At 63.6% G+C, this 55,722-nt stretch carries 54 protein-coding genes and 1 tRNA gene; 30 read left to right on the plus strand and 25 right to left on the minus strand.

Translation table 11 applies throughout. From position 1 onward, the window contains the following. The first annotated feature begins 208 nt into the window (after positions 1-208). The gene (locus D2N39_RS00005; RefSeq protein ID WP_119132675.1) at positions 209-703 is read left to right on the plus strand and encodes a hypothetical protein; all 495 of its coding nucleotides are present in this window, start codon (positions 209-211) and stop codon (positions 701-703) included. Between the two features lie 176 nt (positions 704-879). On the opposite strand, the gene aroB is transcribed toward D2N39_RS00005, so the two are convergent. Beyond that, the gene (gene aroB / locus D2N39_RS00010; RefSeq protein ID WP_119132676.1) at positions 880-2,001 is read right to left on the minus strand and encodes a 3-dehydroquinate synthase; all 1,122 of its coding nucleotides are present in this window, start codon (positions 1,999-2,001) and stop codon (positions 880-882) included. Continuing rightward, entirely contained in the window at positions 1,998-2,648 is a 651-nt protein-coding gene (locus D2N39_RS00015; protein ID WP_119132677.1) for a shikimate kinase, read from the minus strand. The genes aroB and D2N39_RS00015 overlap by 4 nt, the downstream gene beginning before the upstream one ends. A gap of 69 nt (positions 2,649-2,717) precedes the next feature. Here D2N39_RS00015 and D2N39_RS23520 point away from each other — a divergent pair, with 69 nt between their 5' ends. The 4 genes from D2N39_RS23520 to D2N39_RS00030 are packed head-to-tail and all read left to right on the plus strand — an operon-like array spanning position 2,718 to position 6,718. Then, a complete protein-coding gene (locus D2N39_RS23520) occupies positions 2,718-2,852 on the plus strand; it encodes a hypothetical protein (RefSeq protein WP_267899563.1) in 135 nt (44 codons plus the stop codon). After that, the gene (locus D2N39_RS00020; protein WP_119132679.1) at positions 2,842-4,446 is read left to right on the plus strand and encodes a hypothetical protein; all 1,605 of its coding nucleotides are present in this window, start codon (positions 2,842-2,844) and stop codon (positions 4,444-4,446) included. Before D2N39_RS23520 ends, D2N39_RS00020 begins: the two co-directional genes overlap by 11 nt. Then, positions 4,443-5,396 carry a site-specific tyrosine recombinase XerD gene (locus D2N39_RS00025; RefSeq protein ID WP_199725169.1) on the plus strand — a complete coding sequence of 318 codons (954 nt, stop codon included), beginning with the start codon at positions 4,443-4,445 and terminating at the stop codon, positions 5,394-5,396. Before D2N39_RS00020 ends, D2N39_RS00025 begins: the two co-directional genes overlap by 4 nt. An 11-nt stretch (positions 5,397-5,407) precedes the next feature. Beyond that, positions 5,408-6,718, plus strand: coding sequence for an HlyC/CorC family transporter (locus tag D2N39_RS00030; RefSeq protein ID WP_119133296.1), 1,311 nt, complete (start codon positions 5,408-5,410; stop codon positions 6,716-6,718). Between the two features lie 12 nt (positions 6,719-6,730). On the opposite strand, the gene D2N39_RS00035 is transcribed toward D2N39_RS00030, so the two are convergent. Continuing rightward, entirely contained in the window at positions 6,731-8,065 is a 1,335-nt protein-coding gene (locus D2N39_RS00035; RefSeq protein WP_119132681.1) for a CAP domain-containing protein, read from the minus strand. A gap of 91 nt (positions 8,066-8,156) precedes the next feature. Continuing rightward, on the minus strand, positions 8,157-9,746 hold the full coding sequence (locus D2N39_RS00040) for a helicase HerA-like domain-containing protein (protein WP_119132683.1): 1,590 nt from the start codon (positions 9,744-9,746) through the stop codon (positions 8,157-8,159). A 520-nt stretch (positions 9,747-10,266) separates the two neighbouring features. Between D2N39_RS00040 and D2N39_RS00045 the strand changes: the two genes are divergently transcribed. Then, positions 10,267-10,920 (plus strand): invasion associated locus B family protein, encoded by a 654-nt coding sequence (locus tag D2N39_RS00045; RefSeq protein WP_119132684.1) that lies wholly within the window; start codon positions 10,267-10,269, stop codon positions 10,918-10,920. Between the two features lie 60 nt (positions 10,921-10,980). Here D2N39_RS00045 and D2N39_RS00050 read toward each other — a convergent pair whose 3' ends face one another. Genes D2N39_RS00050 through D2N39_RS00065 form a run of 4 tightly spaced genes read right to left on the minus strand, consistent with a single transcriptional unit; the run spans position 10,981 to position 15,209 of the window. Continuing rightward, positions 10,981-12,192 carry a beta-ketoacyl-[acyl-carrier-protein] synthase family protein gene (locus tag D2N39_RS00050; RefSeq protein WP_119132685.1) on the minus strand — a complete coding sequence of 404 codons (1,212 nt, stop codon included), beginning with the start codon at positions 12,190-12,192 and terminating at the stop codon, positions 10,981-10,983. Beyond that, a complete protein-coding gene (locus tag D2N39_RS00055) occupies positions 12,189-12,455 on the minus strand; it encodes an acyl carrier protein (protein ID WP_119132687.1) in 267 nt (88 codons plus the stop codon). Before D2N39_RS00055 ends, D2N39_RS00050 begins: the two co-directional genes overlap by 4 nt. A gap of 37 nt (positions 12,456-12,492) precedes the next feature. Next, entirely contained in the window at positions 12,493-13,572 is a 1,080-nt protein-coding gene (locus tag D2N39_RS00060; protein ID WP_119132688.1) for a UDP-3-O-(3-hydroxymyristoyl)glucosamine N-acyltransferase, read from the minus strand. A gap of 41 nt (positions 13,573-13,613) precedes the next feature. Beyond that, entirely contained in the window at positions 13,614-15,209 is a 1,596-nt protein-coding gene (locus D2N39_RS00065; RefSeq protein ID WP_119132690.1) for a L,D-transpeptidase family protein, read from the minus strand. A 323-nt stretch (positions 15,210-15,532) separates the two neighbouring features. Between D2N39_RS00065 and D2N39_RS00070 the strand changes: the two genes are divergently transcribed. Further along, positions 15,533-16,102, plus strand: coding sequence for a YcbK family protein (locus D2N39_RS00070; protein ID WP_119132692.1), 570 nt, complete (start codon positions 15,533-15,535; stop codon positions 16,100-16,102). An 81-nt stretch (positions 16,103-16,183) separates the two neighbouring features. Here D2N39_RS00070 and D2N39_RS00075 read toward each other — a convergent pair whose 3' ends face one another. Both D2N39_RS00075 and D2N39_RS00080 read right to left on the minus strand, forming a co-directional pair. Then, positions 16,184-16,930, minus strand: coding sequence for an RlmE family RNA methyltransferase (locus tag D2N39_RS00075; RefSeq protein WP_119132693.1), 747 nt, complete (start codon positions 16,928-16,930; stop codon positions 16,184-16,186). Then, the gene (locus tag D2N39_RS00080) at positions 16,927-18,063 is read right to left on the minus strand and encodes a Ppx/GppA phosphatase family protein (protein ID WP_119132695.1); all 1,137 of its coding nucleotides are present in this window, start codon (positions 18,061-18,063) and stop codon (positions 16,927-16,929) included. Before D2N39_RS00080 ends, D2N39_RS00075 begins: the two co-directional genes overlap by 4 nt. Before the next feature lie 295 nt (positions 18,064-18,358). Between D2N39_RS00080 and D2N39_RS00085 the strand changes: the two genes are divergently transcribed. From D2N39_RS00085 to D2N39_RS00135, 11 genes are all read left to right on the plus strand, one after another. Then, positions 18,359-18,655, plus strand: a complete 297-nt coding sequence (locus D2N39_RS00085; protein ID WP_054303607.1) for a virulence factor — start codon at positions 18,359-18,361, stop codon at positions 18,653-18,655. A gap of 28 nt (positions 18,656-18,683) precedes the next feature. Beyond that, a complete protein-coding gene (locus D2N39_RS00090) occupies positions 18,684-19,607 on the plus strand; it encodes a methylenetetrahydrofolate reductase (RefSeq protein WP_119132697.1) in 924 nt (307 codons plus the stop codon). A gap of 9 nt (positions 19,608-19,616) precedes the next feature. Next, positions 19,617-20,597, plus strand: a complete 981-nt coding sequence (locus tag D2N39_RS00095) for a methyltetrahydrofolate cobalamin methyltransferase (protein WP_119132699.1) — start codon at positions 19,617-19,619, stop codon at positions 20,595-20,597. Positions 20,598-20,735: 138 nt separating this feature from the next. Beyond that, the gene (locus tag D2N39_RS00100; RefSeq protein WP_119132700.1) at positions 20,736-23,183 is read left to right on the plus strand and encodes a calcium-binding protein; all 2,448 of its coding nucleotides are present in this window, start codon (positions 20,736-20,738) and stop codon (positions 23,181-23,183) included. Positions 23,184-23,279: 96 nt separating this feature from the next. Continuing rightward, the gene (locus D2N39_RS00105; RefSeq protein ID WP_119132702.1) at positions 23,280-23,705 is read left to right on the plus strand and encodes a cupin domain-containing protein; all 426 of its coding nucleotides are present in this window, start codon (positions 23,280-23,282) and stop codon (positions 23,703-23,705) included. Between the two features lie 15 nt (positions 23,706-23,720). After that, positions 23,721-25,751 carry an ASKHA domain-containing protein gene (locus D2N39_RS00110; RefSeq protein WP_119132704.1) on the plus strand — a complete coding sequence of 677 codons (2,031 nt, stop codon included), beginning with the start codon at positions 23,721-23,723 and terminating at the stop codon, positions 25,749-25,751. A gap of 45 nt (positions 25,752-25,796) precedes the next feature. After that, the gene (locus D2N39_RS00115) at positions 25,797-26,339 is read left to right on the plus strand and encodes a sigma-70 family RNA polymerase sigma factor (RefSeq protein WP_119132705.1); all 543 of its coding nucleotides are present in this window, start codon (positions 25,797-25,799) and stop codon (positions 26,337-26,339) included. Then, complete coding sequence (locus D2N39_RS00120) at positions 26,336-26,965, plus strand: anti-sigma factor (RefSeq protein ID WP_119132707.1); 630 nt, start codon at positions 26,336-26,338, stop codon at positions 26,963-26,965. Before D2N39_RS00115 ends, D2N39_RS00120 begins: the two co-directional genes overlap by 4 nt. A gap of 95 nt (positions 26,966-27,060) precedes the next feature. Further along, entirely contained in the window at positions 27,061-27,606 is a 546-nt protein-coding gene (locus D2N39_RS00125; RefSeq protein ID WP_119132708.1) for a fasciclin domain-containing protein, read from the plus strand. Positions 27,607-27,708: 102 nt separating this feature from the next. Further along, positions 27,709-29,325, plus strand: coding sequence for a vWA domain-containing protein (locus D2N39_RS00130; protein WP_158589751.1), 1,617 nt, complete (start codon positions 27,709-27,711; stop codon positions 29,323-29,325). An 85-nt stretch (positions 29,326-29,410) separates the two neighbouring features. Then, positions 29,411-29,484: transfer RNA gene (locus D2N39_RS00135), tRNA-Gly, on the plus strand. A gap of 239 nt (positions 29,485-29,723) precedes the next feature. Here the strand turns inward: D2N39_RS00135 and D2N39_RS00140 are convergent. Then, a complete protein-coding gene (locus D2N39_RS00140; protein WP_119132711.1) occupies positions 29,724-30,326 on the minus strand; it encodes a CHAP domain-containing protein in 603 nt (200 codons plus the stop codon). A gap of 184 nt (positions 30,327-30,510) precedes the next feature. Between D2N39_RS00140 and D2N39_RS00145 the strand changes: the two genes are divergently transcribed. After that, positions 30,511-30,864 carry a RidA family protein gene (locus tag D2N39_RS00145; RefSeq protein ID WP_054303617.1) on the plus strand — a complete coding sequence of 118 codons (354 nt, stop codon included), beginning with the start codon at positions 30,511-30,513 and terminating at the stop codon, positions 30,862-30,864. 27 nt (positions 30,865-30,891) lie between these two features. Here D2N39_RS00145 and pgi read toward each other — a convergent pair whose 3' ends face one another. From pgi to D2N39_RS00175, 5 genes are all read right to left on the minus strand, one after another. Next, entirely contained in the window at positions 30,892-32,496 is a 1,605-nt protein-coding gene (gene pgi, locus D2N39_RS00150) for a glucose-6-phosphate isomerase (protein WP_119132712.1), read from the minus strand. A gap of 30 nt (positions 32,497-32,526) precedes the next feature. Further along, positions 32,527-33,198 carry a 6-phosphogluconolactonase gene (gene pgl, locus D2N39_RS00155; protein ID WP_119132713.1) on the minus strand — a complete coding sequence of 224 codons (672 nt, stop codon included), beginning with the start codon at positions 33,196-33,198 and terminating at the stop codon, positions 32,527-32,529. Beyond that, entirely contained in the window at positions 33,195-34,649 is a 1,455-nt protein-coding gene (zwf, locus tag D2N39_RS00160) for a glucose-6-phosphate dehydrogenase (protein ID WP_119132715.1), read from the minus strand. Before zwf ends, pgl begins: the two co-directional genes overlap by 4 nt. Positions 34,650-35,128: 479 nt before the next feature. Beyond that, positions 35,129-35,713, minus strand: a complete 585-nt coding sequence (locus D2N39_RS00170) for an HNH endonuclease (protein WP_119132717.1) — start codon at positions 35,711-35,713, stop codon at positions 35,129-35,131. Positions 35,714-35,883: 170 nt separating this feature from the next. Continuing rightward, positions 35,884-37,101, minus strand: a complete 1,218-nt coding sequence (locus D2N39_RS00175) for an MFS transporter (protein WP_119132719.1) — start codon at positions 37,099-37,101, stop codon at positions 35,884-35,886. A 76-nt stretch (positions 37,102-37,177) separates the two neighbouring features. Here D2N39_RS00175 and D2N39_RS00180 point away from each other — a divergent pair, with 76 nt between their 5' ends. Together D2N39_RS00180 and D2N39_RS00185 are read left to right on the plus strand one after the other, a co-directional pair. Next, on the plus strand, positions 37,178-37,807 hold the full coding sequence (locus D2N39_RS00180) for a DNA-3-methyladenine glycosylase family protein (protein ID WP_119132721.1): 630 nt from the start codon (positions 37,178-37,180) through the stop codon (positions 37,805-37,807). Beyond that, positions 37,804-38,460, plus strand: a complete 657-nt coding sequence (locus tag D2N39_RS00185; RefSeq protein ID WP_119132723.1) for an alpha/beta hydrolase — start codon at positions 37,804-37,806, stop codon at positions 38,458-38,460. The genes D2N39_RS00180 and D2N39_RS00185 overlap by 4 nt, the downstream gene beginning before the upstream one ends. 103 nt (positions 38,461-38,563) lie before the next feature. On the opposite strand, the gene D2N39_RS00190 is transcribed toward D2N39_RS00185, so the two are convergent. From D2N39_RS00190 to iscR, 3 genes are read right to left on the minus strand one after another with little or no spacing between them, the layout of a single operon-like run. Next, the gene (locus D2N39_RS00190) at positions 38,564-39,316 is read right to left on the minus strand and encodes a squalene/phytoene synthase family protein (RefSeq protein WP_119132725.1); all 753 of its coding nucleotides are present in this window, start codon (positions 39,314-39,316) and stop codon (positions 38,564-38,566) included. Next, positions 39,313-40,950: a citramalate synthase gene (gene cimA / locus D2N39_RS00195; protein WP_119132726.1), complete on the minus strand. Its 1,638-nt coding sequence runs from the start codon at positions 40,948-40,950 to the stop codon at positions 39,313-39,315. Before cimA ends, D2N39_RS00190 begins: the two co-directional genes overlap by 4 nt. Then, positions 40,951-41,412 (minus strand): Fe-S cluster assembly transcriptional regulator IscR, encoded by a 462-nt coding sequence (iscR, locus tag D2N39_RS00200; RefSeq protein ID WP_119132727.1) that lies wholly within the window; start codon positions 41,410-41,412, stop codon positions 40,951-40,953. Between the two features lie 142 nt (positions 41,413-41,554). Here iscR and D2N39_RS00205 point away from each other — a divergent pair, with 142 nt between their 5' ends. Genes D2N39_RS00205 through D2N39_RS00220 form a run of 4 tightly spaced genes read left to right on the plus strand, consistent with a single transcriptional unit; the run spans position 41,555 to position 43,968 of the window. Then, complete coding sequence (locus D2N39_RS00205; RefSeq protein WP_119132729.1) at positions 41,555-42,214, plus strand: alpha/beta hydrolase; 660 nt, start codon at positions 41,555-41,557, stop codon at positions 42,212-42,214. A gap of 1 nt (position 42,215) precedes the next feature. Next, positions 42,216-42,446, plus strand: coding sequence for a hypothetical protein (locus tag D2N39_RS00210; protein WP_119132731.1), 231 nt, complete (start codon positions 42,216-42,218; stop codon positions 42,444-42,446). Then, the gene (locus D2N39_RS00215; protein WP_119132733.1) at positions 42,443-42,820 is read left to right on the plus strand and encodes a hypothetical protein; all 378 of its coding nucleotides are present in this window, start codon (positions 42,443-42,445) and stop codon (positions 42,818-42,820) included. Before D2N39_RS00210 ends, D2N39_RS00215 begins: the two co-directional genes overlap by 4 nt. Continuing rightward, the gene (locus tag D2N39_RS00220) at positions 42,817-43,968 is read left to right on the plus strand and encodes an HD domain-containing protein (protein WP_119132734.1); all 1,152 of its coding nucleotides are present in this window, start codon (positions 42,817-42,819) and stop codon (positions 43,966-43,968) included. Before D2N39_RS00215 ends, D2N39_RS00220 begins: the two co-directional genes overlap by 4 nt. Here D2N39_RS00220 and D2N39_RS00225 read toward each other — a convergent pair whose 3' ends face one another. Then, positions 43,969-44,634 carry a hypothetical protein gene (locus D2N39_RS00225; protein WP_147373418.1) on the minus strand — a complete coding sequence of 222 codons (666 nt, stop codon included), beginning with the start codon at positions 44,632-44,634 and terminating at the stop codon, positions 43,969-43,971. 113 nt (positions 44,635-44,747) lie between these two features. Between D2N39_RS00225 and D2N39_RS00230 the strand changes: the two genes are divergently transcribed. After that, positions 44,748-45,962, plus strand: coding sequence for an NADP-dependent isocitrate dehydrogenase (locus D2N39_RS00230; RefSeq protein WP_119132737.1), 1,215 nt, complete (start codon positions 44,748-44,750; stop codon positions 45,960-45,962). A gap of 39 nt (positions 45,963-46,001) precedes the next feature. Here D2N39_RS00230 and D2N39_RS00235 read toward each other — a convergent pair whose 3' ends face one another. After that, positions 46,002-46,226 (minus strand): hypothetical protein, encoded by a 225-nt coding sequence (locus D2N39_RS00235; RefSeq protein ID WP_147373420.1) that lies wholly within the window; start codon positions 46,224-46,226, stop codon positions 46,002-46,004. Positions 46,227-46,620: 394 nt separating this feature from the next. On the opposite strand from D2N39_RS00235, the gene D2N39_RS00240 reads away from it, so the two are divergent. The 3 genes from D2N39_RS00240 (at position 46,621) to typA (ending at position 49,819) form a co-directional block, all read left to right on the plus strand. Then, entirely contained in the window at positions 46,621-47,223 is a 603-nt protein-coding gene (locus tag D2N39_RS00240) for a YitT family protein (protein WP_119132741.1), read from the plus strand. Positions 47,224-47,298: 75 nt separating this feature from the next. Continuing rightward, the gene (locus tag D2N39_RS00245; RefSeq protein WP_119132742.1) at positions 47,299-47,913 is read left to right on the plus strand and encodes a YitT family protein; all 615 of its coding nucleotides are present in this window, start codon (positions 47,299-47,301) and stop codon (positions 47,911-47,913) included. A gap of 88 nt (positions 47,914-48,001) precedes the next feature. Then, the gene (gene typA, locus D2N39_RS00250; protein WP_119132744.1) at positions 48,002-49,819 is read left to right on the plus strand and encodes a translational GTPase TypA; all 1,818 of its coding nucleotides are present in this window, start codon (positions 48,002-48,004) and stop codon (positions 49,817-49,819) included. 129 nt (positions 49,820-49,948) lie between these two features. On the opposite strand, the gene D2N39_RS00255 is transcribed toward typA, so the two are convergent. After that, the gene (locus D2N39_RS00255; protein ID WP_119132746.1) at positions 49,949-50,743 is read right to left on the minus strand and encodes a class II glutamine amidotransferase; all 795 of its coding nucleotides are present in this window, start codon (positions 50,741-50,743) and stop codon (positions 49,949-49,951) included. Positions 50,744-50,894: 151 nt separating this feature from the next. Here D2N39_RS00255 and D2N39_RS00260 point away from each other — a divergent pair, with 151 nt between their 5' ends. Further along, positions 50,895-51,353: an Lrp/AsnC family transcriptional regulator gene (locus tag D2N39_RS00260; protein WP_119132748.1), complete on the plus strand. Its 459-nt coding sequence runs from the start codon at positions 50,895-50,897 to the stop codon at positions 51,351-51,353. Between the two features lie 16 nt (positions 51,354-51,369). Here D2N39_RS00260 and D2N39_RS00265 read toward each other — a convergent pair whose 3' ends face one another. The 3 genes from D2N39_RS00265 to recA form a co-directional block, all read right to left on the minus strand. Beyond that, entirely contained in the window at positions 51,370-51,660 is a 291-nt protein-coding gene (locus tag D2N39_RS00265) for a DUF1330 domain-containing protein (RefSeq protein WP_119132750.1), read from the minus strand. 4 nt (positions 51,661-51,664) lie between these two features. After that, complete coding sequence (gene alaS, locus D2N39_RS00270) at positions 51,665-54,319, minus strand: alanine--tRNA ligase (protein WP_119132752.1); 2,655 nt, start codon at positions 54,317-54,319, stop codon at positions 51,665-51,667. 172 nt (positions 54,320-54,491) lie between these two features. After that, entirely contained in the window at positions 54,492-55,562 is a 1,071-nt protein-coding gene (gene recA / locus D2N39_RS00275; protein WP_119132754.1) for a recombinase RecA, read from the minus strand. Positions 55,563-55,722: the final 160 nt, after the last annotated feature.

Raw genomic sequence — 55,722 nt, forward strand, 5'->3', positions numbered from 1 at the left:
GCCCAGCAGGGCCGGGGTGCATAGGGACCTCGTCTCGTAGTCCCTGACGAGCTACCAACCGACCTCCGCTCTCTCCACTCGCCCCACCGCGCAAGCGCGAAATCAATGGGGCGTGGCCGTCGCTTACGGTGGAACCAAGTCAGTTGTGGGAAGTGTTGCGGTGATAGCTGGCACTGGAGGCGCCGCAACAGCGACCACCGGAACGGCCATGACCGCCGCAGGTTACTATACGCTCGTTCATGCTACCACTGGCGCGACCATGCTTGGCTCTACCGCAGCAGGTGCTTCGGCAGCGGGCACAGTCGGGATCATCGCAGGAACGGGCGGCGGTATTGGAGCTGTCGCAGCCTTTATCACAGCCCCAGCCACGATTGTTGTTGCTGGCGTGGCGGCTGTCGGAACAGGAGGATTTGAAGTAGTCTGCTACTTCAAGGACGAGCGTATTACGGACTACGATGAAGTCTTAGAGCGGTTGAAATTGCTCGAGAAGTCCAACCCGGAATTGGTCAGGTTTACCTATGGAGGCGTAAATCCCAAGCTTTCAGAAGTTGTACTAAAAACGTCTGAAGGTGAGAAACGTTACAAGATCAAGAAACTCTATATCGTGAACGGGATGCTGATGCACCGCGATTGGGGACGAAACACGAAGATTGGGCAGTTGGCTTTCATTGTTGCGCCGCCTCCGGAGTCCGGGAAAAAGTAGCCGCTTTTGGTCTCACCGCCCCACTCGTTGCCCCAAAGCCAACAAGACCGGCAGAAACCCTTTGGCGGTCTCCATCTTACATCGAATTCTGGCACCCCAGCCAATCTTCCGGACATGAGCGGACGACCGAAGAACAGCCGCCTGATGCGAGCTTGCTCCGAAATATCCGATTGGCCTCAGCCCCTTCGGGCCAAGGCTTGGGTCAGCAGGGTGCGGACGGCATCGCTTGGTACGTCTTCGGCCACGAAGGCCTCACCGATGCCACGGGCGAGGATGAAGCGCAGGCGGCCGTCGATCACCTTTTTGTCCTGCCCCATCAGCGTCAGAAGGGCGGCTGCATCCGGCAGGTCGCCCGGAATATCGGCCAGATCAACCTTCATGCCCATGGCGCGCAGATGGGCGCGGACGCGGCTGGGGGCCTCTTGCGAACAAAGGCCGAGCCGCTGGCTGAGTTCGAACGCCAGCGCACAGCCGATGGCGACACCCTCGCCATGCAGCAGACGGTCGCTGTAGCCGGTGGCCTTTTCCAGCGCGTGACAGAAGGTATGACCGAGGTTCAGCAGGGCACGGTCGCCCTCCTCCGTCTCGTCGCGCTCGACGATGCGGGCCTTCATCTCGACCGAGCGGCGGACGGCATATTGCCGGGCGGCGGCGTCACCGGCGGCCAGAGCGGGGCCGTTGGTTTCCAGCCAGTCGAAGAAAGCGGAATCGCCCAGAAGGCCATATTTCACCACCTCGCCATAGCCCGACAGGAAATCGCGGGCAGGCAGGCTTTGCAACACGTCGATATCCGCCAGAACAAGGCTCGGCTGGTGGAAGGCGCCGACGAGGTTCTTGCCTTGTGCGGTATTGATGCCGGTCTTGCCGCCAACCGAGCTGTCCACCTGCGCCAGCAATGAGGTCGGGATCTGCACGAACCGCACGCCCCGTCGCAACACCGCCGAGGCGAAGCCGACCAGATCGCCGATCACCCCGCCCCCCAGTGCAATCACGATGTCGCGGCGTTCCACCTTTTGTTCCAGCAGCCATTCGACGGTGCGGGAAAATTCGGGCCAGCCCTTCGTCGCCTCACCCGGCGGGAGGATCAGCGCCTCGGACGCGATGCCCTCCGCCGCCAGCGCGGCTTGCAGCGGCGCAAGATGCGCAGCAGCGACATGGGCATCGCTGACGATGGCGACGCGCTTGCGCCGCAGGAGTGGTGCGATTTCCTGCCCCGCCGCGCCGATCAGCCCAGCCCCGATACGCACATCATAAGCGCGCGCACCCAGCGCGACGCGAACGGTTTCGATGCCAGTCATGCGTCAGTCCTTTCCAGCACATCGGGCCGCGTCGCAAGGGCGGCGATCACGCGATGGGCCATGTCGTCGATTGAAAGCTCGGGCGCCGCATCCACCGCCAGATCGGCCTTGGCATAAAGTGGCACACGTGCGTCATACAGATTGCGCAGCGTCTCGCGCGGGTTGGCGGTGCGCAGCAGCGGCCGGGTAGTCTTGTGCCGCACGCGCTGCCACAGCAGATCCAGATCGGCGCGCAGCCAGACCGAAACCCCGGCCTCGCCGATCAGCGCACGGTTCTGGTCTGCCAGAAAAGCCCCGCCCCCGGTGGACAGGATACAGGGCGTGCCGCGCAGCAGCCGGCCCAGCACTTCGGTTTCGCGGGCGCGGAAGAAGGGCTCGCCGTCACGTTCGAAGATTTCAGCGATGCTGCGCTGTGCCGCCTGAACGATTTCCTCGTCGGAATCACGGAAAGGCACCCCCAGAAGCCGCGCCACGGCGGTGCCCACCGCCGTCTTGCCCGCGCCCATCATCCCGACAAGCGCCACGGTTTTCTTCAGACGGTCCATCCCCTTCGCCCTTTTTTCCTGCTTTCCGCGGGCACTGCGGCAATCGGTTGCCGGTCGCGGAAAGTTTTGCCCTGAATGGCGTGAACTCGCGCGAAATGCCATATATAATCGTCGGCAAACCTCCGCCGGTCGTCGTGCGGGGGATAAACACTACGTCAGAGGGCCGGGCACATGGGGCGCATCATCAAACTTCTTCTGCTTCTGGCGGTGCTGGGCTTCGCGGGGCTGGCCGGGTATGCCTATTTCGGCCTGCCCGAGCCGGACATGCGCGAGATTTCCGTGCCGGTGATACTTGATGCGAATTGAGACTGCCCGTCTGGCGGCGATTCTGGGTCTGACGCTGATTGCGGGACACCCCGCGCGGGCTGACAACCCGATGTCGGCAATCGACTGGCTGTCGAAATCTGTTGCAGCCCCCGGAACGCATCGGGTGCAGCCGCCTCAGGGTGGCAAGATCCCGAGTTCAGTGCCCCTGCCCTCGCGCCCGGCCAATGAACCGGCAGTCACCAAGGATGCGCGGCCCGCCGAGGTGACGGTGACCGTGCTGGGCGCCCCCACACCCGACAGCGTGGGGCTCCTGCCAGCCGAGCGCACCGGCCTGCCGCGCGACCTTTGGGGGCTGACGCGCGCCAGCGATATCGCCCGCACCATCACCGAGGCGGAAGAGCCGGTCCTGCCCACCCTTCAGGGCCTGTTCAGCACGCTTCTGCTGGCCGAGGCCAATCCGCCGGTGGATAGTGGGCCGGAAGGGCGTCTGCTGTTGGCGCGGATCGACAAGTTGCTGGCGCTGGGGGCGCTGGATCAGGCATCGGGGCTGATCCAGCTTGTGCGGTCACGCACGCCTGAACTGTTCCGACGCCGGTTCGACATCGCGCTGCTGACCGGGCAGGAAGACAGCGCCTGCATCGAAATGCAATCCTCGCCGCATCTGGCCCCCACGCTGACTGCGCGGGTGTTCTGTCTGGCGCGGGCGGGCGACTGGAATGCCGCTGCCCTGACGCTGAACACCGCCCGCGCCCTTGGTCAGGTGGAGCCGGAAGACGAAGTGCTGCTGACCCGGTTCCTTGACGCCGAACTCGCGGACAGCATCCCGTCGCTTCCGCCGCCCGAACAACCCACGCCGCTGGTCTGGCGCATCTACGAGGCAATTGGCGAGCCCCTGCCGACGCTGGGCCTGCCCATTGCCTTTGCCCATGCCGAATTGCGGCCACAGGCCGGGTGGAAGGCTCAGGTGGAAGCCGCAGAACGGCTGTCACGGGCGGGGGCCATCACCCCCAACCTGCTGCTGGGCATGTATACGGCGCGGGCGCCCGCTGCCTCGGGCGGTGTCTGGGATCGTGTCGATCTGTTCCAGCGCTTTGACAGCGCGCTTGCCAGCGGCAAACCCGACCGTATTGCCCGCATCCTGCCGGATGTCTGGCAGGCCATGGCGGGCGCCGAACTGGAGCCTCCTTTCGCGGCCCTCTACGGCGACCGGCTGATGCATGTCGGGCTGACCGGCGATGCCGCGACTCTGGCCTTCCGCATCGCGTTGCTGTCGCCCGCCTATGAGCGCGCGGCGCTGGATCGCGCGGCGACCGTGCCGCAGCCCGATGTGCAGGAGGCCTTTCTGATCGGCCTTGCGCGCGGCAACATCAAGGGCCTGACCCCGCCCGACAGCATGTCCCGCGCCATAGCGCCTGCCTTCCTTGCACCCGAAATCGCCGCCGAGCCGCAGCATCTGCTGGATGAGCGCCGCTTTGGCGAGGCGCTGCTCTGGGCTATTGCGCGTGTCGGGCGCGGTGTGCATGGCGATCCCCGTGGCGTGGCCGAGGGCCTGTCACTTCTGCGGCGGATGGGGCTGGAAGACACGGCCCGCCGCACCGCGCTGGAACTGCTGTTGCTGGAGCGGCGCGGATGACAACGGCCCCCTCGGGAATGGAGCGGTGGATCTCTACCTTCCTCGACGCACAGGCTGCCGAGCGTTCGGCTGCGCGCAACACGCGCCTGGCCTATGGGCGCGATCTGCTGGATTTCGCGGGTTGGCTGAAACACCGTGGTCTGGATTACACGACTGTCAGCCGCGAAGGCGTGGAGGATTACCTGATCTCGTGCGAGGCGGAGGGGCTTTCCCCCGCCACGCGCGCCCGGCGCCTTTCGGCCATCCGGCAATTGTTCCGGTTCGCCCATGAAGAGGACTGGCGGGCAGACAATCCGGCGCTGCGGCTGTCCGCACCGGGCCGAGAAAAGAAACTGCCGCAGGTTCTGAGCCTTGACGAGGTGGACCGCCTGCTGGAGGCCGCGCGCGACAAGGGCCGGTCACTGGATGATCAGATCCGCAACTGCGCCTTGGTCGAACTGCTTTACGCCACCGGAATGCGGGTATCCGAACTGGTGGAACTGCCAGTCGCGGCGGTGCGGGGCGATCCGCAGATGATCCTCGTGCGCGGCAAGGGCGGAAAAGAGCGTATGGTGCCGCTGTCGCCCCCGGCGCGCGTGGCGGTGGCCGACTGGCTGACCCGCCGCGACCGGGCGGAGGATCTGGCGCGCAAGGAAGGCGCGCCCGCATCGAAATTCCTGTTTCCGGGGCGCGGCACCGCAGGCCATCTGACGCGGAACCACTTCTACATCCTGATCAAGCAGATTGCCGTTCTGGCGGGCGTCAGCCCCAGCAAGGTCACACCGCATACGCTGCGCCATGCCTTTGCGACGCATCTTCTGGCCGGGGGCGCCGATCTGCGCGTCATCCAGACCCTGCTGGGTCATGCCGATGTTGCGACGACCGAGATATATACCCATGTGCTGGACGATCATCTGAAATCGCTGGTATTGACCCATCACCCCCTGGCCCGAAGGACCGAAGACGAATGAGCCCCGAAACGATGGATGCCGCCGCACCGCTTCTGGATACGGCGGACTGGATCATGGCGGGTGCCATTCTTTGCCTTCTGCTGCTGTCAGCTTTCTTTTCCGGTTCCGAAACCGCGCTGACTGCCGCCTCACGCGGCAAGCTGAAGGCACAGGCCGACAAGGGATCGTCGGGTGCCGCCACCGCGATGCGGGTTACGGAAGACAGCGAGCGCATGATCGGCGCGCTGCTGCTGGGCAACAACATCGTCAATATCCTCTCGGCCTCGCTGGCGACTGCGCTGCTGACCCGTCTGGTCGGCGCGAATGGCGTGGCGCTGGCGACCTTCGTGATGACGGCACTGGTTCTGGTCTTTGGCGAGGTGCTGCCGAAAACCCTGTCGATCACCTATCCCGAACAGGTCGCCGCGCGGGTGGCGCCGATCATCCGGGTGCTGATGGTGGTGTTTTCGCCGGTCATCCTTGTGGTGCGGATGCTGGTGCGCGGGCTTCTGCGCCTGATGGGCCTGACCCCCGACCCCGAGGGCCGGATGCTGGCCATGCGCGAGGAAATCGTGGGCGCCATTGCGCTGGGCCATTCCGAAGGTGCGGTGGAAAAGGAAGACCGTGACCGTCTGCTGGGTGCCCTGCATCTGGGGGACCGCACGGTAGAAGAGGTGATGCGCCACCGCCGCCATATCGAAATGGTGGATGCCGATCTGCCGTCAGAGACGATCCTGACACAGGTCCTGTCGTCTCCCCATACGCGCCTGCCGCTTTATCGTGGCGACAGCGAAAACATCGTCGGCGTGATCCATGCCAAGGATCTGCTGCGCGAAGTGGACCGGGTGATGCGCCAGAACTCCGGCGTCGCCGATGCGCTGACCGATCTCGACGTGATGAAAGTGGCGATGAAGCCCTATTTCGTGCCCGAGACGACGACGCTTGACGAACAGATGCGCGAATTCCTGAAGCGTCGCACCCATTTCGCCATCGTGGTCGATGAATATGGCGGCATTCAGGGCCTGATCACGCTGGAAGACATCATCGAGGAAATCACCGGCGACATCACCGATGAATTCGATGTGGTGCAGAAGGAAGAGGCGCTGAGCCGCGATGCCAATGGCGATTACATCGTGGACGGCGCCATGACGATCCGCGACCTGAACCGGGCGATGGACTGGCAATTGCCCGATGACGAGGCCAATACGATTGCCGGTCTGGTGATCCATGAGGCGCAGATGATCCCGGCAGAAGGTCAGGCCTTCAGCTTCCACGGCTTCCGCTTCGAGGTCGCCGCGAAACGCGAGAACCGGCTGACGCGTCTGAAGATCCGGCCGCTGTAACGGCAGCCGGTTTCAGAATATCCCGATCCGCGCCGCCAGCCCGTCGGTCGTATACACGTCTTCCAGCACCAGCAGATTGCCGCGCCCGAAATCGAACACGACACCGGCATCCGTGGCGGTGGCGAACGTGTTCACGATCTGCCACGGGGTCAGATCCCCGCTCCACAGGTTGTCGTCGAAAGCCAGCCTGTCGCCTTCCGACAGGTCGAAATCCATCACCCGGTCGGTGCCAAAACCCTTGCGCAGCACGAAAGTATCGGCATCGTCCCCGCCATACAGCTTGTCCGCGCCGCCATCACCCACAAGACGGTCCTTGCCATCGCCACCGTATAGCTTGTCAGCATGGCGCCCGCCCGACAGCCTGTCATTGCCCGCATCGCCATAAAGCTGGTCGCGGCCATTGCCTCCTGACAGCCTGTCACTGCCGCCGCCTGCGCGCAGCACGTCATTACCCGCCTCGCCCGCCAGCGTGTTGCGGGATTCGTTCCCGATCAGCACATTGCGCTTGTCATTGCCGGTCAATCCGGCCGCAACCATACCCAACAGCTCGGCACGGCTGATGCCCTCGATCAGCGTCACATCGCCCGAAACCTTCAGCACCGATCCGTTGACAAGATCGACCTTCACATTGCCCTTCCCCAGATCGACACCGACCGCAATGTCCCCGCCAATCTGAAGCGTCACCTCGCTGCGGGCCTTGGCCGACAGCGCGTAACCGCCTGTCGATCCGGTGGTTTCCGCATTGCCCTTGAGAATTGTGAACTCCAGCCCCGACTGCCCTTCGCCGATGGAATAGAACCCGTCCCGGTCGCGGTCGGTATAGGCCACGCCGGTCACCCACGCCCGTTCGGACGCGAGACCGAAATCCAGCGTCACGAAATCGGCCTTGCCATACACTTCGGCAACACCGATTTCACGGTAGCGTTCCTGCATCATGTTGTAGCGGTGGTCCGGGCTGTCCCAGAGTGTGTTGAAATGGGCCTGCATTGCTCTTTCGGTCGCGGTTCCGATGCCCGCGCCATAGGACAGGTTTTCCCCCAGTGCCCAGCCATAATAGCTTTTCTCATATCCGGCTGCGAGAATGCGGTCGTCATAGGCAGAGCCGCCCTTGCCGACGTGGCTGAAGGTATTGGTGTCGGCCATCCATTGCGAATGGCCGGTCGCGGCCTTGTCCAGCGCCTCCTGCGGCGCCAGCACCTGTTTCGGGCTGCCGTCGATCTTGCCATTCATGCTGGAGGGCAGGCCGGTATTCAGGGCGGTGCCCTGTCTTTTTGCCTCTCCCAACGGGTCAAGCCGGGCGCGATTGAGCAATTCGAGCATGTATTGCTCGGCATCCGTCATAGGCATTCAACCCCTCCCACACGCAACAAACTTGGCCGATATGAGAGAATAGTGCAAATGACGGCGGCAAAGAGGCGTCAACATGCCCTTCTTTCGGTCATTTCTTGCCAAAAAGCGTACCCAGAACACCACGGATGACCGCCTGTCCTGATTTGGTTCCAAGCTGCCGGGCAAAGCTTTTGGCGAAAGCCTCGGCCACGCTGTCGCTGCGTGAACTGCTGCTGCGGCCGGACGTGCGCGGGCGGTCGGTTGTGCTGCCTTTGGGGTCGTATCGGCGGGCGTTGCGGTATTCCTCGATTTCCTTGCGGTCGATCTTCCAGTCGCTGCCCGCCTTTTCCTGCGCCTTCGCCTCCTCCTGTGCAGCCGCCTCGCGTGCAGCGGCTTCTGATCTGGCCCGCAGCCGCTCATAGGCGGAATCGCGGTCGATCAGCGTCTCGTATTTGCCCTTCACCGGCGAAGCGGCAAGGATCGCCGCCCGCGTTTCCGCCGGGATGGGCCCGATCTGCGACGACGGCGGCCGGATCAGCGTGCGTTCAACCATGCCGGGCACGCCCTTCGCCTCCAGAAACGAGGTGACGGCCTCGCCGGTGCCAACCTCGCGGATCGCCTCCTTCGTATCAAAGCGCGGATTGGGGCGGTAGGTTTCGGCGGCGCGGGTCAGTTCCACCTGATCGCGGCCGGTGAAGGCGCGCAGCGCATGCTGCACCCTGTTGCCCAGTTGGCCGAGGATCTTGTCAGGCACATCGGCCGGGTTCTGGGTGATAAAATAAACCCCCACCCCTTTCGAGCGGATCAGCCGCGCCACCTGTTCCACCTTGTCCACAAGCCCCTTGGGCGCGTCATCGAACAGCAGATGCGCTTCGTCGAAGAAGAACACCAGCTTCGGCTTGTCGGGGTCGCCCACCTCGGGCAGTTCCTCGAACAGTTCCGACAGAAGCCACAGCAGGAAGGTCGCGTAAAGCCGGGGCGCCTGCATCAGCTTGTCGGAAGCCAGGATATTGACGCGACCCCTGCCCTGATCATCGGTCTGCATCAGATCGGCCAGCGCCAGCGCCGGTTCGCCGAACATCTTTGCCCCGCCCTGATTTTCCAGCACCAGAAGCCGGCGCTGGATTGCCGCTGCCGATTCCGCCGAAACAAGGCCATAGCGGGCCGAGATCGCCTTGGCATTCTCGGCGATGAAGGTCAGCATGGCTTGCAGATCCTTCAGATCCAGCAAGGGGAGCTGTTCGTCATCCGCCAGCCGGAAAGCGACGTTGATGACCCCTTCCTGCGGTTCGGACAATTCCATCAGCCGCGATAAAAGCAAGGGGCCCATCTCGGATACGGTGGTGCGGACGGGGTGACCCTGCTCGCCGTAAAGATCCCAGAAGGTGACGGGCGGTGCGCCATAGACCAGATCCAGCCCGATGGTCGCCGCGCGCTTCATGAAGGCGTCGTGCAGCTTGCCTTGCGGCGAACCCGGCACAGCCAGCCCGCCCAGATCGCCCTTCACATCCGACAGGAAGACCGGAACCCCGGCAGCGGAAAACCCTTCCGCCAGGATTTGCAGCGTGATCGTCTTGCCCGTGCCGGTCGCCCCTGCGATCAGCCCGTGACGGTTGCCGTATTTCAGCAATAGCTCTTGCGGTGTGCCATATCCTTCACCGCCGCCGCCCACGAAAATCGAAGCCTGATCACCACTCACAATCCGCCCTTTCCTGCCGGTTCACGCCTGCGCGCGAGGTTTGAAAATACAATGTTAACGGCTTTGTGCCAGTCTGAACTGGCTCCCGCCTTCGCACCGCTTTCGGCGCATCGGCGGGACGGTGACTTCCTCCCTGTCAACTGGCCGCGCCCGCAAGGACGCGGCTTTTTTCCATGAAACCCATATTCCGAACACGTCATTTCGCTTCACGAAAGCGTCAAAAATAGGTGTTGACCTGTGGCCGCGCAGGCCGTAGCGTCTGCCTCAATGAAGTCGGCCAGTCCGACAGGGAGCAATATCCGTTAAGGAAAAGGGGCCGGGTTACCGGCCCCTTTTCACATTTCACGCGGGCTTGTCACGTTTCGTGACCTACACGATGGCTTGTCACGTTTCGTGACCGGCAGGCGCGGCATTCCGCCGCCTGCCCCTCACATTCGCGTTCTCGGTCCTGTTTTCCTGCCTGACACCCTGCGCGACGCATGCTAAACGAGCGGCCATCATGATTTGAGGAACGATCGCTATGCCGATGATTGATATGACCAAGGCTCTGGCTGTGACGCTGACCTTCGGTCTGGCAGGCGCGGCGCTGGCGCAGGAAACTGCGACGCCCGAAACCCAGCCCGCCGACACCACCGCGACGCAGACGCAGCCCGAAACCGCCGCCCAGGCCGAGCCGGCACCGGCTGCGGAACAGGCACCTGCGGCGGACGCGCCCGGTTCGATCTACATCAAGGAAACCTATGACGACTGGGCCGAGCGCTGCATGCGTGGCGCCGAGGGCCAGCCCGACCTTTGCCAGCTTTACCAGCTTCTGAAGGATGACCAGGGCAATGCGGTGGCCGAGATCGGCATGTTCCCGCTGCCCAAGGGGGAAAAGGCGCTGGCCGGTGCCTCGATCACTGCGCCGCTTGAAACCCTGCTGACCGAAAACATCGTCATCTCGGTCGATGGCGGCAAGCCGAAGGTCTATCCCTTCTCGTGGTGCGACCGCGCAAGCTGCGTGGCCCGCGTGGGCTTCACCGCCGAGGAAGTGGCGACGATGAAGAAGGGCAACAAGGCGACCATGACCATCGTTCCGGTGGCGGCGCCCGATCAGAAAGTCGTTCTGAACATCTCGCTGAAGGGCTTCACCAAAGGGTTCGAGGCATTGCCGACCCCGGCCGCCGCGAACTGATCGCCTCGCAGACAGGAAAGGCCGCGCGATTTGCGCGGCCTTTTTCTGTGGGGCTTGCTTCTATGGTGCCCGGCGCACGGCCAGAACGGCATTCATCCCGCCAAAGGCAAAGGCATTCGACAGCACCACCGGCACCCGCGCCTGCCGCGCCACATTGGGCACCACATCCAGCGCGCATTCGGGGTCCGGTTCCTCATAACCGATGGTCGGGGGAATCACGTCTTCCCTCAGCGCCAGCAGGCAGGCCAGCATCTCGATCGCGCCGGTTCCGCCGATGGCATGGCCGTGCATCGCCTTGGTCGAGGAAATCATCAGCCGGTCAGCATGCGGCCCGAAGACATCGGCAATCGCGGCGCATTCCGTCTTGTCATTGGCCGAGGTGCCGGTGCCATGGGCGTTGATATAGCCCACATCCTCGGGGTTCAGCCCCGCATCGCGCAGCGCCCCTGCAATCGCCCGCGCCGCCCCCTGTTTCGAGGGCATCACGATATCCGAGGCATCCGAGGTCATGGCGAAGCCGATCACCTCGGCCAGGATCTCGGCCCCGCGACGGCGCGCCTGTTCGTATTCCTCGAAGAAATAGATCGCAGCACCTTCACCCTGCACCATACCAGAGCGGTTGAGGCTGAAGGGGCGGCAGGCATCGGTGGACATGACGCGCAGCCCCTCCCATGCCTTGATGCCCCCGAAACACAGCATCGCCTCGGCCCCGCCGGTCAGCATGGCGCGACAGGCGCCCGAGCGGATCATCTGGAACGCCAGCCCCATCGCGTGATTGGAACTGGCGCAGGCGGTGGCGACGGTGAAACTTGGCCCCTTGATGTTGAATTCCATCGAAAGATGGCTGGCGGCGGCGTTGTTCATCAGTTTCGGCACGACGAAGGGATGAACCCGGTTCTTCCCCTCTTCGTAGACGGCACGATAATTTTCATCCTGCGTGGTCAGACCGCCGCCGGCGGTGCCCAGAACCACGCCGGTCTCATAGCCCAGATGCCCGTCGAAATCGAGCCCGGCCTGTGCCACCGCCTGCCGCGCCGCATGCAGGGTGAATTGCGTATAGCGGTCATACAGCAGGATCTGCTGGCGGCTGAAATGGTCCTCCGGGTGCCATCCCTTGACCTGCGCCCCGATCTTCACGTTCAGCCGGTCCACATCGCGGATGTCCAGCGGCCCGATACCGCCACGCCCCTCGCGCATCGCGGCCAGCGTGCCGGGCACATCCTGGGCCAGCGCGTTGATCGTGCCCGCGCCGGTAATGACAACGCGCTTCATGCGGCCTTCCGCGCCACCAGCCCCTCGACGGCCGTCACCACCGCCGCCACCGAGGAAATGTCGAACTGCGACTTGCCCGGTTCATTGGCGTTGAAAGGCACTGAAATGTCGAAAGCCTCTTCGATGGCGAAGATGCTTTCCACCAGACCGAGGCTGTCGAGCCCCAGATCCTCCAGGCTGTCCTCCATGCGGATGTCGGCGGGTTCCATCACCGCCTGTTCCGCCAGAATGGCGATCACCCGTTCCTTGACGCTCTCACCCATGCCATGCTCCTGATGCCCGAGATTGCCCGCCGGATTATCAAGACTTTGCAACAACTTTCTGAAGTTCCGCAACTGCCGCCGCCAGACGCGGCAGTCGGCGCAGCGCCTTGTTGATCTCGACCTGGGTTTCCATCTTCACTGCCGGATAGCCCAGCAGCACCCGACCCGCAGGCGCATTGGTGAAGATCTTGGTCGCCCCGCCCGCGATCACATCGTTGCCGACGAAGATATTGTCGTTCACGCCGCATTGCCCGGCCAGAACCACACGGTCGCCGATTCTGGACGATCCGGCAATGCCGACCTGTCCGCACAGCAGGCAATCACGGCCCACCTGCACATTATGCCCGATATGCACGAGGTTATCGAGCTTGGTGCCCGATCCGATGGCGGTATCGCGGATGGTGCCGCGGTCGATGCAGGCATTGGCGCCGATTTCCACATCGTCGCCAATGGTGACGGCCCCCAGCGAATGAATGCGCGTCCAGCTTTGTTCGCGGATTTCGTCACGTTGTCCGAGGGTTGAGCGGATTTCTTCAACTCCGCTGCGTTCCGGCGTGACGAAACTGAACCCGTCGGCCCCGATCACCGCACCGGGTTGGCAGATGAATCTGTCGCCGATGGTAACCCGCGCCCCGATGCGCGCGCCTTGCAGGATCAGCGCCTCCGCGCCGATGCTGGCACCTTCCGCAATGCTGACATGGGCGGCAATCCGGGCATTCGGCCCGATCCGCACCCCCGCCCCGATGGTGACAAAAGGCCCGATGGCGGCACCCGTGCCGATCTCTGCTGTGGGGTCAATGACGCTCATCGCATGCACGCCGGGCGCGATGGCGGGGCCTGCGTCCAGCATCCTGCTGAGGCCCGCCATGGCCAACCGCCCGCGCGGTGCGAAGATCGCAGCCTCCAGCCCCAGCTCCTGCCAGTCGGCCCCCGGCCAGAGCATCGCCGCCCGCGCCCGCCCCTTGGCCAGCCCGCCCGCATATTTCGGGTCAAGCGCCAGCGCCAGAGCCTCGGGCCCGGCCGCCTGCGGCTCTGCCGCACAAGTGACCGTCAGGTCAAGGTTTCCGGCCGCCTCGGCACCAAGGGCGGTAGCAATGTCGCGGATCGTATGGGCCATGGCATCCTCTTGTCCGGGGCAACCGGCGCCCCGGTCCAGATTTAGCCCTGTTGCCCGCCCGGCGCCACCCCGGCAGAGATCAGCGCATTGTAGATCGCCGCGTCACGGCCATAGATGTCGCGCCGATAGTTCATTTCGCCCTTCGGTCCCGGAAAGGCGGTGAAATAGACCAGATGCACCGGAACATGCTGTTCCAGCTTGATCGACTGTTCGCGCCCCGATTTCAGCACGCTTTGAAACAGCCCCACCGGATCGTCGCTTTGCGCCGCAAGAAGCGCATAGGCGAAATCGAAGGGCTGGCCCAGCCGAACGCAGCCGTGGCTGAAGGCGCGAACCTCGCGCTGGAACAGGGATTTCGACGGCGTGTCATGCAGATAGATGTTCCACTGGTTCGGGAACATGAACTTCACCAGACCCAGCGCATTGCCGTCCGAAGGCGGCTGACGCATGGCGAAGGGGAAATTCGCCGCGGTATATTTGCCGAAGTTGATCGAGCCGCGATCCACCACCCGGCCCCGGCTGTCCACGATCTTCAGATGGCCCGCCGCATTGGGGTTCTTCTTCAGAAGCGGCAGATATTCTTTGGTGGTAATCGAGCGCGGCACCGACCAGCTCGGATTCACCACCATATATTCCATCTCGTCCGAAAATTCGGGCGTGCGCTGGTCGGGAACGTTCTTGCCGATCACCGCGCGGGTGACGAAGGTTTCCTTGCCGTCGTCAATGATGCGGGCGGTGAAATCGGTCTGGTTGACCCAGATATGACGGCGGCCGCGTTCAATGTTCAGCCAGCGTTCGCGTTCCAGTGCGACGAGAACCGATTTCAGCCGCTCCTCCGGCGGCACGTTCATCTCGGCCTGCGTGCTTTCGTCAAGGATGCCGTCGGCATTGAGGCCATGGGCAAGCTGGAAGCGTTGCACCGCCTGCTGGATTTCGGCGTCATAGTCGCGGCTGGCAGAGAGCGACAGATAGCCCATCGCCACCAGACGGTCGCGCAGCGCCACAACCGCGTCGCCGCTGCTGCCGGGTTTGGGGCGGCTGGTCAGCGGCGATCCCCAGCCACCACGGGCGATCTGACGTTCCATCCCGATCTTGGCCTTGATCAACTGGGCATAGGCTGGTGCGCCGGGCGCCAGCGAGCCGAGGAAGGCGGCAAGATCGCCGTGTTCCGCAATGCCAAGCACCTGCGCATCCTCCAGCCGTGGCAGGGTGCGCACGATGGTAGAATCGACTTTCCTGGGCTCCAGCACGCCGGAATGCAGGTCATGCGCATAATCCAGAAGGGCGCGCGTCATCCTCACCTCAAGCCGCGCGCGGTCACCTTCAGTGCGGGCGGCGCGCAGTGCCTCGGCCAGAGCGCGCGCATCGTAACGCTGCACCGGCAGGCCATGGTCGGCCGCGCGCGACAGGGCGCCCAGAAGAATGGCCCGGCGTTCAGCGGAATCGGGGGCCGTCCAGATTGGCTGATAGTTGCGTTTCGCGTAGAAGCCCGCGAGCGTGTCATCCTTCGCGGCAGCGATGGCGACGGTCTGTGCAAAAGGGCTGATCTGCGGCTGCGCGGACAGCGGAGACGCCGCAAGCATCAGGGCCAGCGCACAGGGCATCGCCTTGCGGCGCGAACGAAGGAAACGCGGCATATCAACCTCTGACAATTCAACTTTGTGCAAATTTCAAGGATTTCCGCCCCCGAGTCCACTCACATCCCGTTCAGGCCGTTGCCGGAAAGCCTGAATCAAGGGGGTAAATTGTCACTATTTGGCAACTCAGCCACGAAATGCCGATCGGTTCCGCAGGATGACGCGGATTCAGCAAATATTTGCCGATTGGCCGTTCAGTGGGGGTCTGCGGTCCATCTGACCTCTTCTGTTGCGATTCGAGTTGTGTCATACAATTCGTGCACTTGGGCAAAAGTGGCAGAACCGCAGGACAAGCGGTAGAAGACCGAAGGACAGGCTTTCAAATGAGCATGGCAGAAAAAACCGGGTTCACGCGGCGGGGCCTTCTTGGTGTGTTCGCGGCAACTGCGGTTGTGGCAGCACCCACCTACTCCAACGCTTTCGGGCTGTTGCGGGGCGCCGGCGATATTCGCCGCATCCGCATGTATTCGGGCCGGACCGGGGAAAGCATCGACACGATCTACTGGATCGAAGGGAAGTATATTCCCGAGGTGCTGAAAGAACTTAACCATTTCATGCGTGACTGGCGCACCGATCAGGCGATGTCGATGGATGCCCGCACGGTGGATATCATGGCGGCTTCGCATCGTCTGCTGGACGTGTCTGAGCCTTTCATGCTGTTGTCGGGCTATCGCAGCCCAAAGACCAATGCGATGCTGCGGTCGAAATCGCGCGGTGTGGCGAAGAATTCGCTGCACATGAAAGGTCAGGCGGCCGACCTGCGGCTGAAATCGCGCTCGGTGGGCCAGATGGCGCGCGCAGCGGAATCCTGTGCATCGGGTGGTGTGGGACGCTACTCCGGCTCGAACTTCGTGCATATGGATTGCGGACCTGTGCGGCACTGGGGCGGCTGACGCCCTTTCTGGTGCAGAACCGGGAATGTGGGAATGAAACAGGGCGCCAACCGGCGCCCTTTTCAATTCGGTCCAGGCCTGTCAGGTCTCGTCCTGCCCCTCACCGCCTTCCACCTGACGCCCGCGAAAGCCCATGGCCACCACGAACTTTTCCGAACTGTCAGACCGGCTGGCTGGCGGTTTCACATTGGCGACCTTGGTGAAGTTCTTTTTCAGCATGGTCTGCATCTCGATCTCGGCACCACCGGCCAGCACCTTGGCGACAAAGGTGCCGCCATCCTCCAGCACGTCAAAGGCAAAGGCCAGCGCGGCCTCGACCAGCGCGATGATGCGCAGGTGATCGGTACCCTTGTGCCCCGAGGCGGCGGCGGCCATGTCGCTCATCACCACATCGGCACGGCCACCCAGCCAACCCTTCACCTTGTCATCGGCATCATCCGCCAGAAAATCGAGCTGGTGAATATCGGCCCCGGCAATCGGCTCCACCTCTTGCAGATCGACGCCCAGAACGGTGCCCAGCGGCTTTTTCGGGTTCTGCCCCAGCGCATTCACCCGCTCCACCGCGACCTGGCACCATCCTCCGGGCGCGCAGCCAAGGTCCACCACCCGCGCACCGGGTTTCAGGAAGCCGTATTTGTCGTCCAGTTCCAGAATCTTGAAGGCCGCACGGCCGCGATAGCCCTCGCGTTTCGCCCGCTGGACGTAAGGATCGTTCAACTGCCGTTCGAGCCAGAGCGTCGAGGACAGCTTGCGCCCCTTGGCGGTCTTGACCCGGACCCGCAGGTCGCGCTGGCCCCGGCCAGAGGTGTTCTTGGGCGGTGTCGTCATGTGTAAGGTCCGTCTTCCAGAACGCCATCGGCGCTCATCTGTGCGTAAAGAAGCCCTTCGCGCAAGCCGCGGTCGGCCACCGACAGGCGGTCGGTCGGCCAGATGCGCATCAGGGCCTGAAGAATCGCCGCGCCTGACATGATCAGCGCATGGCGGTCGCGGCCGATGCGCGGGTCGGTGCGCCGGCCCTCGGGGCCAAGCGAAAGGTAGTCACGGATCACCGTGTCGATCTGCCCCGAGGTCATGCGCAGCCCGTCCACTTTGGTCCGGTCATAGCGGCGCAGGCCAAGGAAGCTGGCAGCCACCGTGGTCACGGTGCCCGAGGTGCCGATGATCTGGAACCCCTCGCGCGGGTTTTCGGCGTTGTAGGGCGAAAAGCTGGCCAGGTTTTCCTCGAAAAACCAGCTCATCAGCGCAAAACGCGCCGCGTCGTCCTCGACATCATGGAACTGGTCTTTCAGCGTCGCCACTCCCAGCGGGACCGAAATCCAGTCCACCACCCGCGCCGCCGTCTCGCCCTGCTGGTTGAAGCCGGTATGCAGGCGCATGATTGCGCGCTGCCGGTCCTCGGGCGCAACTTCGGACAGGTCGATCCAGACCAGCTCGGTCGAGCCGCCGCCAATATCCACGACCAGCAATTGCTCGGTCCGGCGCGACACCAGCGGCGCGCAGGAGATGACGGCCAGCCGCGCTTCTTCCTCGGGCGGGATGATCTCCAGCGACAGGCCGGTCTCGCGGCGGATCTGGCGCATCAGGTCGCGCGAATTGCGGGCACGGCGGCAGGCTTCTGTTGCAACCAGCCGCATCCGGCTGACACCATGCTTTTCGATTTTCTTCTGGCAGATGCGCAACGCCTGCACCGTGCGCCCCATGGACGCACGCGACAACCGGCCCGAGGCTTCAAGCCCCACGCCAAGCTGGACAGTCTTGGAAAAGCTGTCCACGACCTGAAACTGACTGCCCTTCGGCTGGGCAATCAGCATCCGGCAACTGTTGGTCCCCAGATCGAGCGCGGCATAAAGCTGCGATCCCGACCGGGAGTCATGAGGGGTAGACGGTTCGACCGCACCCGCCCCCATCAGGGCATCGGGCTGCGGGATCGCGTCCTCCCCCCGGGGACGCTCGGGCGCCATAATCCGCCCTCCATTTTCGGTTACCGTAAACGTAGACCCGTTGTCCCCCCCACGCAAGCGCGGATACGCGGCGGTTGGTTGCGGTCGATCTTTGCAGCCCTGCGCGCGTTGTCCCCCCCACGCAAGCGCGGATACGCGGAACGGTCTGTGCGCCGATGCGCGGGCGCTCGCTTCCCGACCTGCGACAAGGTAGATTTGCCGCTGTCGCGGACTGCGCGCCGGATGTCGAAATCCGACACTGCCGGTCGCAGGCGGACGCATAGAACGGGATGCAAGCAACAGAGGGGAATCAGCGATGCCCGAGGTCACGATCGTTTACTGGCGGGACATTCCGGCCCAGGTCATCGTCGGAAAGGGCCGTCGCGGGTCGAAAGTGCAACTTCCCGAACGCTTTGAACAGGCGATCGACCGTTGTGCCATGAAGGTTGGGGCGAAGGATGCCGACGCCTATCTTGCCGAATGGCGCAAGGCCGCCCCTTACGAGGTGGAGGGTGAACCGGACCAGATCGCCCGCGACACTGCCGACCGTCTGGATGCCGAATATGACACCGCGCGCCTCAAGGCGCTGATCGAGGCCGAAGGCCGGGCCTGAGCCCGCGCCACATGTGAGGAGCCGCCCCATGGCGCTGTTCAGTTTCCGTCGTGACAATGCCCCGGCCGCGACCGGCGTCACCCCCGAGGTCGAGGCCTTCCTGAAAGGCTTCTCGATGGAGGTGATGCCCCGCACCGCCGAGAAGGTCGAAGATTTCCGCGCGATCCTGCCGAAAGGCACCCGCGTCTATATCGCCCATATCGAGGGCACGCCCATCGAGGACATGGTGGCGACGGCCAAGCGCATTAGCGCCGAGGGCTTCCCCGTCATGCCGCATTTCCCGGCCCGCATCATCAAGGACCGCGCGACCCTCGCCGATTGGATCGCCCGCTATCAGGGCGAAGCCGGTGTGAAACAGGCGCTGCTGCTGGGCGGTGGCGTCAATACCCCGGCGGGCGAGTTCGACAGTTCGATGCAGTTGATCGAGACCGGCCTTTTCGACGGGTTCGAGCGGCTGCATGTGGCGGGTCACCCCGAGGGCAACAAGGACATCGACAAGGACGGCGGCGACGCCATCGTCATGCAGGCGCTGAAGTGGAAACAGGATTTCGCCAATCGCACCGATGCGAAAATGGCGATCGCCACCCAATTCTGCTTTGAGGCTGGCCCTGTCATCGACTGGGTGAACCGGATCAATGCGGCAGGCGTGAAAATCCCGGTGCATATCGGTGTGGCAGGCCCAGCCAAACTTCAGACCATGATCAAATTCGCCATCGCCTGCGGCGTCGGTCCCTCCTTGCGCGTGCTGCAAAAGCGGGCGATGGACGTGACCAAGCTGCTGCTGCCCTATGAACCCAACGAGTTCATCACCGAACTGGCGGTCCACAAGGCGCAGAACCCGGATTTCGGCATCGAATCCGTGCATTTCTTCCCCCTTGGCGGCATCAAGACCAATGCCACCTGGGCCACCGAACACGGCGGCGCCTCGGGCGTCCCGGCCAATCAAGCGTAAGGAAAAGCCATGACCCGGACCGTTCTCGAATCCAAAACCAAAACCGTTGTCATCGGCTTTGACGAGCCCTTCTGCGTCATCGGCGAGCGTATCAACCCGACCGGGCGCAAGAAGCTGGCGGCCGAACTGGAGATGGGCAATTACGACACCGTCATCAAGGACGCGCTGGAACAGGTTGCCTGTGGCGCGACCGTGCTGGACGTGAACTCGGGCGCCGTCTTCACCAACAAGATGGCCGAAGACCCGCGGTATGCCGACAATAACTTTGTCGAGCCGCCGCTGATGAAGGCGCTGATCGAGATCATTCAGCAAACCGTGGACGTGCCGCTGTGCATCGACAGCTCGGTGCCCGGCGCGCTGGAGGCGGGCCTGATGGCCTGCGAGGGTCGCCCGCTGTTGAACTCGGTGACGGGTGAGGAAGAGCGGCTGGAACTGGTGCTGCCGCTGGTGAAGAAATACAATGTGCCGGTCGTGGCGATCTCCAACGACGATACCGGCATTTCGCCCGACCCGGATGTCCGCTTCGCCGTGGCGAAAAAGATCGTCGAGCGCGCCGCCGATTTCGGCATTCCGGCACATGACATCGTGGTGGACCCGCTGGTCATGCCGGTGGGCGCGATGGCCTCGGCCGGGCAACAGGTGTTTGCTCTGGTGCGCCGCCTGCGTGAGGAACTGGGCGTGAACACGACCTGTGGCGCGTCGAACATCTCGTTCGGTCTGCCGCATCGCCACGGCATCAACGCGGCCTTCCTGCCCATGGCCATCGGCGCAGGCATGACGAGCGCGATCATGAACCCGGTCCGTCAGGTGGAGATGGAAGCGATCCGCGCCGCCAACTTCCTGATGAACCACGACGCCAATGGCGGCGAATGGATCCGCTTCTCCAAGGTGATCGAGGCCGTGGAGCAAGGCGCAACCTTCGCGGAAGCCTCGGCTGCCGCCACCCAATCGGCCGGCGGTCGTCGCGGCGGTCGTCGCGGTCGCGGCTGATCCGATTCTGAACCCTGTGAAGCGCCCGCCCTTATCGGCGGGCGTTTTTCATTGCGGGCAAGGTTTTGCCGCATTCGGGGCGCAATCTGACCAATCACGCGGGGCACAACCGGGGCGCGACCCTAGCGGCCCGGACAGATGAGCGACCTTGGACATATCAATGCCATCCATATCCTGTTCCTCGCCGAAAAGGTGGCGGACCGGGATCGCGCGAATGGCAGTTACGACACCCATCTGGCCGAGGATCGCCGCTATTACATGTGGCAGGGCCAGCAACAGATCCTGCCCTTCGGCATGGACGATGACCCGAAAGGCTTTGCCGAGGGGCTGCGCACCGCCCTGCCCGGCGTCAACACCCTGCGGCTGTCCTTCAACCAATATGCGTTCGATGCAAAGGGTGGCCTGCATCCGCAATATGAGGCTTTCATCGCGGCAGCGGTGAAACAGGGGTTCAAGCTGATCTTCACGCTGGCCGACGGCGACCAGCAGACTACGGGCGATGACGGGTCGATGACCAGCGCGCAACTGGCGAAGGCGCTGGACGGGCCGGTTCAGGCGGGCGCCGTTGCGGCATGGGAAAAGATGCTGGCCTGGCTCGACCGGCACCCCGCCGCGCAGAACGCGGTCTGGGGTTATGAATTGGCGAATGAGGCCGCCGCCTATGAACGCGGCGTGACGCTGGCCGAACGCGGCACCAAACTGGCGGCCGAGGAACGGTTTGTCGAACTCTACGCCCGCCACATGGCCGAGCTTGCGGGCATGGTGCAGGCCGCCGACCCCGAAGCGCGGGTGCTGGTTGGCGGCTGGGCCTATTCGGCGCGCTTCACCGATCTGGCAGAAAATACCGTCGGCAACAGAAGCGCGCTCGATTTCCTGCGGGCAAAGATCGGCGACGCACTGGTCTGGGCCGCGCATCTTTATCCAGGTTGGCACAGCGGCACCGAAGTTTCCGACCCTGAGGAACTGGTGAAGGTCTATGAGGCCGCGCTGGCACCTCTGGGCGACGATGACATCCTGCTGACGGAAACCAGCCTCAGTGGTGCGTTGATCAATGATTTCAACCTTGCGCCCAATGTGACGCGGGCGATGGCGCGGGTGCAGGAATGGTTTGCCGATCGCGGGGTTGGCACAACATGGTTCTCCGGTGCCGAGGCGGGTGCCTCAAGCCTTGTCGCCGTCGATACCGGCGCCAAGCTGCGGTATCTGCATCAGCACAGCCTTGCCTTTGCGCTGAATGCCTTTTCGCTGGACGATGCACCGCGCGGCCATGGCGGCGCCGAGCGAATCGACGCCGAGGTGGTGACAGCCCGTCTGCGCAACGAGGATTATGACGGCAAACTGTCGATGGATACCGTCGGCGGTGCTGGCTTCGCCTTCGGCTATGGCGGGGCCGATACGCTGCAAGGGGCTGCGGGCGCGAACAACTTCCTTTACGGCGGCAGGGGCGACGACCTGCTGCGCGGCGCGGGGGACGAGGATTTCCTGTTCGGTCAGGACGATGCCGATACGATCATGGGCCAGTCGGGCAATGATCTGCTGTTCGGCGGTCGCGGCGATGATCTGCTGCGCGGTGGCGCGGGTCGCGACACGCTGGAAGGCGGCGGGGGCGCTGACCGCTTCGATGCCTCATCCGGTTCCGATCTGGTAACGGATTTCCGTCAGGATGCAGGGGACCGGCTGTATCTTGGCCGGGGCTACTCTGATTGGTCCGATGTGAAGACAAGGATGAGCTTTGGCGCCGTAGACGGCAAGGCCGCGGATGATGTGGTGATCACCCACGCAGACGGGACCGAGACGATCCTGCTGAACGCGCGCGGCAAGATCGGCGCTGCAAGCCTTCTGCTGGCGGGCGACCGCAGTATGATCGAGGGCACGGCACGGGCCGACCGCATTGCCGAGGGCTGGCAGGACATCGAAGGGCAAAGCTTCGGTGCGCTGCACCGCGTCGCTGCCGGAGCCGGATCTGACAGCGTGACCGGCACCGCCCGCGCCGATCACATTGATGGTGGCAGCGGGGCAGACCTGCTGCGGGGCGGCGGCGGCAACGATGCCTTGCTGGGAATGGAGGGCAATGACCGGCTTTCTGGTGAGGCCGGGCACGACACGCTGGCGGGCGGCGCTGGCCGTGACCGGCTTGACGGCGGCGCAGGCAACGATGCGCTCGCCGGTGGTTCTGGCAATGATCTGCTTTCGGGCGGCAGCGGCGCCGATACGCTGCATGGCAATACGGGCCGCGACAGTCTTGAAGGAGGCGCGGACAATGATGTGCTGCATAGCGGCGCGGGGCGGTCGCAACTGGACGGCGGCGGCGGGCGCGATACGCTTTACGCCGATCTGTCGGGCGGTGGCCATGTGCTGACCGGCGGCAGCGGTGCGGATCGCTTCGTCTTTCATGGCGCGGGCAAGACCGACAGCCGGTCTGTCATCACCGATTTCGACTTTGCCGAGGACAGGCTGATCCTCGGCAATCGCGCCGTCGATCTGACGCATCTGCCCGATGGCATGCGGCTTATGGAAACCGGCGCGGGCACCGTTCTGCACCTTGCACCAGGACATCAGGTGCTGCTGGAAGACCTGTTCTTCTGACACCCACGCCGCAACCTGACCGAAACCTGCCGCGAACAGCCATGGCAAGTGCCGCGCTCCGGCCTAGAAAGGGCCAGCGACAGGTGTGAGGGAAACATGCGGGCCGCGATTTCGGTGGATGCGGGCAATTGCCCGGAGGCAACCTGGGATGACCCGGCGAAGGGCACGATTCGCTGGAAGACTCTGTTGTCGCAGGGCATGACCGCCAGCGACAGCCTTGTCTGCGGCATCGCGCTGATGGCGCCGGGTGAGTTCTTCGCTTTCCATTCCCACCCCGAGGCCGAGGTCTATTTCGGAATCGAGGGCGAGGGCGAGGTGGTCATCGACGGCGTGCCGCACAAGCTCGCCCCCGGCATCGCCTTGTTCATCCCCGGTGGCGCCGTGCATGGCGTGCCCGTGGTTTCGGCGCCGCTGAAATGGTTCTACACCTTCGCGCGCGATTCCTTCGACCAGATCGCCTACAGCTTTCTGCCGGTCCCGGCAGAGCCCGAACCCCCGATACCGCCCCAGCGGGCGGCCTGACTGCGAGAGGCCAAGATGAGTGACGACGCGCTGGTAATCTTTACCCCCTCGGGCAAGCGGGGCCGTTTCCCGCTGGGCACGCCGGTCCTTCAGGCCGCACGGTCGCTGGGCGTGGACCTCGACAGCGTCTGCGGCGGCCGCGGCATCTGTTCCAAATGCCAGATCACGCCGGGCTATGGCGAGTTCCCCAAATTCGGCATCCATGTCGATGACGAGGCGCTGAGCGAGTGGAACAGCGTCGAGGAACGCTACAAATCCAAGCGCGGCATGATCGACGGGCGGCGGCTGGGCTGTCAAGCAAAGGTCATGGGCAATGTGGTGATCGACGTGCCCCCGGAAAGCCAGGTGCACAAGCAGGTCATCCGCAAATCCGCCACCGCGCGCGAGATCACCATGGACCCGGCGACCCGCCTTCTGTTCATCGAGGTGGCCGAGCCCGACATGCACGAACCCACCGGCGATTTCGAACGTGTGCAGCGCGCGCTGGCCGAACAATGGCAGGTCGATGCCGTGGTGGCCGATCTGGCGGTGTTGCGCCGGTTGCAGCCCGTGCTGCGCAAGGGGGAATGGAAGATCACCGTCGCCCTGCACCGCGGCAACCACGATACCGCGCATCGCATTCTGGACCTCTGGCCGGGTTACCATGACGGCGGTCTTTACGGGCTTGCCATCGACCTCGGCTCGACCACCATCGCGGCGCATCTGTGCGACCTGCGCGACGGGCATGTGCTGGCCTCTTCCGGCGTGATGAACCCGCAGATCCGCTTCGGCGAGGATCTGATGAGCCGCGTTTCCTATGCCATGATGAACCCCGGCGGCGATCAGGAGATGACGGCGGCGGTGCGCACCTCGATCAACGGGCTGGTGCAGGCCATCGCCACCGAAGCGGGCGTCGATCCGGCATCGATCTACGAAGTGGTCTTTGTCTGCAACCCGGTGATGCACCACTTACTTCTGGGTATCGACCCGGTGGAGCTGGGTCAGGCGCCCTTCGCGCTGGCGACCTCGGGCAGCCTTGCCCTGCCCGCCCGCGAGATGGAGCTGACAGCGGTGAACAGCGCGGCGCAGGTCTATGTGCTGCCCTGCATCGCGGGCCATGTCGGCGCCGATGCGGCGGCGGTGGCACTGGCCGAGGCGCCCGACAAATCCGAGGATATGGTGCTGATCGTGGATGTCGGCACCAATGCGGAAATTCTGCTGGGCAACAAGGAGCGGGTGCTGGCCTGTTCCTCGCCCACCGGCCCGGCGTTTGAGGGTGCGCAGATCTCCAGCGGTCAACGCGCCGCCCCCGGTGCCATCGAGCGGGTAGAGATCAACGTGGCCACCAAGGAGCCGCGTTTCCGTGTGATCGGCAGCGACCTATGGTCGGATGATCCGGGCTTTGCCGAGGCAACCGCAAACAGTGGTATCACCGGCATCTGCGGTTCGGGCATCATCGAAGCGGTGGCCGAGATGCGTCTGGCGGGGATTCTGGATGGCTCGGGCCTGATCGGATCGGCCGAACAGGTCGGCACCGAGCGCTGCCGCCCCGAGGGGCGAACGAATTCTTACCTGATGTTTGACGGCAGCGCGACGGGCGGCCCGGTCATTACGGTCACACAGGGCGACATCCGCGCCATTCAGCTGGCGAAATCGGCGCTTTATGCGGGCGCGCGCTTGTTGATGGATGAAATGAACATCGATCATGTGGATCGTGTGGTGCTGGCCGGGGCCTTCGGTGCCCATATCAGCCCGAAACACGCGATGATCCTTGGCATGATCCCTGATGCGCCGCTGGACAAGGTGGCCAGCGCGGGCAATGCGGCGGGCACCGGCGCGCGGATCGCGCTGTGTAACCGCGCCGCCCGCGATGCGATCGAGGCGACGGTGCACGAGATCCACAAGGTCGAGACCGCCATCGAGCCGCGCTTTCAGGAGCATTTCGTGAATGCGAGCGCCATTCCCAACGCAGTCGATCCCTTCCCGCATCTGGCCGCCATCGCGCCCCTGCCGGATGTCAGCTACAACACTGCCGGTTCGGAAGGCCGTCGCCGTCGCAGAGGATGACTTTCGCGGGGTTGACTTTGGCCGCCCGGCGCTAACTCATGCGGCATGGATGATCCGATAGCCGATCTGCTGACCCGATGCGCCGCGCAGGACCGCGCGGCGTTCCGGGCTTTATACTCAGCCACCAGCGCGAAACTTATGGGCGTTCTCCTGCGTATGTTGAAAGATCGGCAGGAAGCGGAGGAAGCCTTGCAAGAGGTCTATACCCGGATCTGGCTGCGCGCGCAGCGCTTCGACCCCGCACGGGGACGCGGCATGACATGGGCTATTGCCGTCGCGCGGCATCTGGCCATCGACCGCCTGCGCGCCCGGCCCATCCAGACGGAAGAAGCGGAATACGACCAGATCGCCGACACCACGCCACGCGCCGAAAGCCGCCTGGTCGCGCTGGGCGAGGCGCGGCAGATCGTCCAGTGTTTTGATACGCTGGAACCGGCCCGCGCCGCGGCCCTGCGAGGCGCCTATCTGGACGGGCTGAGCTATGCAGATCTGGCAGACCGGCATGACGTGCCGCTGAATACCATGCGCACCTGGCTGCGGCGCGGGCTTGCCGCTCTGCGCGATTGCATGGAAGGTGTCCGGGCATGAATGGCGAAGACAGGGACATCGCGGGCGAATATGTTCTGGGCACCCTGCCCCATGCCGAACGTCTGGCCTTTGCCGCCCGGCTGAAATCCGATCCTACCTTGCAGGTGCTGGTCGCGGAATGGGAAGACCGCCTTGCCGGGCTGAACGCGGAATATGCCGAAAGCCCGGCACCCGACCTGTTCCCCGCCATCGAGGCACGGCTGTTCCCCCGGCCCGCACAATCACGCTGGCAAGGCTGGTTAGGCGGGCTTGTCACGGCAGCCGCGGTGCTGCTGGGCGCGGTGGTGCTGCCGCCGCTGCTGGCGCCTGTCGCCCCGCCCGTCATCGCCGAACTCGGTGCGCCGGATGCGGGCCTGCGATTTGAAGCGCATTATGACGGGCGCGACCTGATCCTGCGCCGTGTCGCCGGAGCAGCACCCGCCGCCAGCCAGTCGCACGAACTTTGGATCATCGCGCCGGATGCCGCACCCGTCTCGCTTGGCCTGATCGGGGCCGATCCGCTGCGCGTGGCCTATCCGGCACCACTGGCAGGCTGGACGCTGGCAGTCACGCTGGAACCGGCGGGCGGCGCACCGCAGGGCATCCCCACCGGACCCATCGTCGCGGCAGGCCAGATCACGCTTTGATCACAGACGCGTGAGGCTGAAACTCCGGCGCGAATGGCTCCGTAACTTCTGGCATCGGGCGGGACAGACCCGCTTCTGATCACAGGAGACGACAGATGAAATCCATTCGTATTGCCGCCGCCATCCTTGCCCTGGGCACCGTTCCGGCCTTCGCAGAAAACCCCGAAGTGGGCGGCGCGCCGATGTATGAGACGAAGAACATCGTCGAGAATGCCGTGAACTCGGCCGATCACACCACGCTGGTTGCCGCCGTGAAGGCTGCTGGCCTCGTGGAAACCCTGTCGGGCGCCGGTCCCTTCACCGTCTTCGCCCCGACCAATGCCGCCTTCGACAAGCTGCCCGCAGGCACGGTTGAAACGCTGCTGAAGCCCGAGAACAAGGATCAACTGACCAAGATCCTGACCTGCCATGTCGTCGCGGCCAATGCCATGTCGGATGCCATCGTCAAGATGATCGCCGATGACAAGGGCATGCACCCGGTGAAAACCGTGGGCGGCTGCGAATTCACCGCAATGATGGATGGCGACAAGGTTCAGATCAAGGATGGTCAGGGCAATGTCGCGACCGTCACCATCGCCGATGTGAAGCAGTCGAACGGCGTGATCCATGTGATCGACACTGTCCTGCTGCCCGCGAGCTGATCGAAAAACGGGTCGCGCCTCTCCCCCGGCCGTCCCGGCCCCGCTTGCCAAATGGCAGGCGGGGTTTTTATCATCCGGTCGAATTCATTGGATGGAGTTTTCATGCGGACGGGTTTTCTGGCGCTGGTCTGCGCCACTTTCGCCTCGGGTGCCATGGCCGAGGAACGGTCGATCATCGTTCTGGACGGGTCCGGCTCGATGTGGGGGCAGATCGACGGGCGCCCCAAACTCGACATCGCGCGCGATGCGCTGGGCGAGGTTCTGGCGGGCATTCCTGCGGACACGTCGCTCGGGTTCATGGCCTATGGCCATCGTAACAAGGGCGATTGCAGTGATATTGAACTGATCGTGCCACCCGCCCCCGGCAGCGCCCCCGCGATTTCGGCTGCGGCTGCCAAGATGCGCTTTCTGGGCAAGACGCCGCTGTCCGAGGCCGTGCGTCGCGCCGCCGCCGAGATGCGCGCGACCGAGGACAAGGCAACCGTGATCCTGATCACCGACGGGATCGAGACCTGCGCGGCCGATCCCTGTGCCGTCGCCACCGAGCTCGAATCTCAGGGTGTGGATTTCACCGCCCATGTCGTCGGCTTTGGCCTGACGAAAGAGGAAGGCCGACAAGTCGCCTGTCTGGCAGAAAATACCGGCGGCAAATATATCGAGGCGCAGGATGCAGGCAGCCTGGTCGAGGCATTGAAAACCACCGTTGCGACCGAGGCGAAGACGCCGCAACCGACGGAACCGCCGAAGCCCAAGGCCATGCCCGAGAATTTTGCGCCGCGTCTTCTGTTCACCGGAGGGACGCCGGTGCCAGAGGATGCGGGCAACAGTTGGGAACTCTTCGCCATCGGCGCCAATGGCCCTGCGACCGACAGCACCGCAGTCTTCTATGGCGCACCCAAGGTGCAGGTCGAACCCGGCCGCTATCTGCTGGTTGCAAGGCTGGGACAGGCGCGCAGCGATATGGAGATCGAGATCGGCGCCACTGGTCTGGCAACCCCTGAAATGGAAATCTCCGCCGCCTATGTCGAGATCGTGCCGCAAGCAGAACCGGGCGGTCCCGCCATTGAAGGGGCTCCGAGCGTGCTGACCGCGCCAACGGGCGACAGCGCGACGCTTTACGGTGCGGCGGGCGTCTGGATGCCCGCCGGCCCCATCGCGGTCGAGGTGACCGTCGGGACCGCCCGAGTGCAGACCGAAATCACCGCTGCACCGGGAGAACGGTTGCGCCGCGAGATCGTGGCAGCCGCGGGCACTGTGATCGTCGATGGCTTCCTCGCCCCCGGAAATGCGGGCACCGGAACGCTGGTGGTCGAAATCTACGCCCGCACTCCAGACGGCACGCGCGGCGATCTGCTGGTCTACGGATATGGGCCGGAGCAGCGCTATGATCTGGCACCCGGCCCCTATCTGGCGGTTGGTCGCATGCAATTCGCCGAAACCGAACAGCCGTTCGAGATAGTGACAGGTGAAACCCGCGACATCGACCTTGCGCTGAACGGTGGCACGGCCATCGCCACCGCAGAAGGCGCCGATCATATCGAGGTCTTCGCCCTGTCGGAAACCGACGAACCAACCTCGCTGGGCTATGAATATGGGGCGCGATACGAGGTCACGCTTTCCACCGGCCGCTACCGCATGATCGCGTATAGAGGTGACAAGCAATCCGCTGCCGACATTGACATAACGCCCGGCAGCACAGTCGAAATCAGCCTGCCCTGACCAAATCAGCAGCCCCGACACGGGGCTGCCTTCCCACCATTTGCCCTTGCACAGCCCCTGCCATTGGTCTATCTGATGCCGGAATGCGGGTGTAGCTCAATGGTAGAGCCGCAGCTTCCCAAGCTGATGACGAGGGTTCGATTCCCTTCACCCGCTCCAATCCCCCCGAACATGACAAAAGCTGTTGGAAAGTTTCGCGAATCCGGGATTCCCGAAAGCGATGGGAACCGTATGGCGCTGGTGGCGTTATATTTGCGTCGCAACCGGGAGAGAGTGTCATGACGCCAACACGGAACGCCACCGCGCAAAACAGTCCGGTGCCGCAGCCCCTGCCGTTTCTGATGATGGGGGCGCTGCTCGGGTTGATCAGCGGCTGGATCGCTCTGGCGATCTGACGTTCAGCGGTAGATGAAACCGTAAACCGGATTGACCCGGCCCAGCGTGCCGTTGGCACTTGCCACCCGCACCTGCGACCAGTCATTCTTAGCCGAAACATCAACGACAAGCGTATCCTGGGTGATGCGGTTGCGTTCCCAGTTCGCCTGATCAACCAGAACGGTGCGGCTGTCCACAACATTGGACACAACGGCGACATGGCCCATCGGCATCTTGCGGCTACCGCTGAAATTCATAACCGCACCGATACGGGGCTGAGAGCCGCGCTCGTATTTGCCTGCGGCCTGCTTCCACCAAGTGCGGGCATTGCCGCGAATCTCGATCCCTGTCACGGCGCGGGCGAAGGGCACGCACCAGATGCGGCCGCGCACCGGCTTCAGCGTTGCCTTGGCCACCGCCACCGCCGATTTCAGTTCAGCCCGAAGCTGATCCGTTTCTTTCGCGGCCTTGCGCAGCGCAGCGCGGCTTTGCGATTTCAGAGCGTTCGACGTGCTGACCCGGGCATTGCTTTCCCGGATGGCGGAATCCCGCCGTTCGGCATGGCTGGCAGTCGGGGGAACGATCAGGCTGAGGGCAAGAAGCGCGGCGCTAAGGGGGCGGATCATGGTCTACAGTCGTTGGTTTCGGTGCCTGACCCGTGTGGCACAGGCTGCTGCAATGCCGCAACTGCGAGGATTTGCGCTGAGCAGATATCCGCCTGTTGCGCCCCGGACAGCCGCCCCCGAAGCGGGCTTTCCTTTCCGCAAGGCAAAGGCTAGCACGACGGGGTAGATCCCACAGGAGGCACGCATGAACACCGACATCAAACGCATCGGCACCGGCGCCCGGATGAGCGAAGGCGTCTGCTACAACGGAATCGTCTGGCTGGCCGGTCAGGTCGGCAACCCCGGCGACAGCGTGGCAGACCAGACCCGCACCTGCCTGGCCGAGGTGGACCGCATTCTGGCCGAGGCCGGCACTGACAAGACCCGTATCCTGTCCACCCAGATCTGGCTGGCCGACATGGCGGATTTCGCAGAAATGAACGCGGTCTGGGATAGCTGGGTGCCGCAGGGCCACACACCCGCCCGTGCGACGGGCGAGGCAAAGCTGGCCGCGCCGGAATATCGGGTCGAGGTCATCGTGACCGCCGCGCTGAAGTAATGGAAAGGGGGCCATCGGCCCCCTTTTTCAACCACGCAGATAGGCGACCAGTTGGCGGGTGGAACTGTCCTTGCCCGCGGCACTTTCGCGCCCCTCAAGGATCGGTTGCAGCGCAAGGGCAAGTTCCTTGCCCAGCTCGACCCCCCATTGATCATAGCTGTTGATGCCCAGAATTACCCCCTCGACGAACACCCGGTGTTCGTAAAGCGCGATGATCTGGCCCAGTGTGAAGGGGGTGAGCTTCGGGATCGCCAAGGTGGTGGACGGCCGGTTACCCGGAAAGACGCGGTGGCGGGCCTGTCGTTCCAGTTCGGCCCCGGTCAGACCCTTCTTCGCCATGATCGCGCGCGCCTCATCCAGACTGCGACCACGCATCAGTGCCTCGGATTGCGCAAGGCAATTGGCGACGAGCAGCAGGTGCTGATGCGCCAAGGCGGGTTCATGCCCTTCGCGTGCGACGATGAATTCACAAGGCACGACGCGGGTGCCCTGATGGATCAGTTGGTAGAAGGCGTGCTGGCCGTTGGTGCCCGGCTCGCCCCAGACCACCGGGCCGGATTCGTAAGGCAGATCAACACCATCCATGCTGACCCTCTTGCCATTCGATTCCATCTCAAGCTGTTGCAGATAGGCTGGCAGACGGCCAAGACGCTGATCATAGGGCAGAACGGCGCGGGTGGCATGGCCGCAGATCTGGTTGTGCCAGATGCCGACCAAGGCCAGAAGAACCGGCAGGTTTTCGGCAAAGGGTGCCTCGCGGAAGTGCTTGTCCATATCGGCGCCACCACGCAGGAATTCGGCAAAATCCTCGGGTCCGATGGCGATCATCAGCGACAGTCCGATCGGCCCCCACATGGAATAGCGGCCGCCAACCCAATCCTCAAATCCAAAAACACGCTCAGAATCAATGCCATAGGCGGCGGTTTTATCACCCGCTGTCGAAACCGCGGCAAATTGTGCGGCCGGGTTGGCCACCTTTTCCGCCATCCATGCCTTCGCCGTGTTGGCGTTGGTCATGGTTTCAATGGTGGTAAAGGTCTTGGAGGCGACAATGACCAGCGTGGTTTCGGGATTAAGGTGCTTCAGCGTGTCCGTGATATGCGCGCCATCGACATTCGAGACAAAATGGCAGCGCGGCCCGTCGGCATAGGGCGACAGTGCAAGGCAGGCCATGGCCGGGCCAAGGTCCGAACCGCCGATGCCGATATTCACCACATCGGTAATGCGCCCGCCCTGGCCGGTGAAGCGGCCTTCGCGCACATCGCGGGCAAAAGCCTCGCAGCGGGCATGGATGGCGCGGACCTCGGGCATGACATCCTGCCCCTCAAACATAACGCTGCCAGAGAGGTTGCGCAGCGCGGTATGCAGCACGGCGCGGCCCTCGGTCTCGTTGATCTTCGCCCCCGAGAACATCGCCTCGCGCCGGTCGGCAACCCCTGCTCCTTCGGTGAGTTTGATCAGAAGATCAAGAGCTTCCGCGTCAATCTGCGTTTTCGAGAAATCAAACAGCATTTCGCCAAGCCGCGCGGAATACGTCTGCGCCCGGTCGGGTGCAGCCAACATCAAATCGCTGATCGTGGTCGCGGCAGTGCGGGCGCGGTGGGCCAGAAGCGCGTCAAATTTCGTGGTCATCAATAGATCCTCTTGGCTGCATCCGCCGGGTCATTCGGCCCAATGGACGGTCGCATTCTTCAACACTGCCGCGACCGGAGCCTCAAGAGGCTCCAGCCCCTCGGCGCGTTCGATCGCAGCGCGCTTTTCCGCGCCTGTGATCAGGATGTGGATGTTCATCGCCCCTTCTAGCACAGGTGCTGTGAGGGTCATGCGCGACTCACCCGCCGCTTCAGCCCGCAGGGCCATCAGGATCGGTGCGTCGGGGGCCAGCGCTTCGGCCAGACGGTCCGCACCGGGGAACAGGCTGGCCGTGTGCATATCCGCCCCCATGCCCAACAGCAGAACCGAGATCGGCAGATGCGGCGCAAGCTGCGCCTCCAGATCGGCCAGCACATCCTCGGGCTGCGGCGCAGGTTGATAAAGCGGTACAAGATTGGCGTGCAAAGCCTTTCCACGCAACAACCTTTCCCGCAACAACCGCGTGTTCGAACGCGGGCTGTCCTCGGGCACCCAGCGTTCGTCATTGAGAAAAACCGACACCTTGTCCCAATCCAGATCGACGCCCGACAGCGTGTCGAAAATCGGACCCGGTGTCGTGCCACCCGGCACGCAGAACGAAGCGCGGCCCTCGCGGCGCAGAAAATCCGCCAATTCGCCGGCCAGCTTGTCGGCCAGTGCAAGCATCATCAGCTCGCGGTCCGGGTATTCGACGAAATTCATGCCTTGATCTCCCGCCAGCGCCGCCCGTCGCGGTGCATCAGCATCAACGCATCTTCCGGCCCCGAGGATCCCGCGTCATAGCCTTTCGGCCGGTCGCCGCGCGCCTCCCAGCCCTGAATGATCGGGTCGGTCCAGGCCCAGGCGGCCTCGACTTCGTCGCCGCGCATGAACAGGGTCTGGTTGCCGCGGATCACATCCATGATCAGCCGTTCATAGGCGTCTGGCATATCTGTACCCTCATCGCCGAAAGCCTCTGTAAAGCTCATGTCCAAGGGCACCTGCGTCAGGCGCATGCCGCCCGGACCGGGCTCTTTGATCATCACCTTGAGGTTCATGCCCTCGTTCGGTTGCAGCCGGATCACCAGCACATTCTCGCGCCAGCCCGAGGCGTCATCGAAAATGGAATGCGGCGGTTCCTTGAAGGTGATGGCGATTTCAGAGGCGCGTGCGCGCAGCTTCTTGCCGGTGCGCAGATAGAAAGGCGTGCCCTTCCAACGCCAGTTCGCCACATGCACCTTCAGCGCGATATAGCTTTCGGTCCGGCTGTCCGGGTTTTCCGCATCGGCCAGATAGCCCGGCGCCCCGGCGGTGGCCAGATATTGACCACGCACGATGTCTTCGGCAGGAACAGGTTGCAAGGCACGGATAACCTTCAACTTTTCATCGCGCACAGTATCAGGGTCAAAGTGGAACGGCGGTTCCATTGCGATCAGGCACAGAAGCTGCATCATGTGGTTCTGCACCATGTCACGCATCGCGCCCGACTTGTCGTAGTAAGCGCCGCGCCCCTCGACCCCGACGGTTTCGGCGACAGTGATCTGCACATGGTCGATGAACTGGCTGTTCCACAACGGCTCGAACAGGATATTGGCGAAACGCACCGCCATCAGGTTCTGCACCGTCTCTTTCCCGAGGTAATGGTCGATGCGATAAATCTGGTGTTCGGCGAAATGCGTGGCCAGCGTGTCATTCAGTGCTCGGGCGGTGGCAAGATCGCGGCCAAAGGGTTTTTCCACCACGATGCGGCTATCGACATCCGCAATGCCATGCAGATGCAGTCGTTCGGCCAGATCGCCAAACAGCGAGGGCGCCACCGAGAAATAGAAAGCCCGCACCGCGCCCTGCCGCATCATGGCGGCCAAGGCGGGCCAGCCTTCCTGGCCCTTGGCATCAATGGCGACGTAATCCAGCCGGTCCGTGAAGTCGGCAATGGCAGCCGGATCGCGCTTGTCAGCCGCGACGAATTCCTCGATCGCCTCGCGCACCAAGGCCTGAAACCCGGCCTTGTCCATCGCGGATCGCGCCGCGCCGATGATCCGGCTGTCAGGGGGCACCTGACCTGCCAGATAACGGCGATAGAGACCGGGAAGGATCTTGCGACGGGCCAGATCGCCGGTCGCCCCGAAAATCACGAGATCGAATGTTTCGACCGGGATAACGCGTGAAACCATGGGCCTCTCCTCGCAGCTTTGCGGCAGTTGCACCGCAAGAATGTTAGCGCTAACGATCCGCCTTTTAGCCGCTTCGTATCCACAAGTCTAGCACTCGCTGCGGGAAAGCGGAATGCTGTGACGGTGTAGAGCGCAGAACAAAAAACACAATACTGGCCGTAACTTGTTGATTCTTATGAACCGCTCGCAGTCCCACGGCGAGAAGTCACATGTTGGATTCACAAAGATGACCGTCGATTGCGGCTGCTGAACGTTCTGGAAGACTTCAAACGTGAGGGTTTGGGCATCGCGGGCGACATCTCGCTGCCCGTTGATCGCGTGATCCGGAGCCTTGACCGGAGTATCGAACGGCGAGGCCCTGCTGCACAAATCGGCAGCTGAGCGGTCTTGGCAGACCTGTCCCGCGACCCCTGTGATGGACGCGCCGTGCGCAGAAAACCCGTTCATGGCGGCACAAGGGTTTCACCGTGAGAAGCCGCTCAGGCCTCCAGTTCGGCATCCCAGTAAAGATAATCCATCCAGCTTTCATGCAGATGGTTCGGCGGGAAGCGGCGGCCATGGGCCTGCATTTCCTCGGCCGAAGGCGGCACAGGTTTGCGCATCAGGCGCATGCCGACCTGCCGCAGGGTCTTGTTGCCCTTCTTCAGATTGCAGGGCGAACAGGCGGCCACCACATTTTCCCAACTTGTGATGCCGCCCTTAGAGCGCGGCACCACATGGTCAAACGTCAGATCGCCCTTCGATCCGCAATACTGACACTTGAATTCGTCCCTCAGAAAAAGATTGAAGCGCGTGAAGGCCACGCGCTTCTGGGGTTTGACGAATTCTTTCAGCACCACGACCGAGGGTATGCGGAACTCGGCCCTCTGACTGTGCACCACCGCATCATATTCGGCGAGGATCTGCACCCGGTCCAGACAAACCGCCTTGATGGTTTCCTGCCAGGGCCAGAGGCTGAGCGGGTAATACGACAGCGGGCGGTAATCCGCATTCAGCACAAGCGCCGGAAAATGCCGCAGTGCCGCAGGTTCCCGCACGAAACTGGTTCTGAAATCACCGTCCATTCATAGACTCCGCCTTCGTCCCGCCTGCCGTCCCGGCAGTCAGGGCGGGGAGTCCGCCCCGACAGTGGAAACTATATATCGCGTCCGGCGACAGGCAAGCCCCATAGTGTCGGGCATGGTTCTGGCAGGGCCCTGTAACGTCGTGATGACGAAAGCGGCAGATGTCCGGGTCAGCGCGTCTCTTTCGGGCGCAGCGCGAACCAGATCAGCGCACCACCGGCCAGAACGAGGAAGGGCAGCATCGCCATGTTCACCGCCGACCAGCCCGCCTGCACCGATCCGCCCGAGCAATTCATCAACCCGCCCGAGGCGAACGAGGCCATCGACACACCACCGAAAACCACGAAATCGTTCAGCCCCTGCATGGTGCCGCGCTCTGCCGCAGTATGATGCCCCGCCAACATGCTGGTGGCGCCGATGAAACCGAAGTTCCAGCCGATCCCCAGCAGGATCAGCGCGATATAGAAATTCTCAAGGTTCATCCCGGACATGGCCACTGCCCCCGACCCGGCAAGGATCAGCAGGCCAAGTGCAATCACCTTCTCTACTCCGAGGCGCGCAATGATATGGCCGGTCACGAAAGACGGCGCATACATCGCAAGCACATGGGCAGACACGATATTCGCCGCATCCGAGGTTTCGAATCCGCAGCCCACCACCGCCAGCGGCGAAGAGGTCATCACGAGGTTCATCAGCGCATAGCTGACGGTGGCGCAGACCATGGCGACGATAATCGCCGGATCGCGCAGCAGCTCGCGCCGTGTGCGTCCCGCTGCTGCCCAGGTCCCGCGCACCGCCGGACGGGTGCTTTTCAGCGCCCCGAACAGGAACAGCCCTGCGAGGTTCAGTGCGATCACCGTCAGATAGCTGCCAAGGAACGGCACGACCATGGCCTGCGAGGTCAGCTTCACCAGCTGCGGCCCGAAGATGGCCGAGGCCAGCCCCCCCGCCATCACCCCGGAAATCGCCTTGGGCCGGAACGCCTCTGACGCTGCATCGGCGGCCGCGAAACGGTAGAAGCCTTGCGCCGACATATAGCCGCCAGTCAGCAGGCTCGCCGCCGAAAACACCGCGAAAGACCCGATATACAGCCCATAGGCAGCCACCGCCGCCCCGGCCGCCCCGGCCAGCGCGCCCAGAACGAAACCGACACGCCGCCCCCAGCGCTGCATCACCGCCGACAGCGGCTGTGCCCAGAGCATCGAGCCGATGACGGTCAGCGAGATCGGCAAGGTGGCCCAGCACGGGTTGCCCGCAAGCTGGCTGCCCGCCAGCCCGCCGATGGTGAAGATCACCGGCATCTGGGCGCCCAGAACCGCCTGTGCGGCCACGAGAACCCACATGTTGCGGCGGGCGATGCTGTCATTCGGAAGGGATGTCGCGCTCATGGCGGCAGCTAATCCGCCCGCGTGCCCTTGCGCAAGGGGCAAGCGCGCCCCTAACCTGCGGCAAATCGGGGGAACCATGGTCGGACGCATCATCGAGGGACCGGCAGATATTGCCGAAGGCATGGACTGGCTGGGCCGCCATGACCGCAGATTCGCCGAAGCGCATGCGCTGACCGGCGACCTGCCGCTGCGCCGCCGCCCCGAGGGTTTTGCCGAACTCCTGTCCGCCATCGTCAGCCAGCAGGTTTCGGTCGCCTCCGCCCGCGCCATCTGGGGCCGGATGGAGGCGGCGGGCTTCACCAGCCCTGAGGCGGTCCAGGCGGCCAGCGACGAAGACCTGCGCGGCTGCGGCCTCTCCCGCCCGAAACTGCGCTATGCGCGGGCACTGGCGGATTCGGGGCTGGATTTCCCGGCACTGCGGGCGATGCCGGATGACAGGATCATCACGCAACTTGTTGAACTGCCGGGGATTGGTCGGTGGACCGCTGAAATCTACGCCATGTTCAGCCTCGGCCGCGCCGATGTCTTCGCTCATAACGACCTCGCCTTGCAGGAGGCGGCGCGGCTGCTTTTCAATCTCGAAAAGCGCCCCAATGAACGTGAGATGCGCGTGATCGCCGCCGACTGGTCACCGTGGCGGGCGGTTGCGGCGCGGCTGCTCTGGGCCTACTACCGTGTGGCAAAGGACCGCGAAGGGATCAGATGATGCTGCAATCGAAACGCAAGGCGCCGCAATCCGGCACCGCGAAATCCATGGTGATCTTCGTGCACGGCTACGGCGCCGATGGCGATGACCTGCTGGGCCTCGCCGACCCGCTGGCGCCGCATCTGCCCGATACGGTGTTCTACAGCCCCAACGCTCCCGAACCCTGCGTCGGCAACCCTTTCGGCTATCAGTGGTTCCCGATCCCGTGGCTGGACGGATCTTCGGAAGAAGCGGCGCAGGCCTCTATGGCCGTCTCGCTTGAAAAGCTGAATTCTTTCATCGACGCGAAGCTGGCGGAAGAGAAGATCGGTATCGAAGCCCTTGCCCTGGTTGGATTTTCGCAAGGCACGATGATGAGCCTGCATCTGGCTCCACGCCGCGACAGCGCCATGGCGGGCGTCGTCGGCTTCTCGGGCCGCCTGCTGGTGCCGGAACTGCTCGGCGCTGAAGCGCAGGTGAAGCCGCCAATCCTGCTGATCCACGGCGATGCCGACGAGGTCGTGCCGTTCGAGGATATGGGCCGCGCCGGGGACGCGCTGGTTTCAGCCGGGTTCGAGGTCTATGGCCATGTCATGAAAGGCACTGGTCACGGCATTGCCCCCGACGGGCTGCAAGTCGCCCTGTCCTTTCTGCATGACAAGCTGCCCGGTTGAGATTTGAGTATTTGGGCAAGAAGCAAGGCTCATCCGGTCTTGCTTCTTGAAAAAATACTCCCGCCGGAGGCATCCGACAGCGCCGCAAGCTTGCCGCCGGAAGTTAGAAACGCCCGGTAAGGCTCTGCCAAAGAAGGCGTTTACGGCGGGTGAACTCTGACAGATCGAGGGTGCCATCTGCCACCCGTGCGGGTTCCTCCGCGGCAAGCGCAAGAACCGGCCGCGTCAGGAAGGCGGCCAGCGCCGCACTGCGCGGGATGGGGCCGCGCACTCTGTGGAGGCGGGCAAGCCCTTCACGGGCCAGCGCCGCGACGCCAGCAGGCGTCCCGTCAACCAGCGGAATACGGCCCAGCGTTTCAAGCTGTGGCACAGCACGCAGGTAATTGGCCAGGGCCTGAGCGCTGCCCAAGCCGCGTGCTGCGGCTTCCGCGCTGTCAGGCGCGCCCAGAGCTTTCGCCGCGAGCCACAGCAACGCCCCACCGGTTTCCTCAAGATACCGCCACAGCGCGGCAGCATCGGCATGCGGCTCGCGCCAGACATCCCATTGACGTGCCGCGACCATCCCGTCCAAAGCTTCGACCGGCAAGCCTTTGTCCCGGATCAGCTTTCCCAGCGGGGTCATGACCTCATGTGGTTGCCCGCCGCCTGCTGCCGCGGCCGTGATCGCATCGCGCCACCATTGCAGGCGCATTTCGGCGATCATCGGCTCCTTGCTGGCCCAGGGTGCGCGCGCGACCTCGGCGTTGAAGGCGTAAAGCACAGCCAGCGCCGGGCGGTCGATCACCGGCGCCGCCATCAGCGCGGCAAAACGCTCCGGGTCGGTGCGCTGCACGATTTCGGCGCAGGCCTCGCTCATGCGGCGCCCTGATCGCGGATCAGCTTCCACTGGATCGCATCAAGCAGCGCCTCGAAGCTCGCATCCACGATATTTGGGCTGACACCCACGGTAGACCAGCGACGGCCCTGGCCATCCTCGCTGTCGATGATCACGCGGGTAACCGCCTCGGTGCCGCCTTGGGTGATGCGGACTTTGAAATCCACCAGTTTCATATCATCGATACAGGCCTGATATGGCCCAAGATCCTTGGCCAGCGCCTTGTAAAGCGCGTTGACCGGGCCACGGTCGGTGCCAGCCTCATCCATGCTTTCCGAAACCGACAGCATCTTGCGACCGTCGATCTTCACCACTACTACCGCCTCGGACAGGGAAACCATGCGGTCGTATTTGTTCTTCCGCCGCTCGACCGTCACGCGGTAGCGCTTCACCTCGAAGAATTCCGGGCAGAGGCCCAGCTCGCGCCGCGCCAGCAGCTCGAAACTCGCCTGCGCGCCGTCATAGGCGTAGCCTTCGTCCTCGCGGGTCTTGATCTTGTCAAGGATCAGGGCAAGGCGCGGGTCATTCGGCGCGACCTCGATCCCCGCCGCCGCCAGCCGGGCGCGCAGGTTCGATTGCCCGGCCTGATTGGACATCGGGATCAGCCGCTCGTTCCCTACCAGCGCAGGGTCGATATGTTCGTAGGTCGTGGGGTCTTTGACGATGGCGCTGGCATGCAGCCCCGCCTTGTGTGCGAAGGCCGAAGCCCCGACATAGGGGGCACTACGCAGAGGCACCCGGTTCAGGATGTCGTCAAGCATGCGCGAGGTCTTGACCAGCCCCGACAGTGCCGCGTCGCTGACGCCGGTCTCCAGCGTCTCACGGAACGGCGCCTTCAGCATCAGCGTCGGGATCAGCGTGGTGAGGTTGGCATTCCCGCACCGCTCGCCCAGGCCGTTCAGCGTGCCCTGCACCTGCCGCGCGCCCGCCAGCACGGCGGCCAGAGAATTGGCCACCGCATTGCCGGTGTCGTCATGGCAATGGATGCCCAGCCGGTCGCCCGGAATGCCAGCGGCGATCACGGCGCGGGTGATGGTGCCCACTTCCTCGGGCAGCGTGCCGCCGTTGGTATCGCAAAGCACGATCCAGCGCGCACCCGCCCCGAAGGCAGCCTTCAGACAGTTCAGCGCATAATCCGGGTTCGCCTTGTAGCCGTCGAAGAAATGTTCGGCATCAAACAGCGCCTCCCGCCCCTTCGCCACCACATGCGCGATGGAGGCGCGGATATTCTCCACATTCTCGGGCAGGGTGATGCCAAGCGCCGTGGTGACATGGAAATCATGGGTCTTGCCGACCAGACAGACCGCAGGCGTTTCCGCATCCAGCACGGCGGCCAGCACATCGTCATTCTCGGCCGAGCGGCCCACGCGTTTCGTCATGCCGAAGGCGGTGAAGGTGGCGCGGGTTTGTGGCCGGTCGCGGAAGAAATCGCTGTCAGTCGGGTTGGCGCCGGGCCAGCCGCCCTCGATGTAATCCACCCCCAGCGCATCCAGCGCGCGGGCGATCTGCTGCTTTTCCGGCAGCGAGAATTGCACACCCTGCGTCTGCTGGCCATCGCGCAGGGTGGTGTCGAACAGGTAAAGGCGCTCGCGCATGACAGGCTGGCTTTCGGTCATTCAGTCTTCATCGACCACGCGGAAGATCGCGGGCACGGCAGGACAAGGGCGCATCTCGTTGCGGATCACATCCGACAGGCGGGTCTGGTGCAGGAACACATAGACATGCGCCGAAAGCCCCTCCCACAGCCGGTTGGTCAGCGACTGCGCCCGCGATCCCGACACACCGCCCGAGGCCCCCGCCCCGGTATGCATGGCGTTCACGGTTTCCTCGACCGCCTCCATCACCTCGGACACGCGGATCTCGGCGGGGCTGCGCGACAGGCGGTAGCCGCCGCCCGGCCCGCGCACCGCCTCCACCAGACCGGCGCGGCGCAGCTTGACGAAAAGCTGTTCCAGATAGGGCAGCGAAATATCCTGACGCTTCGAAATCTCGGCCAGCGACACCAGATCCTCGGGTTTCGCCAGCGCCAGATCGGCCAGAGCCACCATGGCATAGCGGCCTTTCGTCGACAGTTTCATCGCCCGCTTCCCCCAAATCCATTGACGCCACCGGCAGGGGCGCTTAACTCACCTGAACCCCCGGGGCCCTGCCCGACGGGACTTAATGGAACCGCCCGGATTGCGCAATCTCCGAAGGGCGGACGACAGTAAAGGCGACGAAATGCCCGAAGTGATCTTTGCCGGCCCGGAAGGCCGTCTTGAAGGCCGTTACCACCCGCAAAAGGAACGCGACGCCCCGATTGCCATCGTCTTGCATCCGCATCCGCAATTCGGCGGCACGATGAACAACAAAGTGGTGTATAACCTCCATTACGCCTTCTACAACATGGGCTTCACCGTGCTGCGGTTCAACTTCCGCGGCGTGGGGCGCAGCCAGGGCGAATATGATCAGGGCATTGGCGAATTGTCGGATGCCGCCTCGGCGCTGGATTACCTGCAAAGCATGAACCAGAACGCCAAGCATTGCTGGGTCGCTGGCTTCAGCTTCGGCGCCTGGATCGGCATGCAGCTTCTGATGCGGCGGCCGGAAATCACTGGCTTCATCAGCGTGGCGCCGCCGGCGAACATGTATGATTTCAGCTTCCTCGCGCCCTGCCCGTCCTCGGGTCTCATCATCAACGGCACCGCCGACCGCGTGGCACCGCCGAAAGATACCGTGAGCCTCGTGAACAAGCTGCACGAGCAGAAGGGCATCACCATCACCCATGAACAGGTGGAAGGCGCCGATCACTTCTTCAGCAATGAAGAGGCGCATATGAAGCCGATGATCGACACGGTGTCCAGCTATGTGACCCGCCGTCTGGGGGAAGGCAGCCGCTGACATGGGCGTGACCGAGGATCTTGCCGACGCATTGGCCCGCGACGTTCTGGCGGCGCAGGACGAGATGGACCAGGAACGCTTCTATCTCGATGTCGCCAAGATGCTCGCCACCGTCTCGCCTTCGATGGAGGAGGCATTCATGACCGCGATGCGCGTGCGTCTGGCCGAACGCCGGGCGCGCGAGTACCTCAACCGCCGCATCGGCGCCTTCCGCAAAGGCCCCGCCGAGTGACAGGGCGGGACGTGCCGCGCGGCCTGCTTTACGCCCAGATCGTCAGCACAGGTCTGGCGCTGCTGATCGTTATCGCATGGTGGGGGGCGTCCACGCGCTGCGCCGCCGGTCACGGGGTGATCGGCTTCGGGCTTGCAGGGGGCCTGCTGGTGCTGGGCCTGTTCTTCCCCTTTCTGGCGCCGGTCTGGCTGCAGCTTCGGTCTGCTGCGGTCTTGCCGGTGCTTTGGCTTCTGCTGGTCTGCTATCTGGCGGTGGAAGCCATGCCCCGTCTCTGTGCGGGCGAGACCCCACTGGGGTTGGCATGGCCCGTTGCGCTGGCCGGTCTGGCCATTGCTTTCGGTTGCCGACTTGCAGGACGGTATTTGCACAAATGACCGAACGCCTGACCGAACAATTCACCTTCCTGAATGCCGCCGACGCGCTGAAATCGGTAGAGCGCGCCAATGTGCTGATGGATGGCAGCCGGGCCGAGAACAGCGCCGAACACAGCTGGCATCTGGCGCTTTGGGCGCTGGTGCTGGGCGATGGCCTGCCCGAGCTTGACCGCGCTCTGGCCATGTTGGTGCTGCATGATCTGCCCGAGGTCTATTGCGGCGATCATCCCATTCACCTGATCGACAATCCCGATCAGGTTGCACAGGCCGAGGCGGCGGCGGCCGACCGGATCTTCGCGCTTGCGCCCGCCGATCTGGCCGCGCCCTTGCGTGCGCTGTGGAAGGAATTCGAGGCAGGTGAAACCCCGGCCGCGCGTCTGGCCAAGCGGCTGGATCACGCGCAGCCGCTGATGCAGGTGCTGATGTCGCCCTGCCCGCCCGCCGATCATCTGGATGTGGTGCGCGACAACCTTGCCACTGGCCGCGCCGCGCGGTTCCGGCAGGAATGGCCGGAGTTTTACACCCATGCGGTTGACCTTCTGGCGGGTGGGCCGGGCACCGCAGGCCCCGACCTGGATGCTCGGCTGGCCTTTCTGGCCGAGGCGGACCGGCTGAAATCGGTAACCCGCGCCACCACGCTGGTCGATGGCTCGCGCTGCGAAACCTCGGGCGAACACAGCTGGCATCTGGCGCTTTACGCCCTGCTGCTGGCCGATCAGGCGGCGCCGGGCGTCGATGTCGCACGGGTGATGCGCATGCTGATCCTGCACGATCTGGTGGAAATCGACGTGGGCGATGTGCCGATCCATTCGGCGGATGGCAAGGCCCATGGCTCGACCCAGACTCAGGCGGCCGAGGCCGCCGCTGCGGACCGGCTGTTCGGTCTGCTGCCTGCCCCCACCGGCGCAAGCCTTCGGGCGCTGTGGGAAGAATTCGAGGCCACCGAAAGCCCCGATGCCGTCTTTGCAAAAAGCCTTGACCGGGTGCAGCCGGTGATGGCCAACCTGATGTCGGGCGGCGGGACTTGGATCACCTATAGGGTGACCGCCGAACAGCTTGAGACCCGCGTGGGCGTGAAGATCGCGCGGGGGGCTCCGACGCTCTGGCCTTGGGTCCGCGCACAGGCCGCGCCGTTCTTCGGCACCTGATCAGGGTAAACGGCCCTTCTGTTGCAACTGCGGCAGCATGTCGCGCAGGGTGTTACCCTGCGCCAGCCAACCGCGCACCGCGCAGGTAGAGGCAACATAAAGCGCCAGCGCCCCCTCGCCCTTCACCCCGGATCGCCGGGAAAATTCGCGGTGATTGCGCGGCAGCGGCACCTGCCGCCCCTTGCAGGCCGCCGGATCCGCCGCCTGAACAGGCTCGCCCGAAATCAGAACAGCCGCCCCCTCATCCATCCAGATCGGCAGTGCGCCGGTCAGCATACCCAGCGGCGGAATGGCGGCATGCAGCGTGACATGGGTCAGTTCATGGCTGAATACGCCTGCCGATCTTGCGCCTTGTGAAGTGATGGTGACGATACTGTAGCCATAGGTCATGCCGCGCGGGCCATATCCGTTGCGCCGGTCACAGGCCCGCGTGGTGCAGACCCGCCATTCCGGCCGCATAATGCCGCCCAAAGCCTTGGCGACACTCCGTTCCGCACCGGAAATATCGCGTCGGATGCGGGCAATGGTTTCCGGCTTTGCCGCAAGATCCACCCACAGACCGGGGGAGACTTCGGCCATGCCCTCACGCTTTGGCAGCACGCCCGCAACCGCAGGCAAGGACAGCATGATCCCCAGTGCAAAAGCCACCAGCCCGTTCCGTCGCATCGCAAACTTCCTTCCGCCGAATTTGGTATGCAATTGCATACCGGGCTTCCCAAGCCGCGCATTTTCCTTTATGCAACCTGCATCCGAATCCTCAACCTGAAAAGGCCAGGCGCATGACCAAGATCAAGGTGGCGAACCCCATCGTCGAGATGGACGGCGATGAAATGACCCGGATCATCTGGGATTTCATCAAGAAGAAGCTGATCCTGCCCTATCTGGACGTTGACCTGCTCTACTATGATCTCGGCATTGAAGAGCGTGACCGCACCAATGACCAGATCACCATCGACAGCGCGATGAAGACCAAAGAGGTCGGCGTGGCGGTGAAATGCGCCACCATCACCCCGGATGAGCAGCGCGTCGAAGAATTCAACCTCAAGCAAATGTGGAAGTCGCCGAACGGCACCATCCGCAATATCCTCGGCGGCGTGATCTTCCGCGAGCCGATCATCTGCAAGAACGTGCCGCGTCTGGTTCCGGGCTGGACCCAGCCGATCGTCGTCGGCCGCCATGCCTTTGGCGACCAGTATCGCGCCACCGACTTCCTGTTCCCCGGTAAGGGGAAGCTCACGATGAAATTCGTCGGCGAAGACGGCACCGTGATCGAGCGTGACGTGTTCGACGCCCCCGCCGCCGGTGTGGCCATGGGCATGTACAACCTCGACCAGTCGATCATCGACTTCGCCCGTTCGTCGATGAACTACGGTCTCATGAAGGGCTGGCCGGTTTACCTCTCGACCAAGAACACCATCCTCAAAGCCTATGACGGCCGTTTCAAGGATCTGTTCGCCAAGGTCTATGCCGAGGAATTTGAAGACAAGTTCAAGGCGGCTGGCATCCATTACGAACACCGCCTGATCGACGACATGGTGGCTTCGGCGCTGAAATGGTCGGGCGGCTATATCTGGGCCTGCAAGAACTATGACGGCGACGTGCAGTCGGATACCGTGGCGCAGGGCTTCGGTTCGCTGGGCCTGATGACCTCGGTGCTGATGACGCCCGATGGCAAGACGGTCGAGGCGGAAGCGGCGCATGGCACGGTGACCCGTCACTACCGGCAGCATCAGGCGGGCAAGGAAACCTCGACCAACTCCATCGCGTCGATCTTCGCCTGGACCGGCGGCCTGAAGCACCGCGCGAAACTGGACGGCAACGAAGCGCTGGCCACCTTCGCCACCACGCTGGAAAAGGTCTGCGTGCAGACTGTGGAAGACGGCTGGATGACCAAGGATCTGGCGCTGCTGGTTGGCCCCGACCAGAAGTGGCTCACCACCATGGGCTACCTCGAAAAGGTGGACGAATACCTCAACAAGGCTCTGGCGGGCTGACGCCGGTGCGGGGCGGCCTTCGGGCCGCCCCTTTTCGTTTCACCACAGGGTATGCTGCATCCCCGGCGGCATCGGGGGCGAAGCCGCCTTTGGCGGCAATCCGATGTCACGCCGCAGATGATTGTCCAGATCCTGAAACTGCGCCGCCAGTGGCCGCCGGGGCGCGGGGCGCAGCAGCGCCAGCGCGGCAGCGATGAACACGCGGCGCGCGCCAAGGCTGTGGATCAGGGCATGGATTGCCGGAAGGCTTTCGTCTTTGGTCATGGGATTCCCGGTGCGGATCACGCAACCGGCCTCTGCTTGAAGGTAGGAAGATGACCGGACAGAGGTGCGACATCACGGCCAATGGCCCGTCACGCGCGCTTTGTGAAAGAAGTCCGGTCAGGGGTTCAGACGGTTGGCCGTAAAGGCCGGAGAACTGCGGTCAGGCTCGGGCCAGGACGCGAGTTCGCTGCGAAACTCGGGCGATTTCTGCCGCCGAGTTCGCGCCGGTCGAAAGGGCGTATGCGTTGTAAGCCATGATCCGCCCTCCCTGTCTGAATTGCCGGATGTGGCCCTGCTTGCACATGCGGCCGAGTCGGGGCAAAGGAAAATGCCGCCCGTGGCCGTTCTGCCGCGCGACGTGGCTGAAGGGCAACAGGCCCGAGGAAGGAACCAGATGACTGCCACGGGTCGCCATTCCCTGATCGAAGATGCCCAAGGCATTGCTTATGGCACCGTCATGGCATCTTTCGGCATCGTCATCCTGACGCATCTGGGCCTTGTCACCGGACAGACGGCGGGGCTTGCGGTCCTGATTTCCTACGCGACGGGCTGGGGCTTCGGCCCGGTTTTCTTTGTGATCAACCTGCCCTTCTATCTGCTGGGCTGGCTACGCATGGGCCCGGCCTTCACGGTCAAAACCTTCGTCGCCGTCGCCGCCCTCTCGGGGCTGAGCATGGTCATGCCCGGCTGGATCGGCTTTGACCATCTGAATCCGGCTTTCGGGGCGGTGCTGTTCGGCCTCGCCTCCGGCTCCGCCTTGCTGGCACTGTTCCGCCATGGCGCGAGCCTTGGCGGAATCGGGATCCTTGGCCTGATGATCCAGGATCGCTGGGGGTTCCGTGCAGGCTGGGTGCAACTGGGATTCGACGCAGCGCTTTTTGCCATAGCCCTTTGCCTTCGGGATGTTCCGACCGTTGCGCTCAGCTTCCTTGGCGCCGTGGTGGTCAATCTGGTGATCGCCATCAACCATCGCCGAGACCGCTATATTGTTGCCTGAGCCCTGCGCCCTGCGCAGATCCGGCTTGCGCAATACGCGCGCCTCATTGGCGCTGCATTGCAGCATATTTAGGTCATGGCTATTGACCTTAAATCAACACCCCATCATTCTCTGCTGGAGGATGCCCAGGGCCTGACCGCCGCCGCCATCCAGGCGGCGCTGGGTATCCATCTGCTGCGCGCGGCGGGCCTGATCACCGGCGGCACCGCAGGGGTGGCGCTGCTTCTGTCCTATGCAACGGGCTGGGGTTTCGGCGCGACCTTCTTCACCGTCAACCTGCCCTTCTATGCCTTCGCATGGATGCGCCGCGGTCCGGCCTTCGCGGTGAAAAGCTTCGTCACAGTGACCGCTGTTTCGCTATTGGCGGGCATTCTGGTGCGCTGGGTGCCGCTGACCGGCATCCATCCGGCGGCGGCGGCCATCCTGTTCGGCGTGGTCGCCGGTGTCGGGTTGCTGGGCCTGTTCCGCCACGCCTCCAGCCTCGGCGGTGTTTCCATCGTGGCGCTGATCCTGCAAGACAGGTTCGGCATCCGTGCGGGCTGGGTGCAACTGGGTTTCGATCTTGGCATCTTCCTGATTGCCCTGACAATCCTGCCCGCCGAACGGGTGCTCTGGTCGGCGCTTGGCGCGCTGATCCTCAATTTCATTCTGGCCATGAACCACCGCCGCGACTGGTATATCGTCACCTGACACCGCGTTTTGCACAGGTTTCACTGGCCTTTCCGCCTGACCTCCTGTAAGGCGCCCCCAAACCCATTCTGTGAAAGAGACCCCTCCGATGGAGCTTCGCAACATCGCGATCATCGCGCACGTTGACCATGGCAAGACGACCCTTGTGGACGAACTGCTGAAACAGTCCGGCGCTTTCCGCGAAAATCAGGCCGTCAGCGAACGCGCCATGGACAGCAACGATATCGAGCGTGAGCGCGGGATCACCATTCTGGCCAAGGCCACTTCGGTCGAATGGAACGGCGCGCGCATCAACATCGTCGATACCCCCGGCCACGCCGATTTCGGCGGCGAGGTGGAGCGCATCCTCAACATGGTCGATGGCGTGGTGCTGCTGGTCGATGCCGCCGAAGGCCCGATGCCGCAGACCAAATTCGTGACCTCCAAGGCACTCGCCCTCGGCCTGCGCCCCATCGTGGTGCTGAACAAGGTCGATAAACCCGATGCCGAACCAGACCGTGCGCTGAACGAGGTCTTCGACCTCTTCGCCAACCTTGGCGCCAGCGACGAACAGCTCGACTTCCCGCATCTTTATGCCTCGGGTCGTGCCGGCTGGGCCGATGACAGCCTCGACGGTCCGCGCAAGGATCTGACGGCGCTGTTCGAACTGGTCGTGCGTCACGTTCCGGCGCCGAAACAGCTCGCCAAGGCGGCCGAGCCGTTCCAGATGCTCGCCACCACCCTGTCGGCTGACCCGTTCATCGGCCGTATCCTGACCGGCCGCGTCGAGGCAGGCACGCTGAAAGTTGGTTCCTCGCTGAAGGCGCTGACCCGCACGGGCGAGCGGATCGAACAGTTCCGCGTCACCAAGATCCTCGCCTTCCGCGGCCTCGGCCAGCAACCCATCGACGAGGCGGTGGCAGGCGACATCGTCACCATCGCCGGCATGACCAAGGCGACTGTGGCCGATACGCTCTGCGATCTGTCGGTCGATACCGCACTGCCCGCCCAGCCTATCGACCCGCCGACCATCTCGGTCACTTTCGGCATCAATGACAGCCCGCTGGCAGGCCGCGACGGCAACAAGGTGCAGTCGCGCGTCATCCGCGAACGGCTGATGAAAGAGGCCGAAACCAACGTCGCCATCCGCATCGAGGATACCCCCGGCGGCGAGGCTTTCATCGTCTCGGGCCGCGGCGAACTTCAGATGGGCGTGCTGATCGAGAACATGCGCCGCGAGGGGTTCGAACTGTCGATCTCGCGCCCGCGCGTGATCTTCCGCGAGGAAGGTGGCCAGCGCCTTGAACCCATCGAGGAAGTCATCGTCGATGTGGATGACGAATATTCCGGCGCCGTCATCGACAAGCTCACCGGCGAGCGCAAGGGTGATCTGGTCGAAATGAAACCGGCTGGCGTCGGCAAGACCCGGATCGTTGCGCATGTGCCCTCGCGCGGGCTGATCGGCTATCATGGCCAGTTCCTGACCGATACGCGCGGCACCGGCGTGCTGAACCGGATTTTCCACGACTGGGCCCCGCACAAGGGTCCGATCCAGGGCCGCCGTCAGGGCGTGCTGATCTCGATGGAGAATGGCACCTCGGTCGCCTATGCGCTCTGGAACCTCGAAGAGCGCGGCAAGATGTTCATCGGCGCGCAGGAAGCCGTCTATGTCGGCATGCTGATCGGCGAACATTCGCGCGACAACGATCTGGAAGTGAACCCGCTGAAAGGCAAGAAACTTACCAACGTCCGCGCCTCCGGCACCGACGAAGCCGTGCGCCTGACGCCGCCAGTGCGCATGTCGCTGGAAGAAGCCATCGCCTATATCGACGATGACGAACTGGTGGAGGTCACGCCGAAGATCGTTCGCCTGCGCAAGCGCGAACTGGACCCGCACGAGCGCAAGCGCCAGGCCCGCGCCGAGTAAGGGGGCTCTGCCCCCGCGCCTGCGGTGCTCCCCCGGAGCATTTCAGGCAAGAAGCAAATCAGCTTGCTCCTTGTCGAAATACTCTGGGGGGTGAGGCGAAGCCGAGGGGGGCAAAGCCCCCCCCTTTTTTCATGCGGCGGCGGCCAGACGGCAAGGCAGGAAGGGTTCGACTGATACGCTGTCGCCTTCGAAGGTGCAAAAGCTGGCTTCCGGCACCTCAAGCCAGTCGCCCTCGCCGCTTTCCAGCGGCTCCGAGACCACGGCGCGGCCCATGCGGGTGTCCGACCAGCGGTGATAAAGGCTTGGCGCCTGCTCGTCCGTGGCATAGCGCATCGCATAAAGTCGCTGACCGTCAGACATGGCAACGGTCAGCCGCAGATGCGGCGCCTCCCCCTTGTCACGCGCCAGCCGTATGAAAGCCGCCGCCGCCCGTTCCATGGCGCCGCGCGGATCTTGCTCCAGCCCCTCGGCAATGGCGGCGAGGAACAGCGCCTCGCTGTCGGTCGCCCCCTTGCGATGCGGATAAAGGGCATCGGGGATCAGCATGTCGGCGTAGCGTCGAAAGCTGTCATAGCCGCCAACCTGCCCGTTATGCATGAAGCTCCACCGCCCCCAGGTGAACGGATGGCAGTTGTTGCGGCTGGTCGCGGTGCCGGTTGACGCGCGGACATGGGCGAGGAAGAGGCCCGATTTCACGGTGGCCACAAGGCTCCGCAAGTTCGGGTCGCTCCAGGCTGGCATGACATCGCGGTAAAGCCCCGGTTCCGGTCGATCGCCATACCAGGCGATGCCAAACCCGTCGGCATTGATCGCAGTGCGGCATTCAGTGGCACACTGGCTTTGGTGGATCAGGGAATGGCCGGGGCGGCTGACGATGTCTTCCAGAAAGATCGGTGCGCCAATATAGGCGGCCCAGCGGCACATTCACATCACTCCTGCGGCCGGTTGATCCGGTCGTCGCCTGTATTGCGGGGTTTCTGCATCCGCATCCTACAGCATGTTGCAGAAAAATGAAGATAGGATGACGCGCTGTCTGCGCTTGAAAGTGGGAACTATTCCCGCAATCCTGCAGAGTATGGAGAAACTTGACCACATAGACCGCCGCATCCTTGCCATCCTGCAACGCGACGCCAGCCTGTCATTGGAGGAATTGGGCGAAAGGATCGGCCTGTCACGCAACGCCGTCTGGCGCCGGGTCAAGGCGCTGGAGGAAAGCGGCGTGATCCGCGCCCGTGTCGCGCTGCTGGACCCGGAAAAGCTCGGGCTGGGGCTGACCGTTTTCATGATGATCCGGGCCGAGCGGCACACGCCCGACTGGCTGGAGAAATTCACCCGCGCCACCCGCGACATGCCGGAGATTCTGGGCGCCTACCGGATGACCGGCGATCTGGATTACCTGATCCGCGCGCGCGTTGCGGATGTGAAAGCCTATGACCGGCTTTACAAGGATCTGATCGCGCGGGTCGAGCTGCATGACGTTTCCTCCAGCTTCGTGATGGAGGAAACCAAGGAAACCACCGCACTGCCGGTCTGAGGCAGCGCGACCGGGATCATTCCGCCTCTTCGACGACACAAAGATCGCGGATGCTAGCGCCTTTCGCATGGGCCAGCGCTGCCTGATAGGCATCGCTGTTGTAGCAGGCGACCGCCGCCTCCAGCGAGGGGAAGCGGGCGACGACGTTGCGCGCCCGGTCATTGCCTTCCAACTGCACATAGCGGCCGCCGCGGGCGAGGAAAACCCCACCATGCGCCGCAATGGCCGGACCGGCCTCTTTGGCGTATTTGCCGTAAGCCTCGGCGTCGGTGACGGTCACATGGGCAATCCACAGGGCAGTGGGCATCGGTTCAGCCTCCAATCACGGTTTCAACGGCGGCAATAGCCTGATCGGCCAGCGTGATGTCGGCACCACCCGCCTGCGCCATGTCGGGCCGGCCCCCGCCGCCCTTGCCACCCAGAGCCTCGGCCGCGACCTTGACCAGCGTCACCGCCGACAGGCGGTCGGTCAGATCCGCCGTCACCCCGGCCGCCACGGCCGGTTTCGCGCCGGTATCGGCGATCAGCAGCACCGCACCAGACCCGATACGGGCCTTCATCTCGTCGATGAGGCCGGGCAGATCCTTGCCGGAAACCCCCTGCATGACCTGAGCAATCAGCTTCACACCGTTGATTTCCCTGGCTTCCGGCCCGCCGGATTTACCACCCATCGCCAGTTCGCGGCGCAGGGTGGCAACCTCGTTCTCCAGCTTGCGGCGTTCGTCCAGCAGCGCGCGCGCGCGGTCGGCCAGTTCGGTTGCGGGCGCCTTCAGGACTGCGGCCACATCTGCCAGCAGCTTCTGCTGTTCCGCGACATAGGCCAGCGCCCCCTCGCCCGTCAGCGCCTCGATCCGCCGCACACCGGCCGACGAAGCACTATCGCTGAGCAGAAGGAAGGCGCCGATCTCGCCCAGACGGGCGACATGGGTGCCGCCACAAAGTTCAAGGCTATAGGTATGCCCATCGGTGCCCTTGCCTGAACCCGGCAGCGTGCCCATCGAAACGACGCGCACCTCGTCGCCGTATTTCTCGCCAAACAGCGCCTGTGCGCCCAGGCCACGCGCATCATCCGGGGTCATCACCCGGGTTTCCACGGCACTGTTCTGGCGGATGAAAGCATTCACCTCCGCCTCGACCTGCGCCAGTTCCTCGGGCGACAGCGCCTTGGCATGGGCGAAGTCAAAGCGCAGCCGGTCCGCCGCGTTCAACGAGCCACGCTGCGCAACGTGATCGCCCAGAATCCGGCGCAGCGCCTCGTTCAGCAGGTGTGTGGCAGAGTGATTTGCGCGGATCGCACCGCGACGCTTGTGCTCGACCTCCAGCTTGGCGGGCTGGCCGCGCAGGATCGACCCTTCGACCACCTCGGCCATATGGATGAACACACCGGCAGCCTTCTTGGTGTCGGTCACACGCGCAAGGCCGGTATCGGTGCGGATCAGCCCGCTATCGCCAACCTGACCGCCGCTTTCGGCATAGAAGGGCGTCTGGTTCACCACGATCTGCACCGTGGCGCCTTGCGCCGCATCGCCGATGGCCGCGCCATCCTTCACCAGCGCGAGGATCTGCCCCTCGGCGGTTTCGGTGTCATAGCCAAGGAATTCGGTCGTGCCATGCGCCTCGGCCAGTTCAAACCAGATCGCGGCATCCTTGGCCTCGCCCGAGCCCGCCCAGGACGCACGGGCCTTGGCGCGCTGTTCTTCCATCGCGACGTCGAACCCGGCCACATCGACGGCCCGGCCCTTCTCGCGCAGCGCATCCTGCGTCAGGTCCAGCGGGAAACCATAGGTATCATAAAGCTTGAAGGCCGCCGCGCCGGGCAGATCGCCGTCTTCCGGCAGGCGCGAAAGCTCGTCATCCAGCAGACGCAGACCACGATCCAGCGTGGTGCGGAAGCGGGTTTCCTCCAGCTTCAGCGTCTCTTCGATCAGCGCCTGCGCGCGGGTCAGTTCGGGGTAATGCCCGCCCATCTGCCGCACCAGCGCCGGGACCAGCCGATACATTACCGGGTCCTGGGCACCCAGCATATGCGCATGCCGCATCGCGCGGCGCATGATGCGGCGCAGCACATAGCCGCGCCCCTCGTTCGAGGGCATCACGCCATCGGCGATCAGGAACGAGGTCGAACGCAGGTGATCGGCGATAACGCGGTGATGCACCTTGCCGGGGCCGTCCGGGTCGCCGTTGGTGACATTGGCCGAAGCCTCGATCAGCGCGCGCATCAGATCGGTGTCGTAATTGTCGTGCTTGCCCTGAAGAAGCGCACCGATCCGTTCCAGCCCCATGCCGGTGTCAATCGACTGCATGTCCAGCTCGCGCTTCGAGCCATCTTCGAACTGTTCATATTGCATGAACACGAGGTTCCAGATCTCGATGAAACGGTCGCCATCCTCGTCGGCGCTGCCGGGCGGGCCGCCCCAGATATGGTCACCGTGATCAAAGAAGATCTCGGTGCAGGGACCACAGGGCCCGGTCGGCCCCATCATCCAGAAATTGTCGTTGGTCGGGATGCGGATGATCCGGTCATCTGACAGGCCCGCAACTTTCTTCCAGATATTCGCCGCCTCGTCATCGGTGTGATAGACAGTGACCAGCAGCCGTTCCTTCGGGATGTCGAAATCCTTGGTCAGCAGTTCCCAAGCGAAGGGGATCGCCTCGGATTTGAAATAATCGCCGAACGAGAAGTTGCCGAGCATTTCAAAGAAGGTGTGGTGCCGCGCCGTATAGCCGACATTGTCCAGATCGTTGTGCTTGCCGCCTGCGCGAACGCATTTCTGCGCCGTGGTGGCGCGCACATAGTCGCGCTTTTCTACGCCCGTGAAACAGTTCTTGAACTGCACCATGCCTGAATTGGTGAACATCAGCGTCGGGTCGTTGCGCGGCACGAGCGGGCTCGAGTCCACGACCGTGTGGCCGTTGCGGCGGAAATAGTCGAGGTAGGTGGACCGGATGTCGTTCAACGACGGCATGATGTCGAGGCTCCGCGGCTGCGCCCCAAGGGCGGGAATGCTGTTGCGAACCGTTTAGCGGTGTGGCGAGGGGCTGTCCACCATTGCAAGGGCCGCGGGGACCGGGCCTATGAAAAAAGGCGGTCCATCTGGGACCGCCCTTTGTTATCCGCCGGTTGCAAGGCGAATATGATCACATATCGACGACCTCGTCAGAGCCGGATTCGGACATATGGAAATCAAGGCCGTTCGCCGCGCGGATCTTGTCTTCGATCTCCATTGCGACGGAGGGATTGGCCTTCAGGAAGTTCTTGGCATTCTCACGCCCCTGCCCGATGCGCTCATCGCCATAGGAATACCAGGAACCGGATTTTTCAACCACGCCGGCCTTCACGCCGATATCGATCAACTCTCCGGTTTTCGAGATGCCCTCGCCATACATGATGTCGAATTCGACCTGTTTGAACGGCGGGGCCACCTTGTTCTTCACGACCTTCACGCGGGTCGAGTTGCCAACCACCTCGTCGCGATCCTTGATCGAGCCGATGCGACGAATGTCCAGACGGACGCTGGCATAGAATTTCAGCGCATGGCCACCGGTGGTGGTTTCGGGGTTGCCAAACATCACGCCGATCTTCATCCGGATCTGGTTGATGAAGATGACCATGCAATTCGAGCGGCCGATCGAGGCCGTCAGCTTGCGCATGGCCTGGCTCATCAGTCGGGCCTGGGCGCCGACAGTCGCGTCGCCCATGTCGCCTTCGATCTCGGATTTCGGGGTCAGCGCAGCGACCGAGTCGACCACCACGAGGCTCACGGCACCCGAACGCACCAGCGTATCAACGATTTCAAGCGCCTGTTCGCCGGTGTCGGGCTGGCTGATCAGCAGTTCATCAAGGTTGACACCCAGCTTGCGCGCATAGATAGGGTCCAGAGCATGTTCGGCATCGACGAAGGCGCAGACACCGCCTTTTTTCTGCTCTTCTGCCACCACATGCAGCGTCAGCGTGGTCTTACCGGAGCTTTCCGGCCCGTAGATTTCGACGATGCGGCCCTTCGGCAATCCGCCGATCCCCAGCGCGATGTCGAGACCAAGCGAGCCTGTCGAGGTCGCCTCGATCTCCAGAGCGGGGTTCTCGGACCCGAGCTTCATGATCGAGCCCTTGCCGAACTGCCGTTCAATTTGTGCCAGAGCGCTTTCCAGCGCCTTCTGCTTGTCCATGTCGCGCTTTCCGTTCAGATCGAGCAGGGTTGCCGTTGCCATTTCTTCGGTCCTTATCCCATAGCCGCACCGTCGGGGCAATGTGCGGGCGCGTCGCCAGTTGTTCACTACTTGTTCCAGATTTATAGGAATGAAACAAGAACAAACTCATCGCAATCTTCACAAAATCAGCTTTTTCCCATTCGGGTTAAGAGATAGTTTA

It is taken from the genome of Gemmobacter lutimaris, from assembly GCF_003570715.1.
Classification (GTDB): Bacteria; Pseudomonadota; Alphaproteobacteria; order Rhodobacterales; family Rhodobacteraceae; genus Gemmobacter; species Gemmobacter lutimaris.

Excerpts from the sequence above, each read along its gene's own strand:
- D2N39_RS00005 (WP_119132675.1), top strand. The coding sequence starts at position 209 with ATGACCGCCGCAGGTTACTATACGCTCGTTCATGCTACCACTGGCGCG.
- aroB (WP_119132676.1), bottom strand. The coding sequence starts at position 2,001 with ATGACTGGCATCGAAACCGTTCGCGTCGCGCTGGGTGCGCGCGCTTAT.
- D2N39_RS00015 (WP_119132677.1), bottom strand. The coding sequence starts at position 2,648 with ATGGCATTTCGCGCGAGTTCACGCCATTCAGGGCAAAACTTTCCGCGA.
- D2N39_RS23520 (WP_267899563.1), top strand. The coding sequence starts at position 2,718 with ATGGGGCGCATCATCAAACTTCTTCTGCTTCTGGCGGTGCTGGGCTTC.
- D2N39_RS00020 (WP_119132679.1), top strand. The coding sequence starts at position 2,842 with ATGCGAATTGAGACTGCCCGTCTGGCGGCGATTCTGGGTCTGACGCTG.
- D2N39_RS00025 (WP_199725169.1), top strand. The coding sequence starts at position 4,443 with ATGACAACGGCCCCCTCGGGAATGGAGCGGTGGATCTCTACCTTCCTC.
- D2N39_RS00030 (WP_119133296.1), top strand. The coding sequence starts at position 5,408 with ATGGATGCCGCCGCACCGCTTCTGGATACGGCGGACTGGATCATGGCG.
- D2N39_RS00035 (WP_119132681.1), bottom strand. The coding sequence starts at position 8,065 with ATGCCTATGACGGATGCCGAGCAATACATGCTCGAATTGCTCAATCGC.
- D2N39_RS00045 (WP_119132684.1), top strand. The coding sequence starts at position 10,267 with ATGCCGATGATTGATATGACCAAGGCTCTGGCTGTGACGCTGACCTTC.
- D2N39_RS00050 (WP_119132685.1), bottom strand. The coding sequence starts at position 12,192 with ATGAAGCGCGTTGTCATTACCGGCGCGGGCACGATCAACGCGCTGGCC.
- D2N39_RS00055 (WP_119132687.1), bottom strand. The coding sequence starts at position 12,455 with ATGGGTGAGAGCGTCAAGGAACGGGTGATCGCCATTCTGGCGGAACAG.
- D2N39_RS00060 (WP_119132688.1), bottom strand. The coding sequence starts at position 13,572 with ATGGCCCATACGATCCGCGACATTGCTACCGCCCTTGGTGCCGAGGCG.
- D2N39_RS00065 (WP_119132690.1), bottom strand. The coding sequence starts at position 15,209 with ATGCCGCGTTTCCTTCGTTCGCGCCGCAAGGCGATGCCCTGTGCGCTG.
- D2N39_RS00070 (WP_119132692.1), top strand. The coding sequence starts at position 15,533 with ATGAGCATGGCAGAAAAAACCGGGTTCACGCGGCGGGGCCTTCTTGGT.
- D2N39_RS00075 (WP_119132693.1), bottom strand. The coding sequence starts at position 16,930 with ATGACGACACCGCCCAAGAACACCTCTGGCCGGGGCCAGCGCGACCTG.
- D2N39_RS00080 (WP_119132695.1), bottom strand. The coding sequence starts at position 18,063 with ATGGCGCCCGAGCGTCCCCGGGGGGAGGACGCGATCCCGCAGCCCGAT.
- D2N39_RS00085 (WP_054303607.1), top strand. The coding sequence starts at position 18,359 with ATGCCCGAGGTCACGATCGTTTACTGGCGGGACATTCCGGCCCAGGTC.
- D2N39_RS00090 (WP_119132697.1), top strand. The coding sequence starts at position 18,684 with ATGGCGCTGTTCAGTTTCCGTCGTGACAATGCCCCGGCCGCGACCGGC.
- D2N39_RS00095 (WP_119132699.1), top strand. The coding sequence starts at position 19,617 with ATGACCCGGACCGTTCTCGAATCCAAAACCAAAACCGTTGTCATCGGC.
- D2N39_RS00100 (WP_119132700.1), top strand. The coding sequence starts at position 20,736 with ATGAGCGACCTTGGACATATCAATGCCATCCATATCCTGTTCCTCGCC.
- D2N39_RS00105 (WP_119132702.1), top strand. The coding sequence starts at position 23,280 with ATGCGGGCCGCGATTTCGGTGGATGCGGGCAATTGCCCGGAGGCAACC.
- D2N39_RS00110 (WP_119132704.1), top strand. The coding sequence starts at position 23,721 with ATGAGTGACGACGCGCTGGTAATCTTTACCCCCTCGGGCAAGCGGGGC.
- D2N39_RS00115 (WP_119132705.1), top strand. The coding sequence starts at position 25,797 with ATGGATGATCCGATAGCCGATCTGCTGACCCGATGCGCCGCGCAGGAC.
- D2N39_RS00120 (WP_119132707.1), top strand. The coding sequence starts at position 26,336 with ATGAATGGCGAAGACAGGGACATCGCGGGCGAATATGTTCTGGGCACC.
- D2N39_RS00125 (WP_119132708.1), top strand. The coding sequence starts at position 27,061 with ATGAAATCCATTCGTATTGCCGCCGCCATCCTTGCCCTGGGCACCGTT.
- D2N39_RS00130 (WP_158589751.1), top strand. The coding sequence starts at position 27,709 with ATGCGGACGGGTTTTCTGGCGCTGGTCTGCGCCACTTTCGCCTCGGGT.
- D2N39_RS00140 (WP_119132711.1), bottom strand. The coding sequence starts at position 30,326 with ATGATCCGCCCCCTTAGCGCCGCGCTTCTTGCCCTCAGCCTGATCGTT.
- D2N39_RS00145 (WP_054303617.1), top strand. The coding sequence starts at position 30,511 with ATGAACACCGACATCAAACGCATCGGCACCGGCGCCCGGATGAGCGAA.
- pgi (WP_119132712.1), bottom strand. The coding sequence starts at position 32,496 with ATGACCACGAAATTTGACGCGCTTCTGGCCCACCGCGCCCGCACTGCC.
- pgl (WP_119132713.1), bottom strand. The coding sequence starts at position 33,198 with ATGAATTTCGTCGAATACCCGGACCGCGAGCTGATGATGCTTGCACTG.
- zwf (WP_119132715.1), bottom strand. The coding sequence starts at position 34,649 with ATGGTTTCACGCGTTATCCCGGTCGAAACATTCGATCTCGTGATTTTC.
- D2N39_RS00170 (WP_119132717.1), bottom strand. The coding sequence starts at position 35,713 with ATGGACGGTGATTTCAGAACCAGTTTCGTGCGGGAACCTGCGGCACTG.
- D2N39_RS00175 (WP_119132719.1), bottom strand. The coding sequence starts at position 37,101 with ATGAGCGCGACATCCCTTCCGAATGACAGCATCGCCCGCCGCAACATG.
- D2N39_RS00180 (WP_119132721.1), top strand. The coding sequence starts at position 37,178 with ATGGTCGGACGCATCATCGAGGGACCGGCAGATATTGCCGAAGGCATG.
- D2N39_RS00185 (WP_119132723.1), top strand. The coding sequence starts at position 37,804 with ATGATGCTGCAATCGAAACGCAAGGCGCCGCAATCCGGCACCGCGAAA.
- D2N39_RS00190 (WP_119132725.1), bottom strand. The coding sequence starts at position 39,316 with ATGAGCGAGGCCTGCGCCGAAATCGTGCAGCGCACCGACCCGGAGCGT.
- cimA (WP_119132726.1), bottom strand. The coding sequence starts at position 40,950 with ATGACCGAAAGCCAGCCTGTCATGCGCGAGCGCCTTTACCTGTTCGAC.
- iscR (WP_119132727.1), bottom strand. The coding sequence starts at position 41,412 with ATGAAACTGTCGACGAAAGGCCGCTATGCCATGGTGGCTCTGGCCGAT.
- D2N39_RS00205 (WP_119132729.1), top strand. The coding sequence starts at position 41,555 with ATGCCCGAAGTGATCTTTGCCGGCCCGGAAGGCCGTCTTGAAGGCCGT.
- D2N39_RS00210 (WP_119132731.1), top strand. The coding sequence starts at position 42,216 with ATGGGCGTGACCGAGGATCTTGCCGACGCATTGGCCCGCGACGTTCTG.
- D2N39_RS00220 (WP_119132734.1), top strand. The coding sequence starts at position 42,817 with ATGACCGAACGCCTGACCGAACAATTCACCTTCCTGAATGCCGCCGAC.
- D2N39_RS00225 (WP_147373418.1), bottom strand. The coding sequence starts at position 44,634 with ATGCGACGGAACGGGCTGGTGGCTTTTGCACTGGGGATCATGCTGTCC.
- D2N39_RS00230 (WP_119132737.1), top strand. The coding sequence starts at position 44,748 with ATGACCAAGATCAAGGTGGCGAACCCCATCGTCGAGATGGACGGCGAT.
- D2N39_RS00235 (WP_147373420.1), bottom strand. The coding sequence starts at position 46,226 with ATGACCAAAGACGAAAGCCTTCCGGCAATCCATGCCCTGATCCACAGC.
- D2N39_RS00240 (WP_119132741.1), top strand. The coding sequence starts at position 46,621 with ATGACTGCCACGGGTCGCCATTCCCTGATCGAAGATGCCCAAGGCATT.
- D2N39_RS00245 (WP_119132742.1), top strand. The coding sequence starts at position 47,299 with ATGGCTATTGACCTTAAATCAACACCCCATCATTCTCTGCTGGAGGAT.
- typA (WP_119132744.1), top strand. The coding sequence starts at position 48,002 with ATGGAGCTTCGCAACATCGCGATCATCGCGCACGTTGACCATGGCAAG.
- D2N39_RS00255 (WP_119132746.1), bottom strand. The coding sequence starts at position 50,743 with ATGTGCCGCTGGGCCGCCTATATTGGCGCACCGATCTTTCTGGAAGAC.
- D2N39_RS00260 (WP_119132748.1), top strand. The coding sequence starts at position 50,895 with ATGGAGAAACTTGACCACATAGACCGCCGCATCCTTGCCATCCTGCAA.
- D2N39_RS00265 (WP_119132750.1), bottom strand. The coding sequence starts at position 51,660 with ATGCCCACTGCCCTGTGGATTGCCCATGTGACCGTCACCGACGCCGAG.
- alaS (WP_119132752.1), bottom strand. The coding sequence starts at position 54,319 with ATGCCGTCGTTGAACGACATCCGGTCCACCTACCTCGACTATTTCCGC.
- recA (WP_119132754.1), bottom strand. The coding sequence starts at position 55,562 with ATGGCAACGGCAACCCTGCTCGATCTGAACGGAAAGCGCGACATGGAC.